A 55,173-nucleotide genomic window follows, 5' to 3' on the forward strand; every position below is an offset into this window, starting at 1 on the left:
GGACGACGGGGCTGCGCCCCCTCAATCCGGCATGGGACCGGCAGTTCCTGGATACGCTGGCGGCGTGGAACGTCGAACGACTGGACGCGATGCAGAACGCGGCCATCACCGAACACGGCGGCAACTCCGCGCACGAGATCAAGACCTGGATAGCCGCGAACGCCGCATTCCGGCGCGCAACCGGCGGACGAGCCCAGGTATCGGTCCACTACTACGAACCCATTCCCGAATGGATATCCGGATTCGGCACCATGAGCGGGCGAGGCTTGCGGGGTTAGCCTGCGGCGGGTTCACCCCCCCCTCGCTTCCCGGTCCTCCGCCAGGCGTCCTTGGACGGCGCCCTGGCGGGCGCGGGACGCGGGCGTCACTTCGCCGCGCCGACGAGCGCGAATGCGTCGTAGGCGGGATCGATCGGCGTATGCGGCATATGGGTGATCGCTTCTTCCACGAGCGGGGCGCACGCGCCGTAGTCCGAGCCTATGCTGTCGCTGTGCGCCTGCGGAAAATTCACGGCGACCACCTTGCCGCCCCAGCGGTCCACCGTGGCGGTCATGCTGCATTTGCCGGCGCCGCCCACCTTCAGCTCCAGCAGGATCAGCGTCATGTCCAGCGCGGCATCCGCATTCGCGAAATTCCACTGCACCGTCATGCGGTCGCCGGGGCCGCCGGTATCGATCACTTTCATCATCTTGTCGGGAATGCCGACGGACTGCACCAGGTCGAGAATGTTTGCCCCGACCAGCTGGCCTTGCGGTTCACGCGCTTCGTGCGTCCGGTAGGCGGCGCAGCCCGTGAGCAAGGCGCAAAGAAAGGCAACGGTGAATGTCCGGGTACGCATGAGCGTTGCTCCAGTTACCTACCTACCGGGGGCAGTCGATATTTTTCAACAGATCGCGCGGCGGGAAGAGGGTTCCATGGGATGAGCCGGGTGACGTGAGCGCATACGCCTGACACGATTCGACGCATTTCGGCAACTCGCCGCTACACGGCGGCGCTGCCCCCGAGGGGGCGCTTTTTTGCCGCCGGGCCGCCCCCAAGGCAAAAAAACGGCTTCGCTTTTCAGAAAGCGAAGCCGTTTTCCATTCCCCGGGCGCTCCCCGGATCCAGGGCACCGCGGATCCGGCCTTGCCGGTCCGCCAGTGCCGCCCCCCGAGGGGAGCGGCCGCGGGCCGCCGGGGGTGGGCGTCCCTACACCCCTACCGAATCCGCCACATCCTTGAAGTCGGGGATCTGGTCGAAATTCATGTAGCGGTAGATGGTCTTCTCGTTCGCCGCCAGCACGCCGGTCTCGGCCATGTACTCTTCCTTGGTCGGGATGCGGCCCAGGCGCGAGCAGATGGCGGCCAGTTCGGCGGAGCCCAGGTACACGTTCGAGTTCTTGCCCAGGCGGTTCGGGAAGTTGCGGGTGCTGGTGGACATCACCGTCGCGCCTTCGCGCACCTGCGCCTGGTTGCCCATGCACAGCGAGCAGCCCGGCATTTCCATGCGGGCGCCGGCCGAACCCAGGACGCCGTAGTGGCCTTCCTCGGTCAGTTGCTGCTGGTCCATCTTGGTGGGCGGAGCGACCCACAGCTTGACCGGGATGTCGCGCTTGCCTTCGAGCAGCTTGGATGCCGCGCGGAAGTGGCCGATGTTGGTCATGCAGCTGCCGATGAACACTTCGTCGATCTTGGCGCCGGCCACGTCGGACAGGGTCTTGACGTCGTCCGGGTCGTTCGGGCACGCGACCAGGGGCTCGTGCACGTCGGCCAGGTCGATCTCGATGACGGCGGCGTATTCGGCGTCGGCATCGGGTTCCAGCAGTTGCGGGTTGGCCAGCCAGGCTTCCATGGCCTTGATGCGGCGGCCGATCGAGCGCTCGTCTTCATAGCCGTTGGCGATCATCCACTTCAGCAGCGTGATGTTGCTGTTGATGTATTCGATGATCGGTTCCTTGTTCAGGCGCACCGTGCAGCCGGCGGCAGAACGCTCGGCCGAGGCGTCGGACAGTTCGAAGGCCTGTTCCACCTTCAGGTCGGGCAGTCCTTCGATTTCCAGGATGCGGCCCGAGAAGATGTTCTTCTTGCCCTTCTTCTCGACGGTCAGCAGGCCCTGCTGGATCGCGTAGTAGGGAATGGCGTTGACCAGGTCGCGCAGCGTGACGCCGGGCTGCAGCTTGCCCTTGAAGCGGACCAGCACGGATTCCGGCATGTCCAGCGGCATGACGCCGGTGGCGGCGGCGAAGGCAACCAGGCCCGAGCCGGCCGGGAAGCTGATGCCGATGGGGAAGCGGGTGTGCGAGTCGCCGCCGGTACCGACGGTGTCGGGCAGCACCATGCGGTTCAGCCACGAGTGGATGACGCCGTCGCCCGGACGCAGCGAGATGCCGCCGCGATTGCTCATGAATTCGGGCAGCGTGTGGTGCGTCTTGACGTCCACGGGCTTGGGATAGGCGGCGGTGTGGCAGAACGACTGCATCACCAGGTCGGCCGAGAAGCCCAGGCAGGCCAGGTCCTTCAGCTCGTCGCGGGTCATGGGGCCGGTGGTGTCCTGGCTGCCGACCGAGGTCATGCGCGGCTCGCAGTAGGTTCCCGGGCGGATGCCCTTGCCTTCCGGCAGGCCGCAGGCGCGGCCGACCATCTTCTGGGCCAGCGTGTAGCCCTTGCCGGTGTCGGCCGGGTTCTTGGGCAGGCGGAACAGGGTCGAGGGCGGCAGGCCCAGGGCCTCGCGCGCCTTGGCGGTCAGGCCGCGGCCGATGATCAGCGGAATGCGGCCGCCGGCGCGCACTTCGTCGAACAGCACGTCGGACTTGATCTCGAACTCGGAGACCACTTCGCCGTTCTTCAGGGCCTTGCCTTCATAGGGGCGCAGTTCGATGACGTCGCCCATCTCCATCTTGGAGACGTCCAGCTCGACCGGCAGCGCACCCGCATCTTCCATGGTGTTGTAGAAGATGGGAGCGATCTTGCCGCCCAGACAGACGCCGCCGAAGCGTTTGTTCGGCACGAAGGGGATGTCTTCGCCGGTCCACCACAGCACGGAGTTGGTGGCCGACTTGCGCGAGGAGCCGGTACCGACCACGTCGCCGACGTAGGCGACCGGGTGGCCCTTGCCCTTCAGTTCGTTGATGAGCTTGAGCGGACCGACCTTGCCCGGTTCCTGCGGCTCGATGCCAGGCCGCGGGTTCTTGAGCATGGCCAGCGCATGCAGCGGAATGTCGGGGCGGCTCCAGGCGTCGGGAGCCGGCGACAGGTCGTCGGTGTTGGTTTCGCCGGTCACCTTGAACACGGTCACCGTCAGGCTTTGCGGCACCTCGGGGCGGCTGGTGAACCACTCGGCATCGGCCCAGCTTTGCAGCACGGCCTTGGCGTTGGCATTGCCCTTGTCGGCCTTTTCCTTGACGTCGTGGAAGGCGTCGAACATCAGCAGCGTCTTCTTCAGGCCGTCAGCGGCGATGGTGCCGACCTGCGCGTCGTCCAGCAGCTCGATCAGCGCGCTGATGTTGTAGCCGCCCAGCATGGTGCCCAGCAGCTCGGTGGCCTTGGCGCGATCGATCAGCGGGCAGGCTTCCTTGCCCAGGGCGACGGCGGCCAGGTAGGAGGCCTTGACCTTGGCGGCATCGTCCACGCCAGCGGGCACGCGGTGGGTCAGCAGATCCAGCAGCGTCTGTTCCTCGCCCTTGGGCGGGTTCTTGATCAGTTCGATCAGATCGGCGGTCTGCTGCGCGGACAGCGGCAGCGGGGGGATGCCAAGCGCGGCCCGCTCGGCAACGTGTTGACGGTAGGATTCAAGCATTGGAGGTGTCCCGGTATGAAGGGATTGAGGGCGATCGCCGGGATTGTAGGACTAGCGGCGGCGAGCCGCAACTGTCTTATATCTTATATAAGACATAAACAGTGTCTCCGCACGGTCGAGCCGGGATAGAATCGTTTTCCCGATATTCGGCCACGTAAGGGTAATCGAGATGAATTCAACGAAACTGAATCTGGATTGCCCCGACGGGGCCCGGCCGGCAGGGATCGCGCTCCCGCTTTCCCCATCGCGCCGCCACTGGCTGCAATTCGCCGGCGCCGGCGCCCTGCTCCATGCCCTGCCCGGCTGCGGAGGCGGCGACGACCCCGCTCCCGACGCCGGCCGGTTGTCCGAAGCCATCCAGTGGGGACGCGACGCCATCCGCCAGGCCTTGCAGAAGAACCAAGCCACCGCGGTCTCGGTCGCGCTGATGACCAGCGAAGGCGTCATCTGGCAGGAAGCCTTCGGGGTCGCGGATCCCCAGGGCAAGGTGGCCGCCACGGTCGACTCCCGCTTCAACATCGGCTCGGTCAGCAAGGTATTGGCCGCGCTGGCGGCGATGGTGCTGTGCGACCGGGGCAAGCTGGCGCTGGATGCGCCCATCACCCGCTATCTGCCCCGCTTCTCGATGCTTTCCAGCGAGTACGACCAGATCACGCTGCGCCACCTGCTCAGCCATTCATCCGGGCTGCCCGGTACCAATTGGCGCAACATTTTCGCATTCGAGCCCATCGCCGGCTACGCGCAGGACACCGAGGACGGCCTGGCCTACTTCCACCTGAAGCACCAGCCGGGGGAACTGGCGGTCTATTGCAACGACGGCTTCACCATGGTGGAAAACCTGGTGGCGGCGGTCACGGGTCAGTCGTACGCCGAGTTCGTGCGGCGCGAGATCCTCGAACCCCTGGGCATGAACCATTCCGCCTACCCGGTACAGCCCTTCCCCGAAGGCAGCTTCGTACACCCGGTGTACGAAGGGCGGCGCATGGGACAGGAATTCGTGTCTGCCTACGCCACCGGCGGCCTGGCCTCCACCCCCGGCGACATGATGCGGCTGGCGAAGATGTTCCTGGACCTGGGCATGTACCAGGGCAAGCGCCTGCTGTCGCAGGCGGCGGTCCAGGAGATGGGCACCGATCAGACCAAGGGCCTGCGCATCAACCCCTGCCCCGAATGGCGCTGGGGCCTGGGCTGGGACTCGACGCGGCAGCCCGGCCTGGACAGTGTCGGCATCAAGGCCTGGCAGAAGAACGGCGGCACGAGTTTCTTCTCGACCGAGTTCTTCGTGCTGCCCGACCAGCGCATGGCCCTGCTGCTGACGGGGGCCGGCACCACCTACGGGCCGCTGCGCATCGCCGAAGGCGTGCTGCTGCGGGCCCTGGCCGCCACACGCGCGATTCCGGCCGTGCCGGCGGCGCTGGGAGGCATCCCCGCGGCGGCGTCGCCGTCCATCGATGCCGCCGGCCTGGCGGGCATCTATGCCAATTACGAAGGACCATACAAGGTACAGGCCGCCAGTGCGGGCACGATCGACGTGCTGCACCGGAAGGCCGGCGCCTGGGACCCGATCGCCACGGGCCTGACCCTGCGCGCCGACGGCTGGTGGTGGAACGACGCGCCTTCGGGGAACAGCTACCGCTGGCTGACGCTGGACGGCAAGCACTACATGATCCAGCGCGTGCCGGCAGGCTGGGGGCATTACCGGCTGACCATGTCCGTGGGCCAGCGCCTGGCGCCGCTGGCGCCGCTGTCCGCCGCCTGGCAAGCCCGCCTGGGCACGCGCTGGGAACCGACCAACGAATCGCCCGAGTCGGTGGCGCTGGTCCTGGGCGATGGCATCGCCTCGCTGAGCGCGCTGCCCGAGTTGCCGGGATACGTGATGTGGAACGACGGCCAGCTGCTGCGCCCCGATGGCGACGACCGCGCCAGGATGACGATACAGGTGCCCGTCAATCATGGGCGCGACCTGGTCGAGCTCGAATTCTCGACGGTGGACGGCCAGCCGCAGATGCGGTCGGGGTCATCGCTCTATCGGTTGCTGGCAGAGGACTGATCCGACCTTGGAACTGCGCCAACTCCGCTATTTCGTCCGCGTCGTCGAGCTGGGCAGCATGGGCCGCGCCGCGCGCGAACTGGGGCTGGTGCCCTCCGCCCTGAGCCAGCAGATCAGCCGCCTGGAAGGCGAGCTGGCCACCCGGCTCCTGCAGCGCACCGCCACCGGCGTCATCCCCACCGACGCGGGGCTGGCTTTCTGGCGGCAGGCGCAGATGGCGCTGCGCCACGCCGACCAGGCCGTGGTCGCGGCGCGCGAGGCCCGGCTGTCGGGCGCGGTCAGCATAGGCTTCGCGCCGTCGACGGCATCGCTGCTGGCCCGCCCCTTCATCGCCGCCATGCAGGAACGCTATCCCGACGTGCGGCTGCATCTGGTGGAAAGCCTGTCCGGCCATCTGGCGGGCTTGCTGAACGCCCGCCTGCTGGACCTGGCCGTGCTGTTCCAGACCGACAGTGGCCGGCACTGGAGCGTCCTGCCCCTGCTGGACGAAAAGCTGTTCGTGGTGGCCCGGCCCGATCTCGTATCCGACCGCCAGCCCCGCCAGCCGATGACCGTGGCGGAAGCGGCGCGGCTGCCGCTGGCCATGCCCAGCAAGACGCACGGCCTGCGCATCCTGGTCGATGCCGCCTTCGACCGCGCGGGCGTCGAGCCGGACATCGCGCTGGAGATCGACGGCCTGACCACGCTGATGAACACCGTGATCGACGCGCCCATCGCCACCATCCAGCCCGGTGTCGCCGCCGGCGGGATGCATGAAGGGCGCCTGTGCCTGTATCCGCTGGACGACCCGTACCTGTTCCGGCGCAACGTCGTCACCAGCGTCTCGGACGACGAGTTGTCCCCCGCGGCGCTGGCCGCGCGGGTGGTGCTGGCCGACCTGATGCGCACGCTGGTGCGCGACGGCCATTGGCCGGGCGCCACCATTCACGAATCGTGAATACCTATTGCCCACGCGCCGTCTAGCCCGGCGCGGCCGCCCCGCCTACAGTGACTCCTCACTGATAGGAAAGCGGAATGATAGATGTCCTGGTCATCGGCGGCGGCAACGCCGCCTTGTGCGCGGCCCTGATGGCCCGCGAGGCGGGCGCCAGCGTCATGCTGCTGGAAGCGGCGCCCAAGGAATGGCGCGGCGGCAATTCGCAGCACACGCGCAACCTGCGCTGCATGCACGATGGTCCGGAAGACGTGCTGGTCGACAGCTACCCGGAAGAGGAATTCTGGCAGGACCTGCTCAAGGTCACCGGCGGCATCACCGATGAGAAGCTGGCGCGCCTGGTGATCCGGGCGTCGTCCAATTGCCGGGACTGGATGCGCAAGCATGGCGTGAACTTCCAGCCCGCGCTGTCCGGCACCTTGCACATCGCCCGCACCAACGCCTTCTTCATGGGCGGCGGCCGGGCGCTGGTCAATGCCTACTACCGCAGCGCCGAGAACCTGGGCGTGCAGATCCGCTACGGCACACCGGTGCATGCGCTGGAACTGGACGGCGATCGCTTCGTCGCGGCGCTGGCCGGGGACGAACGCATCCCCGCGCGCGCCTGTGTCATGGCGTGCGGCGGCTTCGAGTCCAACCTGCAATGGATGCGCGAAGCCTGGGGCCAGAACGAACGGGGCGAATGGCCGGCGGACAACTTCCTGATACGCGGCACCCGGTACAACCAGGGCGCCTTGCTGAAGTTCATGATCGACGCCGGCGCCGACATGATCGGCGACCCCACGCAATCCCATTGCGTCGCCATCGACGCGCGCTCGCCGCTGTACGACGGCGGCATCTGCACCCGCCTGGACTGCGTGTCGCTGGGCATCGTCGTCAATCGCGACGCCCAGCGCTTCTACGACGAAGGCGAGGACTTCTGGCCCAAGCGCTATGCGATCTGGGGCCGGCTGGTCGCCTTCCAGCCAGGCCAGATCGCCTATTCCATCATCGATGCCAAGGCGGTCGGACGCTTCATGCCGCCGGTGTTCAACGGCATCCGGGCCGACAGCCTGCCCGAGCTCGCGCGGCTGACGGGGCTGGACGAAACCCGCCTGGAACAGACGGTGCGGGAATTCAACGCCGCCTGCCGGGGCGAACACTTCGACCACACCATCATGGACGACTGCCGCACGGAAGGCATCTCGCCCGTCAAGACGCACTGGGCCCGGCCGCTGGATACGCCGCCCTATTTCGCCTATCCGCTGCGCCCCGGCATCACCTTCACCTATCTCGGCACCAAGGTGGACGAGAACGCGGCCGTGCACTTCGGCGGGCGTCCCAGCCCGAATCTGTTCTGCGCCGGCGAAATGATGTCCGGCAATGTGCTGGGCAAGGGCTATACCGCCGGCGTCGGCATGTCCATCGGCACGGCCTTCGGCCGCATCGCCGGCACCCGCGCCGCCGAGGCCGCGCGGCACCCTCGTATTCACGGAGCACCCGATCTTGAAGCAGCTTGAGCATCTCGCGCACGACGCGCAAACCCTGGCGGCCGGCGTACAGGCCGTGCCGATCCAATGGCGGACCCAGGCCGCCGCGCAAGGCGGCGCCTGTTCGACCGCGCTGACCGCCGACGAGAACGAAGCGGCCCGCGTCCTGCAAATATGCAATGCCTGCCGCTATTGCGAGGGATTCTGCGCGACGTTCCCGGCCATGATGCGCAGGCTGGAATTCGGCAAGGCCGACGTGCACTACCTGGCCAACCTGTGCCACAACTGCGGCGCCTGCCTGCACGCCTGCCAATACGCGCCACCGAACGAATTCGGCGTCAACGTGCCCCGCGCGATGGCCAAGGTGCGCGTGCAGACCTATGGCGACTACGCCTGGCCGGGCGTCCTGGGACGCCTGTACCGGCACAACGGCGTCACGCTGGCCCTGGCGACGGCGTTCGCGCTGGCGCTGTTCCTGGTGCTGGCCGCCGCCATGAACGGCGGCATCTGGCACGAACCGCTGGCCGGCGACTTCTACGCCATCTTCCCGCACAACCTGCTGGTGGCGCTGTTCGGCACGGTGTTCGTGTTCGCCATCGTCGCGCTGGGGGTAGGCGTGGCGCGCTTCTGGCGCAACGTGTCCCCGGGCTCGCCCACCGGCCCGGCCGTGGCCGAGGCCGCGCACGACGCGCTGCGCCTGAAGTACCTGGACGGCGGGCACGGCAAGGGCTGCAACGAAGAGGACGATGCGTTCACCCTGGCGCGGCGGCGGTTCCACCACTTCACTTTCTACGGCTTCATGCTGTGCTTCGCCGCCACCTGCGTGGCCACGCTCTACCACTATGCGCTGGGGCTGCACGCGCCGTATGCGCTGACCAGCCTGCCGGTGCTGCTGGGCACCGCGGGCGGCATCGGCCTCTTGATCGGGCCGGCCGGCCTGCTGTGGCTGAACCTGCGCCGCCACCCGGCGCATGGCGATCCCGACCAGCGCCCCATGGACCGCGGCTTCATCAGCCTGCTGTTCCTGACCAGCCTGACCGGCCTCGCGCTGCTGGCCGTGCGCGAGACCAGCGCCATGGGCCTGCTGCTGGCCGTGCACCTGGGCGTGGTGATGGCCTTGTTCCTGACCCTGCCCTACGGCAAATTCGCGCACGGCATCTATCGATGCGCCGCGCTGCTCAAGTGGAGCATCGAACGGCGCCAGCCGAGCAACACGCGGCTGACGCCGGACTGAATCCGCCGCGGGACGTCAGCCGCGCGCCAGCGGCGGCCCCGCGAACGGCTTGGCGAACGGCCCGATGGCGCGCATGTCGAACTCCACCAGCACGGCCGGCGCATCGCGGCCGGCCGCATCGCGCAGCACGCGCTCCAGGCCGTCCAGGCCGCGCACCGCGATATAGTCCATGCCGACCGATTGCGCCAGGGCGCCCAGTTCGAAGCCGTGCAGATCGCAGTAATAGCGGCGGCCCCCATAATCCGCGTCCTGGAGGTTGCGCAGGATGCCGTAGCCCCCGTCGTTCATCACCAGCATGACGATGCCGGTCCGCTCCTGGACTGCGGTGGCCAGCTCGCCCAGATTCAGCATGAACCCGCCGTCGCCGGCCAGCAGCCAGGTCTTGCGGTCCGGCCGGCCGGTCGCCGCGCCGATGGCCATCGCCAGTCCCTGGCCGATTCCCCCGCCCACGGCGTGGATGCCCTGCCCCGGTGCGAACACCTGCATCAGGCGATTGCCCCAGGTGCTGTTGGAGATGGTGACGTCGCGCACCCAGCCGAAGTCGCGGCCGCACACGGCCTGCAAGGCGTCGGCGATGCGGTCGTAGGGCGCGATGGCGCCGCGCATCGTGGTCTGGGCGCGCTGCCTTGCGCGCGCGGCTTCGTCCGCCAGGCCGGCATCGGCCCGCATGCGGCCCGCCAGCCGGTCGGCCAGCCTGGCCAGCGTCAGGCGCGCATCGCCCCGCACGAACAATGAAGTCGGATAGGCACGCTGCTCGGCCAGCGGATCCGCGTCGATCTGGATCAGCGTACGCGGCAGTTGCAGCGTGTGGGTCAGCGTTTCCGGCACGCGCAGCCGCGAGCCCACGACCAGCATCGCGTCGCACCCCTGATAGAAGGCCTCGATCGCGGGCTGGCCGTTGAAGGCGCCCAGCGTGCGCGGATCGTCCTCGGGCACCGTGCCCTTGCCCTGCAAGGTGGTCACGGCCACGAAACCCAGGTCCAGCAGGCGGGTGATCTCGGCACGGGCATGACGGGCGCCGCCGCCTATCCACAGGACCGGCCGCCGGGCGTCCGCCAGCAGGTCGGCCATCCGGTCCACGGCCGCGTCGTCGGGCTCGACCGGCGCCATGAACGGCGGCGCCGGCGGCGGCCGCATGGCGACCAGGGCACCTTGCAGGTCGATGGGGATCTCCACGCTGACCGGCCCCGTGGGCGCGGTCAACGCCAACCGGACTGCCTCCTGGACCGTGGCCAGGGCCGTCTCGGCCGACCACACGCGCAGCGCCGCCTTGGATACCGCTTGCAGCATGCCGAGCTGGTCCTTGGCCTCGTGGACGTAGGAGCGGCCCCGGTCCAGGTAAGGCAGCGCGACCTGCCCGGTGATGTGCAGCAGCGGCGTGCCCGCGGTCCAGGCCTCGACCAGCGCACCGGCCGCATTGCCGGCGCCCGTGCCCGTGCTGGTGAAAGCCACGCCCAGTGCGCCCGTGGCGCGGGCGCAGGCATCGGCCATGCCCACGGCGCCGGCTTCGCCGCGCGCGCCTATGTAGCGGATGCGCCCGTCGCGCCCCAGCGCATCGAGCAGCGGCATGTTGTGGATGGACAGGACACCGTAGGCCTGCCGCACGCCCAGCTCGTACAGGTACTGGACCAGGGCATCGCCCACGGTGTGCCGGTTGCAGATCGATGCGCTCATGAATGCAGGCCTTCGGTGGCGGATTGAGGAACAGGCGTGGCGCCGCGATGTCCGGTACCGAGCGCGGCTTCGCGGCCGCCGGCCCGGCGGACCAGTTCGTCCTGGTCGCGCTTGGCGAGCCGGTCGATCTCTTCGGGATAGAGCCGCGCGCACAGCGCGGTGCGCATGGCATGCACGGTGGCGGCCATTTCGGGACGGGCGGCAAGATCCGTGCGTTCATGCGGATCGGCCACGATGTCGAACAGCTCGGGGCCATAGTCCACGTAGTGGTGGTACTTGTAGCGGCCGCGCACGAGGTAGTAGGCGGCGCTGGGCGATCCGACGCCGTGGTATTCGCCCAGGACGACGCGATCGGACTCGTCCGCTCCCACGGCCAGGTCCCGCAGCGAACAGCCCGGCAGCGCGGCCGCGGCCGGCGGCAGGCCCATCGCCTGGAGCACGGTGGGATACACGTCCACCAGGCTGGCGTCGGTGCGGCAACGGTGTCCGGCGGGCACGCCGGGGCCGGCCAGCACGAGGGGAATGCCCGAAGCCTCGCGATACAGCGTGCCCTTGTTCCACAGGCCGCGGGCGCCCAGGTTGTCGCCATGGTCGGATGTGTAGATCACCGTGGTCCGCGCCGACAGCCCGGTGTCGTCCAGCGTGTCGAGCACCGTGCCCATCTGCTCGTCCATGAACTCGACCAGCGCGAAGTAGGCCGCCACCGCCAGCCGGACACGCCCGGGCCCTTCCAGCGCCGCCGCGTGGTCGATGTAGGCCAGCGACCGCCTGACCCAGGGGTGGCGCGCGGCGGCCGGCTCCGGCAGGCAGTCGTCGAACAGCGGATCCTCCAGCACCCGGCGCAGGTAGCGCTCCGGCACGACCAGTGGAAAATGCGGCGCGACCATGCCCACGAACAAGGCCCACGGCGCGGGATCGGCCGCATGCGTGCGCAGCCACTCGCAGGCCGTGGCGCCCACCGTGCGATCGTATTCGTTGTAGGTCGATTCGCCCGCGCCCAGGGATTTGAACATGCCAGACGGCATGGAGCTTGCCGGCAGCGGGTTGCGCACCGATCCCCAGACCTGGCCGATGCCGCCGGGAATGTGCATGGGCAGCCACTGGCGGCGGAAACCGGTGGGGTCCTCGGCGCGGCGGAAATGCAGCTTGCCGATGGACTCGACCAGCAGGCCGGCGTCGGACACCTCCTGCATCCAGGAGCGCGCGCGGCCATCGTAGGCGATGGCGTTGTCCCAATAACGGTGTTCGTGCACGTACCTTCCCGTTGCCAGGCTGGCCCGCGCAGGTACGCACAGCGGGCTGGGCGTCCACGCGCGCTCGAACGCCGTCCCCCGGCGCGCCAGCCGGTCCAGGTTGGGCGTGCGCACGCACGGATGGCCGGCGAACCCCGCTACCCAGGGGTTGTGCTCGTCGGACAGCAGCACCAGGACGTTGGTCGGTTCGGCCATGGCGTCACTTCTCCAGCGAAAAACCGGTGCGCTTGACCACCGCGGCCCACTTGGCGTCCATCGCGCGCATGGAGGCGTCGAGCTCCTGACTGGACAAGGCCAGCGGATCGAGCGACATGCGCGCCAGCCCTTCCCGGTAGGCCGGTGCCTGGCAAGCCTTGGCGAGAGCCTGGGCCAGGGCCTGCCGGACCGGCGCCGGCACCGCGGTCTGCGTGTACGCGCCATAGAACAGGTCGCTGGCAAGATCGGGGAATCCGCATTCCGCCACCGTCGGAACGTCGGGCATGAAGGCGCTGCGCCGCGTGCCGGTCATCATCAGCACGCGGGCCTTGCCGGCCTTGTAGGGTGTGACCAGGTTGGGCAGGGCCGAGATCACGGCCGGCAGGTGGCCGCCGGAGATGTCGTTCAGCGCCTGCGCCCCGCCCCGGTAGGGCACGTGGATCAGCGGCACGCCCGACAGGCGTTCGATCTCGGTGCCGATGAAATGCGGCTCGGTGCCCGCGCCCGGCGTGCCGTAGGACGCCTCGCCGGGGTGGGCCTTGGCCCAGCCCAGGAAATCGGCCATCGTCCGCGCTGGCGCCGAGGCGCCGACCGCGACGCCGAACTGGTAGCCGCACAGCGTGGTCAGGCCGGCGACGTCGCTCATCCTGTAGCCCAGGCCCGCGTTGACGTGCGGCGCGATCGTGAACACGCCGGGCGGAGTGATCAGCACGGCGCCGCCGTCGGCGGGCGATCGCAGCAGCGCCTCGACGCCTATCTGTCCGGCGGCGCCGGCATGGTTCTCGACGATGGCCAGATAGCCGGCGCCGCGCAGTTGTTCGCCGGCCATGCGCGCGGCCACGTCGACCGCGCCGCCGGCGGGTCCCGCCACCAGCAGCCGCAGCCGCGTGGCCGGTTGACTGCGTGCCGCGCGGCACGTCATCATGGATGCCGCTGCAGCACAGAGGAAGTAGCGCCGGGTGAGCATCGTCGCCTCCAAAGCGGGGATGGAGCGCTCATTCTAGGGAGCCGCCCGCCGCCCGGATAATGAAAAGCGCTGTGCCGCCCATAACCCGCGGTTTATGCCCATGAGCGACCTGATCCGCCGACTCACCCTGCGTCACCTGCGCCTGCTCGTCATGCTGGGCGAACTCGGCAGCGTCACCCGCACGGCCCAGCTGCTGCACATCACCCAGCCCGCCGTCTCCAAGGCCATCCGCGATCTGCGCGACATCCTGCACGACCCGCTGTTCGAGCCCACGCCCGACGGACTGGCCTGGACGCCGGCCGGCAAGGCCGCCCTGCAACGGGCGGGCGCGATCCTGCGCAACGTGGAAGACCTGGAACGCGACACCGCCCGGCGCGGCCGCGCCGGCGATACGCCGCTCGGCCTGGGCCTGACCCGCATCGCCGAAGCAGTGGTGGCGACGGCCCTGCCCCATGCCCTGGCCGAACGCGGCGTGCGCGTCAGCCTGCGCCACGGCACGCGCGAACAGATGCACAGCGAACTGGCGGCCAAGTCCATCCACGTGGCGTTCGGGCGCTGCGACGCGGGATTCCGCCTGCCCGACTTCGAATACCACCCGCTGTACGCCGAGAGCTATGCGATCGTGTGCGGCCGCCATCATCCCCTGGCGGGCAGGACGGCCAGCCTGGAGGAACTGGCGGGGCAGACCTGGGTGCTGCCGCCGCCCGGCACCTTCGCCCACCATCTGGTGGAACAGGCGTTCCTGGCCGAGAACCTGACCCCGCCCGCGCCCGGCATCGTATCCACGCTGGGGCCGGGCGACGTCCGGCTGGTCGAGACCCAGCCGTTGCTGGCGCTGGCGCCGCGCAGCGAGGCGCGGCGGCTGGAAGAAGCGGGCACGGTGTCCTGCGTGGAAGGATTGGCGCTGCCGCCGCAGCAGATAGGCGCCATCCTGCTGCGCGCCGGCGAGCGGCATCCCGCCTGCGAGCTCGCCATCCGGATGCTGCGCGCCGGCCCCGGCGAAGCCTGGACTAGACCTGCGTGATGAACTTGGTCACGAGGTACCCGTCGAAGGTCTCGGCGCCGCCTTCGGTTCCCATCCCGCTGTCCTTGATTCCGCCGAAGGGGATCTCCGCCGGGCCCATGCCGAAATGGTTGATGTTCACCATGCCGGCCTCCAGTCCGTCGGCCACGCGCGTGGCCGTCTTCAGCGACTCGGTGAAGACGTACGAAGCCAGGCCGAAGGGCAGCGCATTGGCGCGCCGCAGGACCTCGTCCTCGGTGTCGAAGGGCACCACCGGCGCCACCGGGCCGAAGGGTTCCTCCTGCATGATGCGCGCATCGTCGGCCAGATCCGTCAGCACCGTCGGGGCGAAGAAAAAGCCCTGCCCGTCGCGCCGGCCGCCTCCGGTCACGATGCGGCCGCCGCGTCCCACCGCGTCCTCGACCAGCGCCGCCATGGCCGCCACGCGGCGTGGGTTGGCCAGCGGCCCCATCTGCGTGTTTTCTTCCAGGCCGTCGCCCAACCGGGTCTCGGCCATGGCCTGCGCGAAGGCATCCAGAAAACGCGGATAGGCGGCCCGCTGGACGTAGAAGCGGGTCGGCGACACGCATACCTGGCCGGCGTTGCGCAGCTTGAAGCGCGCCAGCATCGCCGCCGCCCGGTCGATGTCGGCATCGGCGAACACCAGCACCGGGGAATGGCCGCCCAGCTCCATCGTCATCCGCTTCATGTGCGCGCCCGCCAGCGCGGCCAGTTGCTTGCCCACCGGCACCGACCCGGTGAAGGAAATCTTGCGCACGGCCGGCGCGGTGATCAGGTGGCGGGAAATCGCCGCGGGATCGCCCCAGACGATGTTGAGCACGCCCGGCGGAAAACCGGCATCGTGGAACAGCTCGGCGATCGCGACCACCGCGCTGGGCGACTCCTCCGGCCCCTTCAGGATCAGCGTGCAGCCCGCCGCCAGCGCGGCGGCCACCTTGCGGATGGCCTGCGCGAACGGGAAGTTCCACGGCGAGAAGGCCGCGCATACGCCTATCGGTTCGCGCACCACCAATTGCCGCACGCCGCTCTGGCGCGGCGGGATCACGCGGCCGTAGATGCGCCGGCATTCCTCCGCGTGCCACTCCAGGTGCTCGGCGCAGGACTCGACCTCGACCAGGGCCTCGGCCAGCGGCTTGCCTTCGTCCAGGGTGATGTCCCGGGCGACGCGGGGGGCGCGTTCGCGGACCAGCGCCGCCACCCGCCGCAACAGGTCTGACCGTGCCAGGGGCGACGTGCGGCGCCAGCCTGGAAACGCGCGCTCGGCGGCGGCGATGGCACGGTCGAGTTCGGCCGCGCCCACGTGCGGCAGACGGCCGATGACCTGGCCGGTGGCCGGATTGACCACCTCGCCGCCGGAACCTGCGTCGCCGCCGAGGAATTCGCCGTCGATGTAGAAAGCCAGCTTGCGGTACATGTCTGCATTCCTGTTTCGAGGTGTCGTCATTGCGCCGTCACGCCCAGTTTCCTGATCAGCGGGCCGTACACGGCGGCATCGCGCTCCATCTCCGCGCGCGTCTGCTCGGGAGCGGGTACGCGGATCTCCACGCCGCGCTTGCCGTAGTTGCCGCGCAGCGCCGCGTCGTCCATCGCCGTGCGGATCTCCTTGTTGATGTGGGCGGCCAGCGCGTCGGACATCGTGCCCGGCGCGAACACCGAGAACACCGTCGACGGGATCGACCCGGGCTTGCCGCCGGCCTCGGCCAGCGTCGGCACCTCGGGCATGAAGCCGCTGTGCTTGTCGGCCCCGCTTACCAGCACCTTGATCTTGCCGCCCTGCGCCTGCTGGCTCATCACCAGGCCGCCGGCCATCAAGGCGTCGACCTCGCCGCCCAGCAGCGCGGTCAGCGCGGGCGCCACGCCCTTGAAGGGCACGTAGGTGAAGTCCACGCCCTCGGAAGCGGCCAGCATGGCCATGCCCAGGTGGGACACGTGGCCATTCCCGCCGGTGCCGACGTTGATGGCGCCGCGTCCGGCGCGCGCCTTCTCCATGAAGCTCTTGTAGTCGTTCACGCCCAGGGTGCTGCGCACGGCCACGTACAGGTCGATGTGGCCGACGTCGGCCACGGGCTTGAGTTCCTTGCGCCAGTCGTAGGGCAGGTTGGCGTACAGGAAGGGATTGGCGACCAGCGCCAGCCGGTCGACCATCAGCAGGGTCGAACCGTCGCCCGCCGACTTCGCCACGTTGCCCGCGCCGATGATGGCGTTGGCGCCGGGCTTGTTCTCCACCACGAACACCTTGCCGGTGCGCTTGGCCAGTTGGTTGCCCAGGTCGCGGGCCAGCACGTCGGGTTCGGTTCCAGGCGGGTAGGGAACGACGATGCGGACCTGCTCGGGCCCCCAGGGCGTTTCGGCCCGGACCGGCAGGCACGCCGTGCAGGCCAGCGCAAGAAAGACGCAAAGGGACTTCAGACTTGCCATGATGCTCTCCGATGACGACGGGGCCGGATGCTCCGGCCTCCACGAGGAAGCGGGCCTACCAGCGCCCGATGACGATGTTCATCATGCGTTCGTGCGCATGCGTGCGGGCGGCGACCTGTTCGAAGGTCTCGGTGCAGCGGCGCTGGCGGCGCCAGGCCCAGTCGCACAGCGCGTCGCCCATGCGGCGCAGGACCGGCGCGGCCCAGGCCTCTTCGGCCAGGTCGCGCAATTCGCCGGGGTCCTCCCGCAGATCGAACAGCTGCGGGCGCAGGCCTTGCCAATACAAGAACTTGTAGCGGCCGTCCGCCAGCATCATGCCGTTGCACTCGGTCACCCCGCGGTCCAGGAACAGCCGCGCCTCGCGATAGGCATAGTCCAGGAAGCCGACGGCGAACTCCCTTGGGGGTCCGCCCGCCTGGCCGCGCACCCAGGGCAGCAGCGACCGCCCCTCGACGCGATGCGCGGGCACGTCCAGGCCCAGCGCGTCCAAAATGGTGGGCACCACGTCCACGCACTCGGCCGTCTCGGCCACGGCCCGGCCGCGACGCGCATCGGCGGCGGACGACGGGTCGTAGACGATCAGCGGCACGCGCACCGCCCCTTCGAAGAAATACTCCTTCTCTCCCAGCCAGTGGTCGCCTTGCAGGTCGCCGTGGTCGGAACAGAAGACAATCAGCGTGTCGCGCAAGCGGCCCGCGCGCTCCAGGTGATCGAGCAGGCGGCCGACGTGGTCGTCGATCTGCTTGACCAGCCCCATATAGACGGGCCGCACGGCGCGCCAGACCTCGTCCCGCGCGAACGACAGGGATTCCTCGTGGCGCTGGTAGGCGCCGTGCACCGGATGGGGACGCTCGCGCTCGGCCTGGCCGCGCACGGGCGCGGCGGCATCCTGCGCCGAGTACATGTCGTGGTAGGGCGCGGGCGCCTTGTAGGGCCAGTGCGGCTTGATGTAGGACAGGTGCAGCACCCACGGCTGCTCGCCCTGGTCCTGGATGAAATCGATCGCCCGGTCGGTCAGGTAGGCGGTTTCCGAGTCTCGCTCGGCCACCCGCGCCGGCAGACCCGCGTTGCGCAGCAGCCAGCCCGTGGCGAAACTGCCGTCCGGGCCGGTGCTGCCGATCACGTCGCGTTCCCAGGGCCGGTCGCGGTCGTAGCCGCGCTCGATCAGGTAGCGGCGATAGCCGCTGCCCGCGTCCATCTCGAAATGGCCGTCATAGCGTTCCAGCACCTTGAAGCCGCCTTCCATCAGCCGCTCGCCGGCCGCGCCATCGGCCGACAGGCCGCGCGCGGCCAGCCCCCGCCGGTCCGGCACGAAATGGGTCTTGCCCAGCAGCCAGCAGTCGCGGCCCGCCTCGGCCAGGTAGTCGCCCAGGCTCCACTCGTCCGCCGGCATGGGCACCCGGTTCCAGGTCACGCGGTGCGAGCCGGGATAGCGGCCGGTGTAGTACGACGTGCGCGACGGCCCGCACACCGCCGAGCTGACGTAGGCGCGTTCGAAGCGCGTGCCCATCGCCGCCAGCCGATCGATGTTGGGCGTGCGCAGCGCGCCGCCTCCGCCGTAGCAGGACAAGGCATCCGCCCGCAGCTGGTCGCACATGATGAACAGCACGTTGCGCGCCGCGGGGGTCGGGGTGTCGTTCAGCGCGCTCATGCGGCGGCCTCCAGGACGGGCGTGGCGGCTGCCGTCGCGGCCGGGGCCGGCACGAACCGGGCAACGAAACGCTCCAGCGCGCCATGCATGTCGGCGTGCCTGCCGGCCGCCGCCACGTAGCGGTCGGGACGCAGCAGCACCCAATCGGCGCCCGCCGCCGCGAACCAGCGGTGCAGCGCGTTCTCGGTATCCTCGAGCAGGCTCATGCCGGCTGGCGACGGCGGACGCGCACCCGGCGCGGGACCGCTGCGGGGCAGCGCGACGGCGGCCAGCCGGCAGTCCAGGCGCCGCAGCCCCTCGCCCAATCCGGGCGGCAGCGGCGCGGCGGGCGCGCGCATCAGCAACGCGAAGCCCGGGCCGAGCGCATCGTCCAGCTTCTGGAAATCGCCGCCGTCCTTCTCCACCAGCGGCTGGATGAACATGCGGCCGACGCGATCGTCGCGCGCCGCCTGGCCGCTATCCTGCACGACCCCGGCGCGATACCGGGGCATGGGCTTGAACTTCATTTGCAGAACGTAGTCGCGCACCGCCGGAATGCCACGGATGGCGCCGAAAAACGCGTCGCGAAGCCGGGCCAGCCAGGGGTTGCGCAGCGACAGCACCGCGCCGAACCGGTCGGCCAGGTCTATCATCGCCTTGGCATGCGCGTGCCGCTCGTCATGGTAGGACTGCAATGCCTCCGGACGCAGGCGGCCGCCGACAATCCACGCGATCTTCCAGGCAAGATTGCAGGCGTCGCGCAGACCGGCGTTGAGCCCCTGTCCGATCCAGGGTGGCGTGAGGTGGGCCGCGTCGCCGGCCAGACAGACGCGGCCGGCCACGAAGGACCCGGCGATGCGCGAATGATGGGTGTAGACGCGCGCGCGGATCACGTTCAACGCTTCAGGATCCGGCACGTGCGGCGCCAGCAGTTCGCGCACCTTGGCCGGATCGAGGATCTGGCTTTCGTCTTCGCCGTCGAACAGCATGAACTCCCAGCGGCGCAGGCCATACGGCAGCTTCAGGCAGACATAGGGACGCGTGGGCTCGCAATGCAGCGCGGTATAGGGCGCATCCAGGGGGTCCTGGTCGCACTCGATCACCACCCACTTATGGGCGTGGGTCTGGCCGCCGAAAGGCAGCTTGAGCAATCCTTCGCGCACCGTGCTGCGGCCGCCGTCGGCGGCCAGCAGGTAGGCAGCCCGGACCTTGCGCTCGCTGCCGTCGGCACGACGAAGCGTCGCGGTGACGCCGCCCTCATCCTGTTCCAGCGCCAGCAGCTCCACGCCCAGTTCCAACGCGACGTGGGGAAAGCGCGCCAGGCCGGCGCGCAGAGTCTGCTCGCCCAGGGGCTGCGAGAACAGATTGCGCCGGTACCAGCCGAACTCGCGCGTGGCGGGCAGTATCTCGGCGAAGCATTGCTTGCGGGCGCCGTACATGCGCATGGGCACGTTCTGGATCATGTCGCGCAACATGGCCTCGGCCAGGCCGGCGGCCTGGAAGGTGCGCATGGCTTCGTCGTCCAGGCCCACCGCGCGCGGATACTCCAGGATCGCCGGGCTGCGGTCGATCAGCAGCGTGCCGACCCCGTAGGTACCCAGCAGATTGGCCAGCGTCGCGCCCACCGGACCGGCGCCGACGACCAGCACGGGCACATCGCAGGATTTGTTCATCCCTGATCTCCGATGTGCCTCAGGCCTGCGCGAGGATGCGGCTTTCCTGCCGCACCAGCAGGTGCCGGACCGACTTGCGGAAGGCAGCGAACTCGGCGTCCGCGGCCAATACCGCGCGGCGGCTGGCGCGTTCGTCCAGCGATTCGTAGGCCCACAGGAAGACGAGCTGGTTGAGTTCGCCGGTCTCGGATTGGTACAGGCCCGCCAGGTTGCCCAGGATGCGCGTTTGCAGCGCCTGGGCGGATTGCCTGTAGATGCGCAGGTATTCCGCGCCGCCGCCCGGCACCAGCGTGTAGGTCCGCATTTCCACCATCATGATGTGTATCTCCTCAGGGCGCGGGGGCCGCGCCGAGAAATTCCGCGACCGCCCGCGCGACCCGCTCGGGCTGGTCATCGTGGACGTAGTGGCCCGCATCGGGGATCTCGCGCCAGGCGATCGCCGGATTGCGCGCCGCCATGGCCTGGGCGGTCGCCACGCCCAGGTAGTCCGACCGGCCGCCGCGCAAGACCAGCGTGGGGCAGCGCAGCGCCTGGACCGGCGGCCACAGGTCGACCACCCGTGCCGGGTCCGGATCGAGCCGGGCGGCTTTGATGCCCGCATGGTCGTAGCGCCAGCGCAGGCGGCCGCCGTGCGGCTCCAGCATGTGGCGCAGCCGGGCCGCGATGGCCTCGGGGGTCACGGTCGGCCGGATCTCGCGCATGAAGGCCTCGGCCGCGCTCCAGTCGGCGAAGGACTCGGGCGTGCGGGACAGCTCCGCGCGTATGCGCCGGGCACCATCGCTATCGTCGAAGGCTCCCGGTCCGGCATCCTCCACGACCAGCTTGCGCACCCGGTCGGGATGCGCCGCCGCGTAGACGATGGCGTTGATGCCGCCCATGGAGTGCCCGAGCAGATCGAAGCGGGACAGCCCCAGTTGCTCGACCACCGCCCGCACGTCCTGGACATAGGCATCGGTGTAGTAGTTGCGACCCGGGTCCCAGTCGCTCTGCCCGCGGCCGCGATGATCCAGCGCCAGCACCCGGTAGCCCGGCTGCAACGCGCCGGCCAATCCCTCGAAGGTGTCGGCGAAGCTGCGTATGCCGTGCAGCATTAGCACCGGCCAGCCGCCGGCATCGCCCCAGTCCGCGACGTGCAGGTTCAGGCCCGCGCAACGGACGGTATGGTCGCGGCGGTCCATGTCAATTCAGCCCGTCGCCGACGATTTCGCTCGCCTTCAAGCCGCCCAGGCGGGCATGCAGCCGGCCGCGCGTGGCGAAGGCAAAGGCGATCAGCACTTCGTCGCGGTTGGGCGCATCGTTGAACATGGCCGACACCGTGTCGTAGTGAGAGCGCACGTACAGCGCGTCCTTGTGAGCCAGCGGAATGTCGATGACCGTGCCCGGGCCGCCACGCTTGCCGGTGGACGGCACCCACGACTGGCCGCCACCCACCGCATCGCGCACGGGGTTGGCGAACACCGTGGTCAGGAGCGCGTTGCCGTGCTCGTACTCGCCGTCCGCTCCCACCAGGCAGGCCTTGCCGTAGCTCTCGATGGGCGTGCCGGCGGCGGCATCCCGGATGCGGCGGCCGAACTCCGCGCCCAGCAGGTTCGAGGGTTCGATGTAAGCGCCCAGGTTGTCCTCGTGGCGGCCGGCGTAGGGGTTGTGCAGCACCGCGCCCACGACGATCTTGCGCAGCGGGTCGCCGTCGGCGGGCATGCCCGATTCGGTGGCCAGCGTGTCCTCGATCTGGAGGTACCACTTGCGGATATGGTAGGGGCCGAAGTTGGGGGATTTCATGGTGGGTTCCGTGATTCGTTAAGGGTTCAGAGCGGCTGCAGGTCGATGGGGTCGCTGGGCGCGTGATACCGGTGCAGGATGCGCTTGCCCTCTTCGTCGTCGTGCACCGTGTGGCAGAAGAACTCCAGGCGATGGCCGTCGGGATCGTGGAAATAGACGCCGTAGCCGACCTTGTGGTCGGTGGTCTTGACCACCTCGACGCCCTTGCGCAGCAGCATCCCGTACAGGCGGCGCAACTCGTCGACGTCGCCGTCTATCTCCAGGCCGTAGTGCTGCATGTTGATCTGGCCGCGCGACAGCGGCGAACCGTCGGCGGACTCGGCGCGGATCAGCGCAATGTCGTGGTGCTTGACGCCGAACGAGAGGAACACCCACTTCTCGCCGCGCGCGGTCTCGGTCATGCCCAGCACCTCCTCGTACCAGGGGCCCGACTTGAACGGGTCGGCCACGAACAGGGAAAGATGCGTGCGCGTGATCCGGGGCTTGATGTCCTGCATGGCGTGTCTCCTCAGGCAATGGACTGCGGATGCGCGTGCACCGGCGCCACGTGGGGCGTCCACGCGACCGAGGTGATCTCGCTGAAATCGCGCCAGTCCTTGAACCAGCTGCGCCCGCCATCCATGGAGCGGAACAGGTGGCCGTACTTGGTGCCGGCCAGCACGAAGCGCGGATCGGCCGCGTGCGTGCCGAAGGCCCAGAAGGTCGAATTGGGCGCGGCATGCAGCAGCGCCCGCTCCCAGGTCGCGCCCCGGTCGGCCGAGCGGTAGATGTGGCTGCGCGTGCCGGGCGTGCCGTCGCCGATGGCCAGCAGCAAGGCGCTGCCGTCGGCTAGGGGCTGGGCGGTGCGGGTGTAGTACATGCCGTCGAAGCGCAGGCGCGAGGGTTCGCCCACCCACGTCCGCCCGTCGTCGGTGCTGGCATAGACGGTGTTGACCGACAGCACCAGCGTCTTCCTGGGCTGCCCGTCCGCGGGCGCGAGAATGGTGACGCCGTGGATGTCGGGATTGGCGATCGCGCCTTCGCGCGCGCCCTCCTGGTCGACGCGCGTCCAGGTGTCGCCGCGGTCGCCGCTGCGCCAGGCGCCGCCCTCTTCCACGCCGAACCAGACCTCGCCCGCCACCGCCGGGTCCACGCAGATGGCCAGGATGCGCGGCCGGTTCACGCCCCGGCAGAACTCCGGGATCTCCGGCGGCAGCCGGGTCCAGCTCGCGCCGCCGTCCAGCGACCGGAACATGGCCGCGCGCGAGGGCGCGCCGGTGCCGGCATACATCACGGACGGCTCCAGCGGATCGATGGCCAGGGCCCAGACCGTCATGCCGTCCGCGGGCGAGGCGACGCGCGAGAAATGCGCGCCGCCGTCGGTACTCAGGCAGATACCGCAATCGGCTCCGGCGAACACGCGGCGCGGGTCGGCCGGATCCACCGCCAGGCAGCGGACCACGCCGTCGAACTCGATGGCTTCCTTCAGACCCAGCCGGTGCCAGCTCGCGCCGTCGTCGACGCTGCGCAGGATGCCCTGTCCGGCGGTTCCCACCAATAGCGTGCCTTGCATGGTTCCTCTCCCGCTCAAAGGAAAATGCCGCGCGTGATGCCGCCGTCCACGCCTATCGACTCGCCAGTGATGGCGGCCGCACGGGGCGAGGCCAGGAACAGGATGGTGTCGGCGATCTCGGCGGGCGTCAGCGTGCGCCGGATTGGCGTGGCGCGGATGTAGTTGGCCTCGACCTCGTCCACGCTCAGTCCCTGCTTGGCGGCTTCCTTCTCGTACAGCTCGCGGATGTGGGGCGTGTCGACCACGCCGGGGTGGATCACGTTGACCGTGATTCCATGAGGCCCGAGCTGGTCCGACAGGGTCTTGGTCATGTGGCACACGGCCACGTTGCGCATGCCCGAGAGCTGCTTGCTGCCGCGCCCGGTCAGGCCGCCGATGTTGACGATGCGCCCATAGCCGCCGGCCTTCATGTGCCGCGCCGCTTCCTTGGCGCAGCGCATGTAGCCCACGACCTTGATGTTGATGTCTTGCAGCAGTCCCTCGGGATCGGCCAGTTCGATCTCGCTGCGCACCAGCCCGCCCGGATGGGCCGCGCCGTTGACCAGGATGTCCAGGCGGCCGAAGTGCCCGGCCACGCGATCCATCATTGCCGCCACCTGCGCGGTATCGGACACATCGGCCGCCACCGGCAGCACGTCCACGCCATGCGCGGCGCGGATCTCGCGCGCGGCCGCGTCGAGCTGAGCCTGGTTGCGCGAGACGATCGCCACGTTCACGCCTTCGGCCGCCAGGGCCTCGGCGGTCGCCCGTCCTATGCCCAGGCTGCCGCCCGTCACGACCGCCGCGCGGCCTTTCAGTTCTAGGTCCATCATTTCTCCAATGAATCGTTGTCGGCGCGGCCCCAAAAGGCCGCCGGCACTACAGTTGCATTTCGATCAGGGTCGGCCCGGGACGCGCGCACGCGGCGGCGAAGGCCTCGGCCAGTTCCTCGGCCGTCTCGACCCGGCTGGACGGCACACCGTAGCCGTCGGCCAGCCGCGTCCAGTCGATGCGCGGCCGGTCCAGGCTGGTCAGCGCCTCGGCCTGCGGACCGGGCTGCTCGCCGCGCGCCAGTTCCTTGCGCAGGATTCCGTATTGGTGATTGGCGGCGATCAGCACGACCACCGGCAGATTCTCGTGGGCCAGCGACCAGAGCGTCTGCACCGTGTACTGCGTGCTGCCGTCCGACAGCAGCGCCACCACCCGGCGCCCGGGGCTGGCGATCGCCGCGCCCAGCGCCACCGGCAGCCCCTGTCCGATCGCGCCGCCGGTATTGGTCAACGCGGTGTGGCGGGCCGAGGCGGCCGAAGCGGCGTAGAACGGATAGCCGCAGGTGCCACCCTCTACCGAAACGATGGCGTCCTCGGGCAGCAGGCGCGCCACCGTGGCCGAGATCGCGGCGGGGGTCAGCCGGCCCTGCTGCGCCGGCAGGGGCGCCGGCGCGGCGTCTTGCCAGGCGGGCGCCTCCAGCATCCCGGCCAGCGCCTCCAGGTAGTCCGCCACCGGTTCGCCCGGCGCCCCCAGCGCCATCAGCCGGCCGGGCTCCACCATCCGGCTGGGGTGGCCCTCGTAGCCGAAGTAGGTCACGGGCGGCAGTGCGCCGGCCAGTACGACCACATCCGCTTCGTCCAGCACCTCGCGGGCGGGCTCGGGGAAATACGGCAGGCGATCGAAATCGGGCAGGCCGCCGCCGCGCTCGGCGCGCGACGGGAATGTCTCGGCGTAGGCCGACGCGCCCAGCGCGGCACACAGCCGGGCCGCGGCCCGCTGCCCGCGGGCGCCCAGGCCGCTGGCCGGTCCTCCGCCTCCCAGCAGGAACAGTGCCTTGCGCGCGGACTTCAGCCGCGCGGCGCAGGCCGCCAGGTCGGGGGCGGCTACGGGCTCCGCGTGGGCATCGGCACCGGCGGCGTCATCGCCCGCGCCTGCCTCGCCCACCTGGAAATCGGCCGGGAAAATCACGGTCGCGCCCTGCCCGCCGCGCGCCAGGCTGGCGCGCACCGCTTCCCGGCCGGCCCGCGCGGCGTCCCCGGCGCTGGCCACCCGGTGCACCCAGCCCGACACCGGCCGCGCCAGCGACTCGATGTCGGAGGTCAGCGGCGCATCGACCGGCAGATGCCAGCTCATGTGGTCGCCGATCAGGTTGACGATCGGGGTATGGGCACGCCGGGCGTTGTGCAGGTTGGCGATCCCGTTGGCGAAGCCGGGCCCCAGGTGCAGCAGCGTGGCCGCCGGCACGCCGCGCATGCGGCCGTAGCCGTCGGCGGCGCCGGTGCAGACGTTCTCCTGCAGGCCCAGCACGCAGCGCATGCCGGGCACGGCGTCGAACGCCCGCACGACATCCAGTTCCGTCGTGCCGGGATTGGCGAAACACACCTCCACGCCTTCCACCTGCAAGGCCGCCAGCAAGGCTTGCGCTCCAGTCGTCATGTCGAACTCCTTTTTTTCAGTATTATCGCTATTCGATAAAAATGTAAATTTAATAAAAATATTGACCCTATTATTTCGATAGAAATTTGCTTATTTGATAAATTTGTAAAACAAGACGAGGTAGTGCAAGGCTCTGGCTTGCCAAAGCGGCGCCATTGCGGCACCCTGGCGGGCTTCGTTTTCCCCGCCATCCGCCTCTCATGAACAGCCTTCGCCGCATGCTCGACGTCCTCGACCTCTTCAGGCCCGACCAGCCTGCCGTCGATGTCGACGTGATCTGCAACCAGCTCGGCTACGCGCCCGCCACGGCCTATCGCTACATCCGGGAGCTCTGCGCGGTGGGCCTCCTGGTGCGGCTTCCGGGGGGATATGCGCTGGGGCCGCGCGTGATCCAGCTCGATCTGCAGATGCGCGAATACGACCCGATGCTTACCGAGAGCCGGGACCTGATCGAGGCCTTGGGGGAAGAAACGGGCCTGAACGTGCTGCTGAGCGAGCTGTACGGCAGCACGGTCATCACCGTGCACCACCACCCGGGCCGGGACGCCGAGCCGCTGCGCTTCGGCCGCGGCCGCCCCATGGCCCTGCTGCGCAGCGCCACGGCGCGCGTGGTACTGGCCAGCCTGCCGCCTCGCCAGTTGCGCCGCCTGTACGACGAACACGCGCAGGAAGCGGACATGCAGCGGCTGGGCGCAAGCTGGAAGGACTTCTCGCGCGCCATGCTGGAGATACGTCGGGCGGGATATTGCCTGTCCGTCGGCGACCTCGACCCGGACAAGGCCGGGATCGCGGCCCCCATCTTCGACGAACGCAAGCGGATACTGGGCAGCATCACCGCCGTGGGATCGGTGGACCGCTTCCAGGCATTCAACGAGGAATACCTGACCAGGCGGCTGCGCGAGGCCGCCGAGGAAATCACGCGCAGGATCTCGCAGGGCGCGCAGGCCTGAGGCACTTCGGGCCGCATCTCATTCCAGCCGGATGTTCGCGTCGCGGATCAGCTTGCCCAGGCGCGCCGTCTCGGCCTCGACTCCCGCGTTCACCTGCTCGGGCGTGCCGGGCGCGATCACCAGCCCGCGCGCCGCGAAGGTCGAGACGAAACCTGGATCGGCCTGTGCCCGCGCGACCGCGGCGTTGATGCCACGGATCACCTGCGGCGGCGTCCTGGCGGGAGCGAACAGGGTGAAATGGGTGGGGATCAGCAGATCGCCGGGCGCGCCGGCCTCGGCCAGCGTCGGCACGTCGGGCATCAGCGGGGAACGCCTGGCGTTGCCCACGACCAGCCCGCGCAGCCGGCCCGACCGGATGTGTTCGAGCACGGTCTCGGGCCCCGTCACCACACAGGGCACGTCCCCGCCCACCACGGCGGCCGCCGCCGGCACCATGCCCTTGTACGGCACGTCGGTGATCTGCACGCCGTAGTGGCGTTCGATCAGTTCCAGGCTCAGATGGTGCACGCTGCCCTGGCCGCCCGTGGCAACCATCAGCGCGCCCGGATGCTTGCGCGCGTGGTCGATCATCTCACTCCAGGTCTTGAACGGCGCGTCGGCGCGGCAGACGACCGCCAGATCGACGCTGGCGACATCGGACACGCCGGTCAGGTCCCGGGCCGCGTATGGCAGCTTGGCATAGAGCACCGGGTTGACCGACAGCGTCAGCCGGTCGACCAGCAGCAAGGTGTTGCCGGTGGCCGCAGCCTTGGCCACGGCGTCGCTGCCGACGATGGCATTGGCGCCGGGCTTGTTCTCGACGACGACGGTCTTGTCCGTCGCGCCGCTCAACCGCTCGGCCAGGCCGCGCGCCAGCACGTCGGGGGCGCTGCCCGGCGGATAGGGCACGACGATGGAAGCCGTCTGCGCCGGCCATGTCTGGGCCTGCGCGCCGGATGCGGCAAGCAGCAGGACGCCGGCCACGGCAAGCAGGTGGCGGCGCAGCGGGGACAAGGAAGCGGGTGCTGCCGTGAAAACCTGGTTCATCCAATTCTCCTGGGATACGCGTTGCTGGCCATGCACCGCCGGTGCGAGGCATGGCGCGAGGGAACTACGTTTCAGTCGATGACGGGAAGCTGCAGATAGGCCTGGTATTTCCCGCCGGTGTGCAGGACATGGCGGCCCGCGTTGCTGGGCGCCGTGACACCCTTCAGCGCGTCGCCAGCCACGGTCAGCCGCAGCTCCTGGCCCGCGCGCCACACCATGCCCGTCGGCGCGATGGCGATGTCCAGCGGCACGACCTGGCCGGCCCGCAGGCGCTCAGGCTTGCGGAAGGCATGGACCGGCATGAAGTCCTTGGACCGGCCGGCATCGAGCGCGCGCATCGACGCCCGCAGCCGCCCCCCCGTTTCCTTGTATCCCTCGGCGGTCTCCAGGACTTTCCCGTCGGCCCCGGTCTTCTGCACCGTGACGAAGAAGTCCCCGTCGTCGCCCCCCGCCACCTCGACCCACAAGCGCAGCTTCAGGTATCCGATCAGGCGCGTGTCGCGGTCGAACCGATGGACGAACACGGCCGTCCCGGTCCTGGCGTCATAACTCGCCGACGAGGCCGCGCCGACCGGCCGGGGCGACAGCGTGCCCGTTGCCGCATCCAGGTAGGCCTTCCGGTATCGCGTATCGGGCAGCGGCCAGTCGCTCGCGGGCACGTGCCGCTGATTCCTGCCGCCGGGGTCGAGCACCGTCATCCGGACCCGGGGGGTTCGCTCCCAGCCGTTGTCCAGCCCTTTCAGGTAGCGGTCCAGGAAGCGGCGGTAGTCCTCCACGTTCTCCGGCGTGTACTGGTCGTTCCACAACCCCTTTTCCGTGATGCGCAGCCACTTGTCGCGCGACGCCACCCGATGGAACCCGTCCAGTTCGGCGGCGGCGATCTCCAGGCCGTAGCTGCCGACCAGGTACATCGGGATCTCGATCCGGGACATGTCGGCGATCTTGTCCTCCCAGTAGGCGTTCATGAGCGGATGCCGCTGCGCCGTGACGGAAGGCTCCTCGTACAGATTCAATCCGCGCATGCTCCTGAGCAGAAAGGTATTGAGTCGCGTGTTGGGGATCCCGCCCTTCATCAGACGGTCGCGGTACAGATCCGAGATGTGGACCCCGATCGGGGCGATGGCCACCAGGTGCGGCGGCCGCAGCGCGGCAATCTGGTACTGCACCATCCCCAGCCACGAGCTGCCATGCATCGCGACCTTGCCGTTGCTCCAGGGCTGCCCGGCCGCCCACTCTATGGCCTCGTAGCCGTCGGCCGCGTTCACCCGGCCGAAGGACTGCATGTTCCCTTCCGACATGTCGACCCCGCGCGGATCGACGTTCACGACCGTATAGCCATGGCAGGACCAGTAGCCGGGATCCGGCGTTTCGAACGCCGCCAGGCCGGAAATCCAGGACGGATCCAGCATCCCCTTGGGATAGACCCAGGCGGGGTCCTGGGGCACGGATTTCGTGTACGGCCCCCATGCCATGATCGTGGGCAGCCTGTCCTGGCCGGCGGGACGGAACACGTCGGCATAGATCTTCACGCCGTCGCGCAAGGTGATGGCGACGTCCTGGTCCATCTCGATGTCGCAGGCCAGCGGCAGCGTGGAAGCAAAGAGACGCGTTCCCTTGGCGTAGATGATCTTCTTCGGATCGAACCCGTGATACTTCCCGTAGCAGAGCCCCGACGCCCCGGACGCGGCGGGCTGGCAGAAGCCTTCGCCGGTTTTCAGCGGCGCGCGCTGCGTGAACGTCACGTCCCATGCCTGGGGATACGCGGCCGGCAGCTCGGGCCTGCCGCTGCCCGGCGCGGCGTGCGCGGCGACGGCCGCCGCGCCGGCGAGCCCCGCGGCCAGGGCCATGAAAGATCGCTTGGAATGCATGTCTGTCCCCTTTCCTGTTCTGATTGATTGTCTGTTTCCGGCCGCAGGCTATCCGCCGCTCAGCGCGACGACGGGAATCTGCAGATAGGCGTCGTACCTGCCGCCGGCGTGGATGACGTGCCGGCCCGCATTGGTGGGCGCGGTGGTGCCCTTCAACACGTCTCCGGCCACGGTCAATCGCAGTTCCTGGCCCGCGCGCCACATCATGCCGGTCGGCGAGATCGAGATGTCCAGCGGCACGATCTGCCCGGCGCCCAGTGGCTCGCGCTTGCGGAACGACGGGACCGGCAGGAAGTCCGTGGACAGGCCGGCATCGAGCGCGCGCATCGACGCCCGCAGGCGGCCCCCGGTCCCCTTGTATCCCCTGGCCGCCTCGATGACTTTCCCATCGGCGCCGGTCTTCTGCACCGTGACGAAGAAATCTCCGTCATCGGCGCCGGCCACCTCGACCCACAAGCGCAGCCGCAGATACCCCACGACGGCCGTATCCCGCTCGAACCGGTAGACGAAGGTGCGCTTCCCCGTCCTGGCGTCGTAGCTGGCCGACGAGGCCGAGCTGACCGGCCGCGGCGACAGCGTGCCGTTCGCCGCATCCAGGTAGATCTTCCGGTATTGCGTGTTCGCCAACGGCCAGTCGCTCGCGGGCACGTTCACGCGGTCCTCGCCGCCGGGATCGAGCACGGCCAGCCGGACCCTGGGGGTCTGCTCCCAGCCGTTGTCCATCCCCTTCAGGTAGCGATCAAAGAAACGCCGCGTGTCGTCGACGTTCTCGGGCATGTACTGGTCGGCCCACGTCCCCTTGTCGGTGATGCGCAGCCACTTGTTCCGGGACGCGGCCCGGAAGAAGCCATCCATCTCCGCCGCCTGCACCTCCAGCCCATAGCTGCCGACCAGGTACATGGGAACCTCGACCTTGGACATGTCGGCGATCTTGTCTTCCCAGTAGGCATTCATCAAGGGCTGCCTGGACGCCATGACCGACGGTTCCTCGTAGCGATTCGAGCCGCGCATGCTCCGCGTGAGCACTGTGTTGAGCCGCGTGTTCGGAATGCCGCCCTTCATGAGCCGATGGCGGTACAGGTCGGTGATGTGGGCGCTGGCCGGGGCGATGGCCGCCAGATGCGGGGGCCGCAGCGCGGCGATGTGGAACTGGACCATGGCGAGCCAGGAGCTGCCATGTATCCCGACCTTGCCATTGCTCCAGGGCTGCGCCGCCACCCATTCGACCACCTCGTAGCCATCGGCCGCGTCCACCCTGCCGAAGAACTGCATGTCCCCTTCCGACACGTCGACCCCGCGCGGATCGACGTTGACGACGGTATAGCCATGGCAGGCCCAATAGCCGGCATCCGGCGCCTCGAATTTCGCCAGGCCGGTCAGCCATCCCGGATCCACGCCCATTTCCCTGGGGTAGACCCACTCCGGATCCTGGGGCAACGACTTCGTATACGGCCCCCATGCGATGATCGCGGGCAGCTTGTCCTGTCCGGCGGGGCGGAGCACGTCGGCATAGATCTTCACGCCGTCGCGCAGCGTGATGGCGACGTCCTGGTCCATCTGGATATCGCAGTCGAGCGGCCGGGAAGCAGCGAACAGGCGGGTTCCCTTGGCGTAGGTGATTTGTTTCGGATCGAATCCCAGGTACTTCCCGTAGCAAAGGCCCGAAGACACGCCCGGGCCGACGGGAGGCTGACAGAAACCTTCGCCGACCTTCAGCGGCGCGCGTTGCGTGAACGTGACGTCCCATTCGGCGGGGTACGCCGTCGGCAGGGCAGGCTTGGCATCGCCGGCCACGGCAACCGCCGCGCCCGCGAGCCCCGCCGCCAGCACCAGACGTCCCGCCCACCGGCATCCCGGGCCGGACCGGCGCGCGGCGCTCATCGCTCCATCCCCGCCGGCTCGCCGGCCAGTTCCATGGCGCGATCGACCAGCGCCGTGCAGGCCGAGCGGTTGCCCTCGTGATAGGAGCTGGCCAGCAGGCGCACGGGATCCCCCACGTAGTAGCGCTCGTACTGCATCTGCCGGCTGGCGAAGGCGTCGCCGCACAGGTCCCACGCCAGCTTGAAGATGCGGATGCGGTCGACCGAACCGGTGGCCGCGCCCTGGTAGTACTTGAGCACGTCGCGCGCGACCGGGCTTGCGAAATCGGACTCCGCCGGCATCATCAGCAGGCCGCCCGCGCCTATCTTCTGCAGGTATTCGACCGCGCGCGGATAGATGGTGGGCAGAAAAGTGCGGATCGCGTGATAGGGCCGCAGGTTGGGCCGCAAGGTGCCGTTGGGCGCCGCTTCCGCTTCCAGTTCGGCGCGCACGATGCAGGACTCGACCATCTCGACCGCATCCAGGCACTCACCGATCATGTTCTGCACGTGCAGGTGGATATCGGCCTTGATCGCGCGCGCGACGGCGATCATGGCGCCGGTGACCAGCTTCAGCTTGACCAGGCCCCGCACCGACGTCTGCTGCGCCGTGAACTGCCGCACCGCCGTTCCGCCGTACATCCCGTTGGACAACTCCACGTCCTGGTTGATGAACACCCGGTCCCAGGGCACCAGTACATCGTCGAACACCAGCAGGGAGTCGGGTTCCTCGAAGCGGCTGGCCAGCGGATGCTCGTAGTGGTCCCTGGCCAGTCCCTTCTCGAACGGCGGCCGGGCGATCTGGCGCAGGCCCGGCGTCGCCAGGGGCAGCGCGAACGCGACCGCATAGCGTTCGTCGCCCGGCTTGAGCATGGGCAGGCTGTAGATCAGTACCTCGTCGGCGACCGGCCCCATGGTCGCCAGCATGCGGGCGCCGCGCACGATCAACCCCTCGCCGGTTTCGCGCACCACGCCCAGATGCAGGTCGGACTGGGCCTGCTCGTGCGAGGCCTTGGACCGGTCGTTCTGCGGTGTGATGAGGGCGTGCGTCAGGAACAGGTCGTTGTCGCGCACGTGCTCGACGTAGCGCACGAGGTTGTCCTCGAAGCGCGCGCCCGCCTTGCGGAAATAGTCCCGCCCGTCGAGAAGCGCGGCCAGCATGGTGTTCATGAAATCGGGCGAGCGGCCCAGCAGCCCGAAGGTCTGCTCGGCCACCGTTTCGAAGGCCGCCCGCCTGATGCGCAAATCCTGTGGGGTCTTGGGCACGAGAAAGGCCGTGGCGCAGGCCTGCCCGCGGGCGTCGGCGGCCGCGGCCAGGACCTTGGCGTGCGCCGGATCCGATTGCAGGTCGTACAGCTTGGCGACCTGCCTGACGGTGCGGCCGAAGGCCGGATGCCGCGCCACATCCTCGACCCGCTGCCCCTCGACCCAGACTTCCCGGGGCTGGGACCGCAAGTGGTCCCAGTATTCCGATCCGCTGCGCACACCCATCGATGCTCTCCTTGAGCCTTGTTGATTTGTCCGCATCGTAGGACTAACATGTTAACATGTCAATACGATCTGAAAGGCCCGCGACATGCTCTCGTCCGACGAATTCAAGCGCTGCATGGGCAGCTTTCCCACCGGAGTCGCGGTGGTCACGGCCACCGCGGCGGACGGCACGCCCGTGGGCGTGACGGTCAGTTCCCTGACCTCCGTCTCCCTGACTCCGCCCCTGATCCTGTTCTGCCTGGACAAGCACGCGCTGTCGCGCCGGGTCTTCTCGGGCAGCAAGCAATTCCGTGTCCACGTGCTGGCGCAGGAACAGGCCGGCATGGCCATGCGTTTCGCCAAGCGCGGCGTGGCCAAGTTCGCCGAGCCGGCGGCGCCGCATGCCGGCCTCGAACCGCCGCGCCTGCCGGATGCGCACGCATCCATGCTCTGCGACACGGCCTGCGAGTACGACGCCGGCGACCACGTCATCCTGGTCGGACACGTGGTGGCGGTGGAGTCCGGCGACGATGCCGATCCGTTGGTCTACTACCGTGGCCGCTTCGGCCGTTTCTCCGGCGAGGCGCCTGCTCCGCACGCCTGAACGGGGCGTCATCGGCCATGACCCGGCGGCTATAATGCCGGCCAGCCGCGTCACAGGAAGGCGCCGCACTGCTCCGGAGCCCGCAGTGCCGGGCCTACCCACGAATACGAGATACGCATGGAATCAAGGGGCAAGCAGCCGCTCGCGAACCAGGCCTACGACCACCTGAAAGCCCAGATGCTCAATGGCGAGCTGCCGGCGGGCGCGTTGATCGACATCGACGCCGTCCTGGCCGCCATAGGCAGCAGCCGCTTCCCCGTCATGGAAGCGCTCAAGCGCCTGGAAATCGAGAAGTTCGTCGAGATCACGCCCCAGGTGGGCTGCCGCGTCTCCACGCCATCGCTGTCCGACGTCACCGACTTCCTGGGCCTGTTCGCGGTGATCGAGGGCTATTTCGCCCGGCTAGCGGCACAGCGCGCCCTGCCCGAGGAAATCGACGAACTGCAGTCGATCAACGACCGGATGAGGAAAGCCTTCAACCGGGCCTCGTCCGCATCGGGAAGGGACGAGGCCTATCGGCTCGGCAACCGCAAATTCCACCTGATGCTGCACACCATCGCGCGCGCGACCAACCTGAACGAACTGGCTTTTTCGTTGTGGGACCGGGGCGAATTCCTGATCAGCGCCGGCGTCGGCACGGTCCGCTTCGGCGAACGGGTGGAAGCCGCGCTGGACGAGCACGACGAGATCATCGAAGCGCTGACGCGGCGGGACGGCGTGACCGCGGGGCGGCTGGCCGAAGCGCATCTGCTCGCCTTCGTCGCGGAAATCCAGGCCCACGCCAGCAAGACGGCGCTTGCCGCGCAAGCCGAGCCGTCGGACCGGGGCTAAGGCCCTCAGCCCGCTAGTTCGTCGGCGATCCGGCCTGCGGCCTGCCTGACCAGTTGCACCACGCGCGGCACGTCCACCACGTCGATGCGCGGCATGTCTATCACCACCGACAAGGCCCCCCAGACAGCGCCGTCGGCCTTGGGTATGGGCGCCGCGATGGCTGCCAGCTGCGGCTCGAGTTCGCCGCGGGACACGTAATGGCCGGCCCGGCGGATCGCGGCGTAGTACTTCCGGAAAGCCGGCCACTCGGAGGGCAGGCCGGCCCGGGCGATGTCGGCGGGGTGCGCATCGAACAGCTTGCGCAGTTGCGCGGGCGCGAACGAAGCCAGGATGACCTTGGGCGCGCCGCCGCTGAACAGCGGGCGGGGGCGCCCCCGCCCATAGGACAGCGTCGCGGGCGCCTTGCCCAGTTCGCGGTGCGTGTCCAGGATCTGCGAACCGAACCAGGCCGAGGTCACGCAATCGAAACCGGTTTTCTCCACCAGTTCGGCCATGTGGGGAATCGCCACCTGCAACAACGGATCGGCCCGCCGGATGTAGTAGTCCAGCACCACGATGCGCGGGCCCAGCGCATAGCGCGAGTCGCCGGCGCGCTGGAGCAGCCCCGCATCGCCCAGCGTCTTCACGTAGCGATAGCCGGTGGGCAGGGACACGTCCAGCAGCGACGCGATCTCTTCGGCGGTGCGGGTCAGGTGCTCGTCGTCGAACAGGTCCAGCACCCGCAGCATGCGTTCCAGGCTGGTGGCGGATTTTTCTTCCATGCGGTCATCGGGACAGAGCCACCTCGGCCGCGGGCAGGCGGGCCGTGATGCGCTCGAGTTCGTCGGAGGTGCGCGCCACGCCCATCAGGTAGCGGTCGGGACGCAGCACGACGGCCCGCGCGCCGTGCGCGTCGAGCCAGGCCGCTAGTGTACGGCCCGGACGGTCGAGCACCACCGCGTCCATCGCCCGCCAGCGCTCGCGCGTGGCGTCTCCCACCGCGGCCACCACGCTGGGCGCGCCGATGATCGCCATGCGGTTGCCCAGCGCCTCGTCCAGCAGCCGGCCGTCGTCCAGGCGCGGCTGCGGAAAGGGCAGCCCCGCGGGCGCGGGCGCGTCGCCCTGGAGTCCCGGCCCCAGGGCGGGCGAGGGGAATTCGAAGATCTCCGGCTCGCCGGCCGAGAAGCGCCGGTCGCGTTCGCGGGCCGCGTCCGGATCGGTGGCCTGGATGATGCCGCCCAGGCGCACGGCCAGCTCCACGAAGGCCCGGACATGCGGCGCGCGCTCGGACTCGTAGGAATCCAGCAGCGCATCGCCGGCCCGCCCGCGTAATACCGCCTCGAGCTTCCACGCCAGGTTGGCGGCATCGCGCATGCCGGCGCACATGCCCTGCCCCAGGAAGGGCGGCGTCTGGTGCGCCGAGTCGCCGGCCAGCAGCATGCGGCCCTTGCGCCAGCCATGCGCCAGCACGGAGTGGAAGGTGTAGACCACGGCGCGCTCGAGGTCGGCCTGCTCCGGGGTGACCCAGCGGCGAACGAGCGCCCACAGCGTATCGGGCCGGACCAGCGCGGCGGTATCGTCCCCCGGCATGACCATGATCTCCCAGCGTCGCCGGCGGCCGACCACGTTGCAATAGGTCATGGGCCGCGCCGGATCGCAATACTGCACGGTGTGCGCGGGCAGGGACGGCCCATCGTCCTTCAGGATCGCGTCGAAGACCAGCCACGGCTGGTGCAGGCCCAGATCCTCCATCCTGCTGTCCATGGTCTTGCGCACCAGCGACCGGGCTCCGTCGCAGCCGACGACATAGCGGGCGCGCGCGGTGCCGCCGTCCGCCAGGTCCAGTTCGACCCAATCGCCGCGTTCGCGCAAGGCCGTCACTTCGCAGCCCAGCCGGACCGCCACCCCCGCATGGCGGGCAACGCCCTCGCGCAGCACACGCTCCAGTTCGGGCTGGTGGAAATAGTAATTGTTGGCACACCCGTGCGGCCCGTCGTCGGCCGTGCCGCCCCGGATCAGCAGGGTCCGGCCTTCGGCGTTGACGAAATGCATGCCCTGGTTGCCCGGCCGCGACACCGCCAGCGCCGCCTCCCGCAGGCCCGCGCTCTGGAAGATGCGCATGACCTCGCCATCGAAATGGATGGCGCGCGGCAAGGGATAGACCTGGCGCTCCTTGTCCAGCACCAGCACCGACAACCCCGCCTGCCCCAGCAGGTTGGCCAGCAGGGCCCCCACCGGCCCGTAGCCGACGATCGCCACGTCGGCCGTCATCGATGGACGTTCACGCATGCTGGTCGGCTTCCATGCGCCGTGCGACCTCGGCCTGCCATTGGGCGCGAGGCTGGAAACGCGGATAGCGGCGGGCGATGGCCTGCGCCTTGCGCAGGATCTCCTCGTCGCTGTCGCGGAAATCGACCGGTTCGCGCAGTGGCTGCTCGCAATACCAGTCGGTGTCCATGAACAGTTTCAGCCGATTGCCTTCCGGATCGCGGCAATAGATGGAGACCGCGTTGCCGTGGGTCACGGGCTGGATGTCGTCCACACCGGCCTCGACCAGCCGCTCATGGAAGCGCCGCAGCGTGGGCAGGTCGGGAACGCGGAACGAGATCTGGTTCACGACGCTGAACCGCAGGTCTTCGGGCCGGCCCGATACCAGGACGATCTGGTGATGCTCGGCCGGATCGCGGCTCAGGAAGATGAGGCGGGTATGGCCCAGGTTGCCGCGGTCGGTCTCGGTAAAGCGCAGCACGGTCCGGTAGAACTGCGCCATCGCGTCGATATCGCGCGCATACAGCCCAAGATGGCTGAAGGCGAGCGACAGGCCGGCGTGGGGGGCGTGGGAGGGTTGCACTGCCATTACTCCTCCTTTCGTTCTCTTTAAAGGAGAATAAAAGTTGATTTTTTGGTTGTCGTGTGTTTTAAATATATACCAATTCTCTTATTTTGATAATAGACAAACAAAAATCACGGAAGTGATGAACCCAGGAGACGCCCCATGAATCCGCTGTTACGCCGCATCGGCCTGCCCGCCATCGCCCTGGCGGCCCTCGTTTCGACCGGCGCCCATGCCGAGGACTACCCCGCGCGGGCGGTCCGCATCATCGCCCCCTTCGCCGCCGGCACCGGCCCCGACGCCAATGCCCGCGAAATCGCGGCCGAACTGACCAAGGTCCTGGGACAGACTGTGTTCGTGGACAACCGCCCGGGGGCTTCCGGCATCATCGGCACCGAGGCGGCCGCGCGCGCCACGCCCGACGGCTACACCCTGTACATCGGCACCACCAGCACGCTGTCCGTGGTGCCGCACCTGTATTCCAAGCTTCCGTTCGACGCGGCCAAGGACTTCACGCCGGTCAGCCTGCTCGGCATCCTGAACACCGGCCTGATCGCCACGCCCAAGCTACCCGCCAACGACGTCCGCGCCCTGCTGGCCTTGATGAAATCCAGGCCCGATGCGGTCAACGTGGCCACCCAGGGGCCGGGCAGCTACTCCCACCTGTCGGGCGAATGGTTTGGTTTCAGCGCCGACACCAAGCTGAATTTCGTGCCCTACAACAGCAACAGCCCCTATGCGGACCTGCTGGCGGGCCAGGTGCAATTGATGTTCGACGGGCTTCCGGCGGCGGCGGGCAACATCCGCGCGGGCAAGCTCAAGCTGCTGGCGATCACGGGCAAGCAGCGGCACCCCACCTTCCCCGACGTGCCGACTTTCGCCGAGTCGGGCATCGCCGACTTCGAACCCATCGCCTGGCAGGGGCTGCTGGCGCCGGCCGGCACCCCCAAGGCCATCGTCGACAAGCTGAGCGAGGCCATGCGCAAGGCCGCGCAGTCGCCGGAGCTGGCCGAGAAATGGCGCTCGTATGGCGGAGAACTGAAAGGGAACACGCCGGCGGAATTCGCGGCGTTCATCGCGGCCGACCGCGCCAAGTGGGGCGAGGTCGTGCGCAAGGCCAAGGTCAGGCTGGATTGAGCCGGAAGGCGACCGGGTCGCGGATGGTCCGGTCCTTCTCGTCCTGAAGTTGCATGAAATCAATAAACTCTGCCAATGTCGAAGACGACGCCGCTTTACCAAATCCTCTGGCGCCCCATGGCCGAGGCAGACCTCGAAAGCATCATCGACTACATTGCCCAGGACAGTCCGGCCGAAGCGTTGGCGTTCGGCCGGGAACTACGCGATAAGACCAAGGCTCGCATCGTGGAAATCCTGAGGCTCAAGCATACGGCGCAGATGTTCCCCTGACCTTGTCCAGCCCGACGGCCTGACCGCTACTGCCCCTTCAACCCCAGCTTCCTGATCAACGGCGCCCAGCGCTTGAGCTCGTCGTCCATGTAGCGGCGGAACGCCTGCGGCGTCGTGGCGGCGGGTTCCATGTACTGCGTCTCGAGCTTCTTGCCGACCTCGGGGTCCTTCAGCGCGGTGATCAGCGCATCCGACAGCTTCTTCTGGATGTCGGCCGGCACCTTGGACGAGATGACGAAGCCTATCCAGGCCGAGCCCTCGATGCCGGGCACGCCGGCTTCGCCCAGGGTCGGGATGTCGGGCAGCAGGGCCGAGCGCTTGGACGAGGTCACGGCCAGGGCCTTGAGCCGGCCGTCCTTCACCATGGGCATGACGGCGATGGGCGGCAGCGCGGCGAACTGGGTGTCGCCGGACAGCAGGGAGGTCAGCGCGGCCGGAGACGACGGATAGGGCGCATGCACCGCCTTGGCGCCGATCTGCTGCAGCATCAGTTCCACCGACAGGTGCGAGACCGTGCCGGCGCCGGTGGACGGGAAGTTGTACTTGTCCGGGTTCTTCTTCAGCGTGTCCAGCAGTTGCGCCACGTTGGCGATGCCCGACGAGGCCGGCACCACCAGCACGTTGGGCTGGTGCACCGCCAGCGTCAGCGGCGCGATGTCCTTGGCCGGATCGTAGGGCAGCGAGTCGAACAGCACGGTGTTGTTGACCAGGGGCCCGGTGATGGACACGCCGAAGGTGTAGCCGTCAGGCTGCGCCTTGGCGATGGCGTTGGTGCCGATGTTGCCGCTGGCGCCGGGACGGTTCTCGACCACCACGGTCTGCCCCAGGAGGCCGCCCAGGCGATCGCCCACCACGCGCGCGACCTGGTCGGGGCTGGATCCGGGCCCGAACGGCACGATCAGTTTCAGCGGCCGGGCCGGCCAGGCCTGCGCCTGGGCCGCCAGCGGCAGCGCACAGGCCACCAGCGCGGCCATCATTCCCCGGGCCGCCGCGCGTTTCCATTGCTTATGCATTTCCGTCCTCCGTGCTGGTCATCCTGTCGTGATACTTCTGCTCGACGGCGATGAATGCGGCCACCAGTGCACGGTAGCCGGCATCCACCACGTCCTCCAGGCCTTCGAATCCCCGGTTGTGGCGGGTGGCCAGCGCGCGCACCTTGGCGAACACCTCGGCCTGGCGCGCCGGCGCGCTGACCTGGAAGGCGTCCTTCTTGAAACGCGCGGCATCCTTCACGTACATGGCGCGCTGCGCCAGCAGCGCCACGATCTGGTCGTCCAGCCGGTCGATGTTGGCGCGGACCTCGGCCAGCGTCGCGCACAGCGGCCGGTATGCCGGATCGGTGTAGGCCCGCAGCGGACGGCCTGTCTGGTCAGGCTCCTGCATGTGCATGTCTCCTTGTCGCAAATACGGCATCGGACTAGTTCAACTGCAGCCAGATGCGCCCGCCCTCGACCTTGAGGGGGTAGGTCTTGATGTCTTCGGTCAGCGGCGCGCACATCGCCTTGCCACTGCGCACGTCGAAGCGGCCCTGGTGCAGCGGGCATTCGATCTCCGCCCCTTCCAGGAAGCCATCGCACAGGCGTGCGTGGCCGTGCGTACAGATGTTGTCGGTAGCGTAGAACTCTCCTTCCACGCTGTACAGCGCCAGGTCCTTGCCCGCCGCCTGCACGCCGATCACGTCGTCCTCCGGCACGTCATCCGTCGCCGCCACATCGGTCCAGTCAGCCATGGTCACCTCAAATCGGATAAATCAGGGAATTGGGAATCATCTCGGTATCGAACACGCACACGCGCGACGCGAACTTCAGCCCCTCGGGGGTGCGCCGGATGCGGTCGATGTAGCGGCCGACGTTGAATACCGTGGATTCGCCGGTCAGCTTGGTGCGGAACACGGCGTAGTTGGCCTCCACCTGCAGCTCGCCGCCCTCGTCCTTCAGGATGCGCGGCAGGCCGCACACGTGCCGCTGGTAGTAGGGATCGTGGAACAGGGTCTCGCTGATGCCGTACACGCGGTCCTTCAGCATGCCCTTGCTGATCAGGTAGAGCGTGGCCAGCGGCAGCCCGCGGTCGAAATTCTCGCGCGGCTGGATCTTGTATTCGCACTCGTCCAGAAAGAAATCGGGCCACGCCTCCCATTGCCGGCTGTCCACGACCGCCGCGTAGTCGGCATGCAGGCGGGCCACTTCCAGGTAGATCTGCACATCGTTCATGTTCGTTTCTCCAGGCCCTCAGACGTCCATCACTTTTCGCCAGTACTCGTACATGCCGCGGATCAGCGTCTCGGTCACCATGTGGTCCGTGTTCTCGACGCCCGTTCCGCCCAGCTCCGCCAGGGCACGGTGATAGGGCTTCTGCTCGAAGCCGCTCTGCGAAAACTCGATGACCTCGCCGTCGTCGGCCGACACGAATCCCGCCGGGCCGAACAGGTTGGCCTGGATCAGGCGGCGCTGGATCATCTCCGGCGTATCGTCCTCGAAGGCGAAATGCGTCCAGACGAAGTCGAACGAGCCATGCCCGTTCGGCTGGATGTGCCGCGTGGACACGCTGTTGACCTGCTGCTGGAAGATCACGCTGGGGAAGATCGTCATCATCACGGCGGTAGGTTCGCCCCACCATGGCTCGTGGACGATGTCGAGCAGGCGCTTGTCGTTGATCTCCATCGTTTCCTTGAAACTGGTCACGCCGGCGGTGACCTCGGACTTCACGCCCGCCGAACCGCGCGTGGAGATCATGGCGGCGTGGCGGAACCGGTCGTCCATCTTCAGCTCGGACTTGTTGTCCGCGCGCCAAAGGCCGTAGGTGATGAACCAGGTGTGCAACAGGCCCGGATGGTACGGGTCCTTGATGTTCTCCTGCATCAGCTTCCAGTTGCCCGGAATGCGCTGGCGGTTGTAGCCCAGCAGCTTGAGCTTGCGGCCGTTGAACAGGCGGTCGAAATAGCCCAGGATGACCGGGCCCAGGAACTCCTCCAGCGACGGCACGCCGTGGTCGAACGAAGCGAACACGACACCGCCCCGGGTGGCGACCTTGAGCTTGTTCAGGTTGTTGTCGGCGGTCTTGAAGTCGGCCGGCATGCCGCCGTTGACCTTGCCGCCCTGCTTGACGCCGCGCCGGAACGGCACGCCCTGCAGGTCGCCCTTGAGCGTGTAGTTCCACTGGTGGTAGGGACAGACGAGTTCCTTGCGATTGCCGCTGCGCTCGCGGCAGAACTGCATGCCCCGGTGCGCGCAGACGTTCTCGATCACATGGATGGTCTCGTCCTCGGCGCGGGTCATGATGACCGAGCGCTCACCCACCACGGTGCGCTTGAAGTCGCCCGGGTTCGGAATCTCGGCCTCCAGGCCGATGTAGTTCCAGTGGCCCGAGTAGAAGAAGCGCTCGAGCTCCTTTTTGTAGAGCGACTCGTCGGTATAGGCCCAGAACGGGATGCGGCTGGAACCGCTGTCCTTCCATTCGAGTTCGCGCGGGAAAACGGTGGTTTCACCCATGCTTGCCTCCTTGTCGTGATGGTTGGGATCGCGCGCGGGCGCGGTCAATCGCTGCTTGCGTAGAAAGCGTCGGCGTAGACGTGGTCGGCGGACAGGCCCTTGCGCGCCAGCACCAGGGTGGCGGCATCGACCATGGGCGGCGCCCCGCACAGGTAGGCACGCCAGCCGGCCAGGCCGGCCCAGTCGGCGTCGACCGCGTCGGTCACCAGGCCGCTGCGGTGTCCCGGCAGTTCAGCCCCCGCCGCCACGACGACGTGCACGTGCAGATTGTCATGCCGGGCCGCCAGCTCGTCGAGCCAGGATTTGCCGTAGACGTCCTGTTCGGAACGCACGCCGAAGTACAGGTGGATGTCGTTGCGCATGCCCGCCTCGAGCGCGCCGCGCACGATGGACAGCACGGGCGCCAGTCCGGTCCCGCCGGCCACGCACAGCATCGGGCCGGCGTGCTTGCGGCGCAGGTAGGCCGTGCCCAGCGGGCCGCTGACGCGCACCTGGTCGCCTACTTTCAACTGGGTGTCGATGTAGCCCGAGACGCGCCCTTCGGGCACCACGCGCACGTGGAACTCCAGTTCGTTGCCGCTCAGGCAGGCCATCGAATACGGCCGGATGTGCTCGGGGGTGAATTGCAGCGTCGCGTACTGGCCGGGCGAGAACTCCAGCGTCTTGGCCGATCGCAGGACCACGCGGCGGATGTCGTGGGTGACGGCCTCGATGCTGGCCACGGAAGCCTTGAGCACCTTGGCCGGATGCACCACCAGTTCGTCGACCTCGGGGATCTCGATGGTGCAGTTGTCCGTCAGCACGCTCATGCAGGCCAACACGTAGCGGCCGTCGTGCGGATTGGTCAGCTTGGCCTCGCGGCCCGATTCCAGCACGCCACCGTCCAGCACCTTGCATCGACAGGTGCCGCAACGGCCGGCCATGCAGCTGTAGGACACGGGGACGTCATTGCTGCGCAGCGTCTGCAGCAGGTTCGCGCCTGGCTCCACCGCCAGCGAGCGGCCCATGGGCTGAACGACCAATTCCATGTGTGTCTCGCGTCTTGGAGTAGTTGTGTTCGTCGACGAAAGTATAGGAAGGGGTCGAATATTTATATATAGAATATCGTGAATAGACTCAATCACCAGTGTGAATGGTTGGCCTCATGGAACTGAAAGACATCGACCTCAATCTGCTGGTCGTCTTCAACCAGATGCTGATGGAACGCAAGGTATCGGGCGCGGCCGAGAAGCTCGGACTGACGCAGCCGGCGGTCAGCAATGCGCTCAACCGGCTGCGCAAGCTGCTGGGCGACGACCTGTTCCTGCGCACCACCCGCGGGATGGAACCCACGCCCTACGCACGGCAACTGGCCGAACCCATCGCCTATGCGCTGGGCACCATCCAGGACACGCTGAACTTCCGCAGCAGCTTCGATCCGGCCAGCAGCAACCGCACCTTCACGGTCGGCATGACGGACATCGGCGAGATCTATTTCCTGCCCAGGCTGATGGAGGCCACGGCCCGGATCGCGCCGGGCGTGTCGATCAACACGGTGCGCAACACGGCGGTCAACCTCAGGGACGAAATGGAGGCCGGCCACGTGGACCTGGCCATCGGGCTGCTGCCGCAGCTCAATGCCGGCTTCTTCCAGCGCCGGCTGTTCACGCAGAAATACGTCTGCATGTTCCGGCGCGGACACGCGCTGGACGGCCGCAAGCTGACGCTGGATGCGTTCCGCAAGGCCGATCACGTGGTGGCGGTGTCGGCCGGCACCGGACACGGCATCGTCGATGAATTCATGCAGAAGAAGGGCGTACAGCGCAAGGTGCGCCTGACCGTGCCGCACTTCGTGGCGATCGGCCACATCCTGCGGTCGACCGACATGATCGCCACCGTGCCCGAGCGCTACGCGGCCGAATGCCTGGAACCGTTCAACCTGGCCGCGGTGAACCATCCGGTGGCGCTGCCGCGGATAGGCATCAACCTGTTCTGGCACGCGAAGTTCCACCGCGAACCGTCCAACCAGTGGCTGCGCGGCCTCATCTTCGACGAGTTCTCTGACAAATAGCGGCGCGGCCCGCTATTCGCGCATGCCGCCGAACTTCACCAGTTGGGCATACTTGGCGCTTTCGTCGGCCAGCAGCCGCGACAGATCTTCCCGGCCCGTGGCGACCTCCATGCCTGCCCCCTCCAGGGTCGCGCGCACCGCGGGATCCTGCAGCGTCTGCCGCAGGGCGTCGGCCAGCCGCGTCCGCAGGGGATCCGGCAGGCCGCGCGGCGCCATGAGCGCGAACCAGCCGGACAATTCGTAGTTCTTCAACGCCGGCAGCTCGTTCATCGCGGGCACGTCGGGCAGCGAGGGGATGCGCTTGGCCCCCGTCACCGCCAGCGGTGTGATGCGGCCCGCCTTGATGAAAGGAACGGCCGCCGTCGGCGACAGGACCGCGAGGTCCAGCGTTCCGCCGGCCAGGTCGCTGGTCAGCGGCGCCACGCCGCGATAGGGAATGTGCGTCATCACCAGGCCTGCCTGCTGCTTGAACAGCTCGCCGGCGAAATGCAGCGTGGAGCCGACGCCCGAACTGCCGTAGCTGAACTTGCCGGGATGCTTGCGTGCCTCATCCACCAGTTCGGCCAGCGACCTGACCCCGGTCTTGGGGCCGGCGGCCAGGATGACGGGTGCCCAGGCCACCATGCCGATGGGCGTCAGGTCCTTGCGGGCGTCGTAGCGCTGCGCCGGGTTGATCTGCTGCGTGGCGACCAGCTCGTTGCTGGAGCCGGCCAGCAGCGTGTAGCCATCCGGCGCGCTGTTGACTACCCGCTGCGCACCGATGGCGCCCGCGGCACCGCCCAGGTTCTCGATCACCGCCACGCCATTGAGCCGGCGCGCCATGGCCTCCCCCACCACGCGCCCCATCTGGTCCACGGAGCCTCCCGCCGGATAGCCGACGACGAACTTGATGGGCTTGGCGGGGTAGTCGCCCTGGGCGGCGGCGATGGCGGGCACGGCACAAGCCAGCCCGATGGCGGCGGCCAGGACACGCCGGCGAAGAAGAACAGCTTTCATGAGGAACTCCGTACGATGGAGGAAAGGGTTCAGCGATCCGGCGCGGCCAGGAACCGCTCGGCCAGCCTGACCCAGTAGGAGGCCGCCAGCGGCAGGATGCGATCGTTGAAATCGTAGCCGGGGTTGTGCACCATGCAGCCCCCCGTGCCATGCGTGTCGCCCACGCCATTGCCCACGATCAGGTAGCTGCCCGGGCAACGTTCGAGCATGAACGAGAAATCCTCGCTCCCGGTCAGGGGCTGCAGGCCCGCGATCAGGCCGTCCTCGCCCAGCCAATCCAGCGCGACCTGCCGCGCGAAGTCGGTGCACGCGCCATCGTTGACCAGCGCGGGATAGCGCCAGTGGTAGTCGACGTCGGCTTCCACGCCCAGGGTGGCCGCCTGCGCCCGGACGAGCTCGGTGATGCGATCGCGCAGCATCGCCCGGACCTCGGGACGATAGGCGCGTACCGACAGCTTCAGTTCCACGCTGTCGGGAATGACGTTGGGCGCGTCGCCGGCATGGATGGCGCCAACGGAAACGACCGCCATATCGCGCGGATCCACATTGCGCGAGACGATGGTCTGCAAGGCCAGCACGATGTGCGCGGCCGCCACCACCGGATCGCTGGCCAGGTGCGGCGAGGAGCCGTGGCCGCCGCGTCCCCTGACGGTGAGGATGACGGTGTCCGACGAGGCCATGAACGAGCCGCTCATGAACCCGAACTTGCCCGCCGGATACCCCGGCATGTTGTGCAGCGCGAACACGGCATCGCAGGGAAACCGCTCGAACAGGCCATCTTCCACCATCTTGCGGCCACCGCCCAGCCCTTCCTCGGCCGGCTGGAAGATCACGTGCAGGGTGCCGTCGAAGCCGCGCGTCTCGGCCAGATGGCGCGCCGCGGCCAGCAGGATCGCGGTATGGCCGTCGTGGCCGCAGGCGTGCATCTTGCCTGGCCGCGTGCTGGCATAGGGCAGGCCGGTCCTTTCATGGATGGGCAGCGCGTCCATGTCGGCCCGCAGCCCCAGCCGGCGCCCGCCCCTGCCCGACGCCAGCGTGCCGACGACCCCGGTGCCGCCCAGTCCCCGGTCCACCTCGTAGCCCCATGCGGCCAGCCGCTCCGCCACCAGGTCGCTGGTGCCGAACTCTTCGAACGCAAGCTCGGGATGAGCATGGATGTGGCGGCGCAAGGCAACCATTTCCGGTTCGATGGCGCGTATGCCGGGCAAGACGGCGGATTCTGGAAAAGTGCTCATGGGGCTCCTGGCGGCAGGCGCTGCGGAAGTCGCGCCATGGAAGCAGTCTAGGCCGCCCCGTTGCGCCGCAGAAGACCACTGCCTGTTGTCCCGACAAGCATTACTATTCCCCCACCGTCCGCCCGCCTTCGCACGCCATGCTGCCCCTGAAGCTGCACCAGATCCGCTATCTCGTCGCCATCGCCCAGCAAGGCAGCATCCGCTCGGCGGCGCGCGAACTGGGCGTGACCCAGGCCGCGGTCACCCAGGCCGCGCGCGAACTCGAAACCCAGTGCGAACTCCCGCTGTTCATCCGGCACAGCAGCGGCATAGGCCTGACGCCGGCGGGCCGCTCGCTGCTCCAGCACGCGCAGATCATCGTGGAACAGCTTGCCAGCGCCGACGCCGAAATGATCCGCTACCGTAACGCCGAGGCGGCCGTGCGCCTGTCCGTCGGCGTCACGCCCTGGGTGGCGCAAAGCCTGCTGCCGGCCATCATCCAGACCTTCCACCGCGAACTTCCGAACGTGCAGCTGGAGCTGTTCGAGGGCCTGTCGGCGGTCGCCGTGCCCAAGCTGCGCGAGGGGGCCCTGGATCTGCTCATCGGACGCACCTCGGGCCTGCCCCGCCATACCGACCTGCAGACCACGCCCGTGTTTTCCTACGAGGCCACCGTGGCCGCACGCGCCGGCCATCCCCGCGCACGCGCGCGCAGCCTGGGCCAGCTGCTCGAGTGCGACTGGCTGCTGAACTACGCCCCGCAGGAAGAAACCCTGTTGCTGAATCACCTGTTCGTGCAGCACGGCTACGCGGTCCCGGCGCGCCGCATCCATCTGGCGCATTCGGCCTCGCTGGTGCTCGAACTCGTCAGCCGCACCGACATGCTGACCTTCTGCCCCTGGCCCCTGCTGGAGTCGGGCGGTGGCCACGGGGTGCTGGTTCCCTTCCACCTGAAGGAGGCGTTCGCGCCGCACGAGGTCGGCATCGTGCGCCGGCGCCACGACACCTTGTCGTGGGCGGCGCAGCGCTTCCTGGACTACTTCTTCGACCAGGTACGCGCCGGCATGGGCTCCCGCGATCCGGCGCTGCGGCGCGTGTTCAAGTCGGTGGACGTGCTTCTTTGACGGCGTCTATTTCCGCGCCGCCTCGGCCTTGGCGGCGGACGATGCGTCCTGCCCCGGCTTGTCGTCCTTGTCCGAGCCGTTGAACATCATCAGGAGCTTGACCAGGATGTATATGACGGCCACCGTTGCCGCGATGATGCCGACGAAAACCAGAAATGTCGCCATGGCGAGTCCTCCTATCAAGAGCTTCCAGTCTAGTGTCGGCACTCCCTCCGCGACCGCCGCGACGGTTACTATCCGGAAAGGCGCCATCCGGCGCTTGCGCCCGTCATGCATGCGATCCAGGCCCAAAAGTCCATTACGAAGTCGTAATGCGAGGCGCGCGCGAGCGGCGTACGCGTCCGCTCGACCCTGAAGGCCGCTGGCAACACGAGGACACGAACATGTCCGATGCACCGCCTCGCATCGCCGTCCTGGGCAGCTTCATGCAGGCCTGCTGCTGGGGGATGGACCGGCTGCCCCGGCTGGGCGAAACCCTGCGGGCGCGGACCTTCGTCGCCGAACCGGCGGGCAAGGGCCTGAGCGTGGCGGTGGGATGCCACCGCCTGGGCGCCCGCGTCGACCTGATGATGGCCATCGGCAACGATGCGCCGGCGGACCGGGTGCTGGCATGGCTGCATGACGAAGGACTCGACACCCGGCGGGTCCTGCGCTGCGACCTGCCTTCGGGGCACGGCGCCGGGTTCGTCGACGCCAGCGGCGACAACCAGATCGTCGTGCACCCCGGCGCCAACGAAGCCCTGGGGCCGGACCAGGTCGCCGCCGCGGCAAGCGACATCGCCTCGGCGGAATTGCTCTACGCCCAGCTCGAGGTTCCGCTCGACGCGGTGCGAGCCGCGCTGGCGCTCGCACGCGCGCACGGCGTCCTGGCCGTGCTGAATCCATCGCCCTGGCAAGCGCTGCCAGACGAGGTCCTGGCCGGTACCGACGTGCTGGTCGTCAACGCCGGCGAGGCGCAAGCCCTGCTGGAATGCCCGCTGCCCGGCGACCGGGACGAACGGCTGCGCCGGGTGGCCGCGGCCCTGCCCGCGCTATGGCGGCGCTGGCAGGGAAGCTGGCTGGTCGTCACCCTGGGCGACCAGGGCAGCGCGGCATGGCACCGCGACGGCACCCACCATGCGGCCGCCCCCATTCCTACGCGCGCGGTCAAGACCATAGGCGCGGGCGACGCTTTCAGCGCCGGCCTGTGCTGGGCGCTGGCCGGCGGGCAAGGCATGGCGGACGCGCTGGAGACCGCCGGCGCATGCGGCGCCTGGTCGGTCGCACACGCCGGCATCCTGGCCTCGCTGCCCGACCGCGCCGGACTCCAGGCCATGCTCAGGACCTCAGCTTGAGGCGATAGACGTAGGCATCGCCGCGAAACGTGCCTTCCACGTATTCGACCAGCGTGTCCTGGACCGAATGGGATCGCCGCTTCAGCAGCAGACAGGGGCCGGGCTGGGGGAAGCCGAAGACCTCTCCTTCCTCCGGCGAGCTGAGCACGGCCTCGACGGACTGGTCGGCCCAGGCCAGTTCAATGCCGCAATGTTCGCGCAGGTACGCATAGGCCGACCCTTGGCCGTCCCACGCAGCCAGCGCCGGCGCGACGGCCAGGTCGTACCATGCGACCTCGCGGGACATGGGCGCGTCGTCGGCCAGGCGCACCCGCACCAACTTCAGGAACTCGGCATTCGACGGCCGCCCGAAGACCGACGCCACCATCCGGTCCTGGACCACGGCACGCTCGAGCACGCGGGTCGAAGGCTCCAGGCCGAGCTCCCGCATTTCCTCGGTGAAGCCCTTGAGCCGCTGCATGGCCGGCGATACGCGGGGGGCGGCCTTGACCACGGTGCCGCCGCGGCCCTTGGAACTGGTCACCGCCTGGACGTCCCGCAAGGCGTCGTAGCAGCGCTTGATGGTCGTGCGGCTGAGGTTCAGCGCCTGCGCCAGCACGCGCTCGGACGGCAATCCATGGCCGGGACGCAGCTCACCGCCATCGATCAGCGCCTGGATCTGGCGCTGCAACTGGATGTAGTACGGCGTGGTGACGGTGTCGTGCAGGCGCAGCCGCGAAAGCAGCAACTCCAATACCGGATCGGCCGGGGCGGGCGCTTGCAGGGGCATGGGCGGGAGGTGGATGCTGAAGGGAATATTGTGACGCGCCTTGCAATGGACACAAAAAAAGAATCCAATTACAGGAAAACAAGATACCAAAAATAAATCCATAAGCACAGGTCGATTCATCGGGAAGCACCCATGCCTGTTTCCGGCCGTCCGTCGCGGCGTCTCCGCCGGCCCTTGCTGCCCGCCCTGCTGTGCCTGGCGGCGGCGGGCCTGGCGATGGCCGCATCCACCGTACACGGCCAGCCGCTCAGGCTGGGCGTGCTGCCGGTCGAAGGCCCGCTGGAAACCCGCAACGACTGGGCTCCCCTGGTCTCGGACCTGTCCCGGGTATTGGGCCAGCCGGCCCGGCTGCTCGCGCCGACGTCCTACGACGCCATGGCGGCGGCCCTGCGGCGGGGCGAGATCGACGTGGCAGTGCTCTCAGGCCAGTTGGCCATCGACGCCGTGACCCGCGACGGCATGACGGTGATCGCTCGCGGGCTGCCCGCCGACTCCGACCGCCACCGCACGCTCCTCATCGCCCGGCGTGGCGCCGCGCCGGCCACGCTGGACCAGATGCTGGCCCTGCCGGCCAAATGGCGCCTGGCAAGAGGCGAGGTACGCTCGTTCTCGGGTTATCTGATGCCGCAGCTCCAGTTGTTCCTGCCGCGCGGCCTGCGCATGGAGGCCTTCTTCGCGACCGAAGCCCAGGGCAGCCACCAGACCAACGCACTGGCGGTCGCCAACGGCGAGGCCGACGTGGGCCTGACCACCGGCTCCGACCTGGCTCGCTTCAAGGAACGCTTCCCCATGGAATACGGCCGGCTCGCCGTGCTGTGGCGGTCGGACCCGCTGCCCGCGCCGCTGGTCGTGGCCCGGCGCGCGCTGCCCGAGTCCGTGCGGGCGCGCCTGGCCGCCCACCTGGCCTCGCTGGGGCAGGCGCGCCCGGGCCAGGAACAACTGGCCAGGCACGACCTGGCCGGATTCGAGGCCGCCGGCGACGCCGCGCTGCTGGACAACGCCTATCTCGTTTACCGCTTCGACCGGCAAAGCGCGCTGCAGGGCAACTGGACCGACGAATCGTCGCGACGGGCGCGGCTGATGCGCATCGAACAGGAGTACGCTTCGCTGCGCACGGCGCTGGACCGGCCGCGGCGCAAGGCCGTGGCCATGCCGACCGCGGACGCATCGCACTAGCCGCCTGCCCGCTGGCGCCGATTCCTATATAGTCTGTCGGCTTGGAGAACCGATCAGGACGCCGATGGACGAACGAGCGGCCAGAGACGTGGTTCTGGCCCACGCCATAGAAACCACCGATGACGAACACCAGTTGCTGCGGGCCGAGGATCGCCGCGAGGCCAGCCTGAGCGCCCGCAATCTGTGCGGGCTGCAAGGCGGCCGCGACGCCGGGCGGGATCCGGCCGGCCGCTTCCTGGAGACGCGCGCGGCCCTGCTGCTCGATGGATTGGAACGGCGTGCGCCGGCGGTCAGGGCCCTGCGCCATCCTCATCGCCTGGCGGCCTTGGCCGGCTGGCTGCTTCCGCTGGCGGCCTTCCTGGCCGGCGCCCTGGCCGAACGCATCGCCAACCCTCACCGCATGGACCTGTTGTCGCCGCCGCTGCTGGGCGTGCTGGCCTGGAATCTGCTGATGTACGCGATCCTGGCCGTATCCGCTGCGGTGCCGTCGCTGCGGCGGCGGGGAACGGCACTGTTCGCGCGGCCGTGGCTGCCGGCAGGCTGGAACCGGCGCCGCGGCTCTTCGGCACTGGCCACCGCCGGGACGCGCTTCGCGCTCGACTGGCAGCGCCTGGCCGCGCCGCTGCATCTGGCGCGCGGCAAGCGCATCCTCCATCTCTGCGCCGCGCTGTTCGGCGCCGGCATCGCGCTTTCGCTGTACGCGCGCGGCCTGACCGTCGAATACCGCGTGGGCTGGGAAAGCACCTTCCTCGACGCCAGCCAGGTGCACGCGATCCTGGGCGTGCTGTTCGCGCCCGCGACCTGGCTGTTCCGCGTGCCAGGCTTCACGCCGGCGGAAATCGCCGCGCTGCGGTTCGACGCCGACGGCTTCGCGACGGGCGGCGCCCGCTGGGTCCATCTGTACGCGGCGCTGCTGGCCATCGTGGTCGTGATTCCCCGCCTGGCGCTGGCGGCGGTGGCGCGCTGGAAGGAAACACGACTGCGCGCGGACTTCCCGCTGGACATGGGACTGCCCTACTACCGCAAGCTGCTGGGTTCGCTCAGCCCCGTGCCGCTGCGCCTGCGCGTCATCCCCTACAGCTTCGCCGTCGACGCCGCGCGCGGGCGGGCCTTGCAGGCGGTGGCACGCTCCATGCTGGGCGACACCGCGCAGGCCACCGTGCTGCCCGGCTGGGACTACGGCGCCGATCCGCAGGACATGCCGGCGCCGGACTCGGCGGGCGAGCCCGCCACCGTCACCGCCGCGCTGGTGAATCTGTCCGCCACGCCCGAAGCCGAGAACCATGGCGCCTTCCTCGATCACCTGGCGCGCGCGCTGCCCGGCAAGATCGTGCTGGCCGTCGACCAGTCGGCCTACGCGGCGCGGCTCGACGGCCAGGCCGGTGCCGATCGCCGCCTGGAAGAACGCCGGCGCCTGTGGCAGGATTTCGGCACGCTGCACAAGGTGCCGGTCACCTTCGTCGATCTGCTCCATCCTCCCGATGCCTGACAAGCCCGTCCGCATACAGCTCTGCCTGGTGTCCCACACCAATGCCGGCAAGACGACGCTGGCCCGCACCCTGCTGGGCGCGGACGTGGGAGAGGTCCGCGACGCGGCTCACGTCACGCAGGCCGCCGATGCGTATCGCCTGTTCACCACCGGCGACGGCGACGAACTGTACCTGTGGGACACGCCGGGTTTCGGCGACTCCGCGCGGCTGGCCAGGCGGCTGGAGATGGCGGGTAACCCCGTGGGATGGTTCCTGACCGAAGTCTGGGACCGGGTCAGCGACCGCGCTTTCTGGCTCAGCCAGCGCGCACTGCAGGCGGCGCGCGACAACGCCGACGTGGTGCTGTATCTGGTCAATGCCTCGGAAGATCCGCAGGATGCGGGCTATGTCGCGCCCGAGATGCAGATCCTGCAATGGCTGGGCAAGCCCGTGGTGGTGCTGCTCAACCAGATGGGGCCGCCTCGTCCCGCCCCGCGCGAGCAGGAAGACGTCGCGCGCTGGACCGACCATCTCCGGCCCTACGGCGTGGTGCGCGACGTCGTGCCGCTGGATGCATTCGCCCGCAGCTGGGTACACGAGCGGGTGCTGTTCGACGCCATCCGCGCCTGCCTGCCGGCAGCCGTCCAGCCCGGCTATGCCCGGCTGGCCTCGGCCTGGGACAAGCGCAATCTCGACCGTTTCCAGCAGTCCATGGATCTCATCGCCCGCCAGATCGTCGAGGCCGCCCGCGACGCCGAAGCGGTGGGCGATGCCTCGGCGATCCGGTCGGCGCTGGGCACCCTGGGCCTGGCCCGGTCCGCGCCGGAAAGCGCGCGGGACGCGGCCATGGCCGCCATCACCACGCGCCTGTCGCGCGCCGGCGCCCAGACCACGGCCCGCCTGCTGGCGCTTCACGGGCTCCAGGGCAGCGCGGCGGCGCCGCTGAACCAGCGCTTGCGCGAGAACTTCGCCTTCAGTGCGCCCGTCGATGTGAAGCAGGCGGGGCTGCTGGGCGCCATCGCGTCGGGCGCGGCCACCGGCGCGTCGGCCGACCTCCTGGCCGGCGGCTTGACCCTGGGCGGAGGCATGCTGGTAGGGGCCATAGTCGGCGCGGCCACGTTCGCCGGCGCGGCCTGGGGCATCAACAAGGCCAAGGGCACCGAACACGCGACCGCCCGCCTGACCGACGAATTCCTGCACGCGCTGGTGGCGGCGGACCTGCTGCGCTATCTCGCCATCATCCACTTCGGCCGCGGCCGGGGCGACTACGTCGAAGGCGAGGCGCCGGCCTTCTGGCGCGACGAGGTCATGGAAGTGGTGCAGGCGCGGACGGCGGCGTTGCAGCGCATATGGGCCCGGGCACGCCAGGACGACAGCCCCCGGGAGGCAGCCACGGAACTGGCCGCCCTGCTCGAGGACGCCTGCCTGCAGATCCTGCGCAAGCTCTATCCCGCCGCGATGGGCGCCGCCAACGGCCGGTAAGGGACCGCCTTCGCGGCCACACGGATCGCATCATGGAACAACCGCCGCTGTTCGACCTGCCGCCCCCGCTTCCGCCCGATCTGCCGGAAGGGCTGGTCTATGAACCGGATTTTCTCGAGCCGGCCGAAGCGGCGGAGCTCGAGGCGTTGATGGCCACCCTGCCCTTCGCCGCTGCCCGCTACAAGACCTATACCGCGCGCAGGCGGGTAGTGAGCTACGGCGGCAGCTTCGACTACGATGCCAACCGGCTGCAGCCGGCCACGGCGCTGATCGCCGAACTCCATGCGCTGCGCGACCGCGCGGCGCGATGGCTGGGCGTGCCGCCACAGGCCTTCCTCCATGCGCTGGCGGCGGAGTATCCGCCCGGCGCGCCGCTGGGCTGGCATCGCGACGTGTCGGACTTCCAGGACGTGGTCGGCATCTCGCTGGGCAGCGAGATCGTGATGCGATTCAGGCCCTACCCGCCCGACCATCCCAGGAAGGCCGACATCGTACGCCTGGCGCTGGCGCCCCGGTCCATCTACCTGATGCGCGGACCGGCGCGCTGGGCCTGGCAACACAGCATCGCGCCGGCCCGGGCCTTGCGCTGGTCCATCACCTTCCGCACGGCCTCGCCGCGCCACCGGAGCGGCGGCGCGTGAGCGCCGCTCATGCGTCGTCGATCACGACCAGCCTCAGGTTGCTCTTGCCTTCGCGCAGCTTCTTCGCCGCCTGGTAGGCCGGCGATGCGTACCAGGCCAAGGCCGCGTCCTTGTCGGGAAACTCGATCAGGAGCACGTTGTGGGCCGGCCCGCCTTCGAGCACGAAGGGCTCGGCTCCGCGCGCCAGGTAGCGCCCGCCATGCGCGGCCACCGCCTCCGCCACCATGCGGCCGTACTCGCCCATTTCAGTGGGCTTCAGAATCTTCACCTCGCCGATGACGTAGGCCGCCATGTCCACCCTCCGGTTCCCTGGATGATCGATTGCCGCTATGCCGCGCTCTTCTGCGGCATGATGCGCGCGACGTTGCGCGCCTTCAGCTCGCCGTAGACGAAAGGCCGGTCGCGCGGAAAGGACGTCGGCAGGTCCTCGGGCGCCACGTTCGCGGGATCGGGATTGCGGATCAAGGGCTGGATCCAGGCATCGAAACTCGGATACATGAAAAACGGGATGGAATAGCGCTCGTTGCCGGAACGGTTGATCACCCGATGGACCGCCGAGGTGAACACGCCG

Annotated in this window: 53 protein-coding genes (2 of these 53 cut by a window edge); 18 read left to right on the forward strand and 35 right to left on the reverse strand. The window is 68.8% G+C overall.

What is annotated here, in order from left to right:
- Positions 1-278, forward strand: partial view of a 3-carboxyethylcatechol 2,3-dioxygenase gene (locus R4823_RS24060; RefSeq protein ID WP_338616333.1) — the end only. It extends 673 nt beyond the left edge of the window; only the last 278 of its 951 coding nucleotides appear in the window; its start codon lies off the left edge, out of view; its stop codon occupies positions 276-278.
- Positions 279-364: 86 nt separating this feature from the next.
- Here the strand turns inward: R4823_RS24060 and R4823_RS24065 are convergent, their stop codons facing one another.
- Both R4823_RS24065 and acnB read right to left on the reverse strand, forming a co-directional pair.
- Positions 365-838, reverse strand: a complete 474-nt coding sequence (locus R4823_RS24065) for a hypothetical protein (protein ID WP_338616334.1) — start codon at positions 836-838, stop codon at positions 365-367.
- A gap of 350 nt (positions 839-1,188) precedes the next feature.
- Complete coding sequence (gene acnB / locus R4823_RS24070) at positions 1,189-3,774, reverse strand: bifunctional aconitate hydratase 2/2-methylisocitrate dehydratase (RefSeq protein ID WP_338616336.1); 2,586 nt, start codon at positions 3,772-3,774, stop codon at positions 1,189-1,191.
- 169 nt (positions 3,775-3,943) lie between these two features.
- Between acnB and R4823_RS24075 the strand changes: the two genes are divergently transcribed.
- The 4 genes from R4823_RS24075 (at position 3,944) to tcuB (ending at position 9,461) form a co-directional block, all read left to right on the forward strand.
- The gene (locus R4823_RS24075) at positions 3,944-5,824 is read left to right on the forward strand and encodes a serine hydrolase domain-containing protein (RefSeq protein WP_338616337.1); all 1,881 of its coding nucleotides are present in this window, start codon (positions 3,944-3,946) and stop codon (positions 5,822-5,824) included.
- 7 nt (positions 5,825-5,831) lie between these two features.
- On the forward strand, positions 5,832-6,761 hold the full coding sequence (locus R4823_RS24080; RefSeq protein WP_087840710.1) for a LysR family transcriptional regulator: 930 nt from the start codon (positions 5,832-5,834) through the stop codon (positions 6,759-6,761).
- A gap of 77 nt (positions 6,762-6,838) precedes the next feature.
- Complete coding sequence (tcuA, locus tag R4823_RS24085) at positions 6,839-8,257, forward strand: FAD-dependent tricarballylate dehydrogenase TcuA (protein ID WP_338616338.1); 1,419 nt, start codon at positions 6,839-6,841, stop codon at positions 8,255-8,257.
- On the forward strand, positions 8,244-9,461 hold the full coding sequence (tcuB, locus tag R4823_RS24090; RefSeq protein ID WP_338616340.1) for a tricarballylate utilization 4Fe-4S protein TcuB: 1,218 nt from the start codon (positions 8,244-8,246) through the stop codon (positions 9,459-9,461). The genes tcuA and tcuB overlap by 14 nt, the downstream gene beginning before the upstream one ends.
- Before the next feature lie 15 nt (positions 9,462-9,476).
- Here the strand turns inward: tcuB and R4823_RS24095 are convergent, their stop codons facing one another.
- The 3 genes from R4823_RS24095 to R4823_RS24105 are packed head-to-tail and all read right to left on the reverse strand — an operon-like array spanning position 9,477 to position 13,508.
- Positions 9,477-11,135, reverse strand: coding sequence for a thiamine pyrophosphate-binding protein (locus R4823_RS24095; RefSeq protein ID WP_338616342.1), 1,659 nt, complete (start codon positions 11,133-11,135; stop codon positions 9,477-9,479).
- Positions 11,132-12,583 carry a sulfatase-like hydrolase/transferase gene (locus R4823_RS24100; protein WP_338616343.1) on the reverse strand — a complete coding sequence of 484 codons (1,452 nt, stop codon included), beginning with the start codon at positions 12,581-12,583 and terminating at the stop codon, positions 11,132-11,134. The genes R4823_RS24095 and R4823_RS24100 overlap by 4 nt, the downstream gene beginning before the upstream one ends.
- Positions 12,584-12,587: 4 nt before the next feature.
- Positions 12,588-13,508 (reverse strand): tripartite tricarboxylate transporter substrate-binding protein, encoded by a 921-nt coding sequence (locus R4823_RS24105; RefSeq protein WP_165404344.1) that lies wholly within the window; start codon positions 13,506-13,508, stop codon positions 12,588-12,590.
- 142 nt (positions 13,509-13,650) lie between these two features.
- On the opposite strand from R4823_RS24105, the gene R4823_RS24110 reads away from it, so the two are divergent.
- Complete coding sequence (locus tag R4823_RS24110; protein ID WP_165963313.1) at positions 13,651-14,574, forward strand: LysR family transcriptional regulator; 924 nt, start codon at positions 13,651-13,653, stop codon at positions 14,572-14,574.
- Here the strand turns inward: R4823_RS24110 and R4823_RS24115 are convergent.
- The 11 genes from R4823_RS24115 to R4823_RS24165 are packed head-to-tail and all read right to left on the reverse strand — an operon-like array spanning position 14,561 to position 26,032.
- Positions 14,561-15,988: an NAD-dependent succinate-semialdehyde dehydrogenase gene (locus tag R4823_RS24115; protein ID WP_130355452.1), complete on the reverse strand. Its 1,428-nt coding sequence runs from the start codon at positions 15,986-15,988 to the stop codon at positions 14,561-14,563. The two genes, R4823_RS24110 and R4823_RS24115, sit on opposite strands and share 14 nt — an antisense overlap.
- A 26-nt stretch (positions 15,989-16,014) precedes the next feature.
- Positions 16,015-16,992, reverse strand: coding sequence for a tripartite tricarboxylate transporter substrate binding protein (locus tag R4823_RS24120; protein ID WP_132980526.1), 978 nt, complete (start codon positions 16,990-16,992; stop codon positions 16,015-16,017).
- Between the two features lie 55 nt (positions 16,993-17,047).
- Positions 17,048-18,643, reverse strand: coding sequence for a sulfatase-like hydrolase/transferase (locus R4823_RS24125; RefSeq protein ID WP_132980525.1), 1,596 nt, complete (start codon positions 18,641-18,643; stop codon positions 17,048-17,050).
- Positions 18,640-20,295: a bifunctional 3-(3-hydroxy-phenyl)propionate/3-hydroxycinnamic acid hydroxylase gene (locus tag R4823_RS24130; protein WP_338616347.1), complete on the reverse strand. Its 1,656-nt coding sequence runs from the start codon at positions 20,293-20,295 to the stop codon at positions 18,640-18,642. Before R4823_RS24130 ends, R4823_RS24125 begins: the two co-directional genes overlap by 4 nt.
- 19 nt (positions 20,296-20,314) lie before the next feature.
- Positions 20,315-20,611: an NIPSNAP family protein gene (locus R4823_RS24135; protein WP_130355456.1), complete on the reverse strand. Its 297-nt coding sequence runs from the start codon at positions 20,609-20,611 to the stop codon at positions 20,315-20,317.
- Between the two features lie 13 nt (positions 20,612-20,624).
- The gene (locus R4823_RS24140) at positions 20,625-21,473 is read right to left on the reverse strand and encodes an alpha/beta hydrolase (RefSeq protein ID WP_130355457.1); all 849 of its coding nucleotides are present in this window, start codon (positions 21,471-21,473) and stop codon (positions 20,625-20,627) included.
- Position 21,474: 1 nt separating this feature from the next.
- The gene (locus R4823_RS24145) at positions 21,475-22,074 is read right to left on the reverse strand and encodes an amino acid synthesis family protein (protein ID WP_130355458.1); all 600 of its coding nucleotides are present in this window, start codon (positions 22,072-22,074) and stop codon (positions 21,475-21,477) included.
- Between the two features lie 26 nt (positions 22,075-22,100).
- Entirely contained in the window at positions 22,101-22,571 is a 471-nt protein-coding gene (locus R4823_RS24150; RefSeq protein WP_130355459.1) for a VOC family protein, read from the reverse strand.
- Positions 22,572-22,582: 11 nt separating this feature from the next.
- Positions 22,583-23,626, reverse strand: a complete 1,044-nt coding sequence (locus tag R4823_RS24155; protein ID WP_338616349.1) for a glycosyl hydrolase — start codon at positions 23,624-23,626, stop codon at positions 22,583-22,585.
- A 14-nt stretch (positions 23,627-23,640) separates the two neighbouring features.
- Complete coding sequence (locus tag R4823_RS24160; protein WP_087840726.1) at positions 23,641-24,435, reverse strand: SDR family oxidoreductase; 795 nt, start codon at positions 24,433-24,435, stop codon at positions 23,641-23,643.
- 49 nt (positions 24,436-24,484) lie between these two features.
- On the reverse strand, positions 24,485-26,032 hold the full coding sequence (locus R4823_RS24165; protein WP_087840727.1) for an acetolactate synthase large subunit: 1,548 nt from the start codon (positions 26,030-26,032) through the stop codon (positions 24,485-24,487).
- Between the two features lie 200 nt (positions 26,033-26,232).
- Between R4823_RS24165 and R4823_RS24170 the strand changes: the two genes are divergently transcribed.
- Positions 26,233-26,982 (forward strand): IclR family transcriptional regulator, encoded by a 750-nt coding sequence (locus R4823_RS24170; RefSeq protein WP_338616351.1) that lies wholly within the window; start codon positions 26,233-26,235, stop codon positions 26,980-26,982.
- Between the two features lie 18 nt (positions 26,983-27,000).
- Here the strand turns inward: R4823_RS24170 and R4823_RS24175 are convergent, their stop codons facing one another.
- The 4 genes from R4823_RS24175 to R4823_RS24190 form a co-directional block, all read right to left on the reverse strand.
- Positions 27,001-28,008, reverse strand: a complete 1,008-nt coding sequence (locus tag R4823_RS24175) for a tripartite tricarboxylate transporter substrate binding protein (protein ID WP_132980523.1) — start codon at positions 28,006-28,008, stop codon at positions 27,001-27,003.
- 71 nt (positions 28,009-28,079) lie between these two features.
- Positions 28,080-29,876, reverse strand: a complete 1,797-nt coding sequence (locus tag R4823_RS24180; RefSeq protein ID WP_132980522.1) for a CocE/NonD family hydrolase — start codon at positions 29,874-29,876, stop codon at positions 28,080-28,082.
- 48 nt (positions 29,877-29,924) lie between these two features.
- Complete coding sequence (locus R4823_RS24185) at positions 29,925-31,757, reverse strand: CocE/NonD family hydrolase (RefSeq protein WP_132980521.1); 1,833 nt, start codon at positions 31,755-31,757, stop codon at positions 29,925-29,927.
- The gene (locus R4823_RS24190) at positions 31,754-33,226 is read right to left on the reverse strand and encodes a 4-hydroxyphenylacetate 3-hydroxylase N-terminal domain-containing protein (RefSeq protein ID WP_132980520.1); all 1,473 of its coding nucleotides are present in this window, start codon (positions 33,224-33,226) and stop codon (positions 31,754-31,756) included. The genes R4823_RS24185 and R4823_RS24190 overlap by 4 nt, the downstream gene beginning before the upstream one ends.
- Positions 33,227-33,311: 85 nt before the next feature.
- Between R4823_RS24190 and R4823_RS24195 the strand changes: the two genes are divergently transcribed.
- Both R4823_RS24195 and R4823_RS24200 read left to right on the forward strand, forming a co-directional pair.
- Complete coding sequence (locus R4823_RS24195; RefSeq protein WP_130355467.1) at positions 33,312-33,809, forward strand: flavin reductase family protein; 498 nt, start codon at positions 33,312-33,314, stop codon at positions 33,807-33,809.
- 117 nt (positions 33,810-33,926) lie between these two features.
- Complete coding sequence (locus R4823_RS24200) at positions 33,927-34,640, forward strand: GntR family transcriptional regulator (RefSeq protein ID WP_130355468.1); 714 nt, start codon at positions 33,927-33,929, stop codon at positions 34,638-34,640.
- A gap of 5 nt (positions 34,641-34,645) precedes the next feature.
- Here the strand turns inward: R4823_RS24200 and R4823_RS24205 are convergent, their stop codons facing one another.
- From R4823_RS24205 to R4823_RS24215, 3 genes are read right to left on the reverse strand one after another with little or no spacing between them, the layout of a single operon-like run.
- The gene (locus tag R4823_RS24205; protein ID WP_130355469.1) at positions 34,646-35,401 is read right to left on the reverse strand and encodes an IclR family transcriptional regulator C-terminal domain-containing protein; all 756 of its coding nucleotides are present in this window, start codon (positions 35,399-35,401) and stop codon (positions 34,646-34,648) included.
- A gap of 4 nt (positions 35,402-35,405) precedes the next feature.
- The gene (locus R4823_RS24210) at positions 35,406-36,908 is read right to left on the reverse strand and encodes a bifunctional 3-(3-hydroxy-phenyl)propionate/3-hydroxycinnamic acid hydroxylase (RefSeq protein WP_132980519.1); all 1,503 of its coding nucleotides are present in this window, start codon (positions 36,906-36,908) and stop codon (positions 35,406-35,408) included.
- A complete protein-coding gene (locus R4823_RS24215; RefSeq protein ID WP_132980518.1) occupies positions 36,901-37,476 on the reverse strand; it encodes a VOC family protein in 576 nt (191 codons plus the stop codon). Before R4823_RS24215 ends, R4823_RS24210 begins: the two co-directional genes overlap by 8 nt.
- A 138-nt stretch (positions 37,477-37,614) precedes the next feature.
- Here R4823_RS24215 and R4823_RS24220 point away from each other — a divergent pair, with 138 nt between their 5' ends.
- On the forward strand, positions 37,615-38,589 hold the full coding sequence (locus R4823_RS24220) for a tripartite tricarboxylate transporter substrate binding protein (protein ID WP_132980517.1): 975 nt from the start codon (positions 37,615-37,617) through the stop codon (positions 38,587-38,589).
- Between the two features lie 75 nt (positions 38,590-38,664).
- Positions 38,665-38,859 carry a type II toxin-antitoxin system RelE/ParE family toxin gene (locus R4823_RS24225; protein WP_132980516.1) on the forward strand — a complete coding sequence of 65 codons (195 nt, stop codon included), beginning with the start codon at positions 38,665-38,667 and terminating at the stop codon, positions 38,857-38,859.
- A gap of 26 nt (positions 38,860-38,885) precedes the next feature.
- Here the strand turns inward: R4823_RS24225 and R4823_RS24230 are convergent, their stop codons facing one another.
- The 6 genes from R4823_RS24230 to R4823_RS24255 are packed head-to-tail and all read right to left on the reverse strand — an operon-like array spanning position 38,886 to position 43,375.
- Positions 38,886-39,836, reverse strand: coding sequence for a tripartite tricarboxylate transporter substrate binding protein (locus R4823_RS24230; RefSeq protein ID WP_243724660.1), 951 nt, complete (start codon positions 39,834-39,836; stop codon positions 38,886-38,888).
- A 28-nt stretch (positions 39,837-39,864) separates the two neighbouring features.
- Positions 39,865-40,242 carry a chorismate mutase gene (locus R4823_RS24235; RefSeq protein WP_132980514.1) on the reverse strand — a complete coding sequence of 126 codons (378 nt, stop codon included), beginning with the start codon at positions 40,240-40,242 and terminating at the stop codon, positions 39,865-39,867.
- Positions 40,243-40,276: 34 nt separating this feature from the next.
- Positions 40,277-40,588 (reverse strand): non-heme iron oxygenase ferredoxin subunit, encoded by a 312-nt coding sequence (locus R4823_RS24240; protein ID WP_132980513.1) that lies wholly within the window; start codon positions 40,586-40,588, stop codon positions 40,277-40,279.
- 7 nt (positions 40,589-40,595) lie between these two features.
- A complete protein-coding gene (locus R4823_RS24245; RefSeq protein ID WP_132980512.1) occupies positions 40,596-41,069 on the reverse strand; it encodes an aromatic-ring-hydroxylating dioxygenase subunit beta in 474 nt (157 codons plus the stop codon).
- A gap of 18 nt (positions 41,070-41,087) precedes the next feature.
- Complete coding sequence (locus R4823_RS24250; RefSeq protein ID WP_132980511.1) at positions 41,088-42,347, reverse strand: aromatic ring-hydroxylating dioxygenase subunit alpha; 1,260 nt, start codon at positions 42,345-42,347, stop codon at positions 41,088-41,090.
- 44 nt (positions 42,348-42,391) lie between these two features.
- Positions 42,392-43,375: a 2Fe-2S iron-sulfur cluster-binding protein gene (locus tag R4823_RS24255; RefSeq protein ID WP_132980510.1), complete on the reverse strand. Its 984-nt coding sequence runs from the start codon at positions 43,373-43,375 to the stop codon at positions 42,392-42,394.
- 116 nt (positions 43,376-43,491) lie between these two features.
- On the opposite strand from R4823_RS24255, the gene R4823_RS24260 reads away from it, so the two are divergent.
- On the forward strand, positions 43,492-44,397 hold the full coding sequence (locus R4823_RS24260) for a LysR family transcriptional regulator (protein WP_132980509.1): 906 nt from the start codon (positions 43,492-43,494) through the stop codon (positions 44,395-44,397).
- A gap of 12 nt (positions 44,398-44,409) precedes the next feature.
- On the opposite strand, the gene R4823_RS24265 is transcribed toward R4823_RS24260, so the two are convergent.
- The gene (locus tag R4823_RS24265; protein WP_132980508.1) at positions 44,410-45,393 is read right to left on the reverse strand and encodes a tripartite tricarboxylate transporter substrate binding protein; all 984 of its coding nucleotides are present in this window, start codon (positions 45,391-45,393) and stop codon (positions 44,410-44,412) included.
- Between the two features lie 29 nt (positions 45,394-45,422).
- Positions 45,423-46,628, reverse strand: coding sequence for a M20 aminoacylase family protein (locus R4823_RS24270; protein ID WP_132980507.1), 1,206 nt, complete (start codon positions 46,626-46,628; stop codon positions 45,423-45,425).
- Between the two features lie 137 nt (positions 46,629-46,765).
- On the opposite strand from R4823_RS24270, the gene R4823_RS24275 reads away from it, so the two are divergent.
- Positions 46,766-47,731, forward strand: coding sequence for a LysR substrate-binding domain-containing protein (locus tag R4823_RS24275; RefSeq protein WP_132980506.1), 966 nt, complete (start codon positions 46,766-46,768; stop codon positions 47,729-47,731).
- 6 nt (positions 47,732-47,737) lie between these two features.
- Here R4823_RS24275 and R4823_RS24280 read toward each other — a convergent pair whose 3' ends face one another.
- Positions 47,738-47,896, reverse strand: a complete 159-nt coding sequence (locus R4823_RS24280; protein WP_165963311.1) for a hypothetical protein — start codon at positions 47,894-47,896, stop codon at positions 47,738-47,740.
- 218 nt (positions 47,897-48,114) lie between these two features.
- On the opposite strand from R4823_RS24280, the gene R4823_RS24285 reads away from it, so the two are divergent.
- Positions 48,115-49,065, forward strand: a complete 951-nt coding sequence (locus R4823_RS24285) for a PfkB family carbohydrate kinase (RefSeq protein ID WP_165963310.1) — start codon at positions 48,115-48,117, stop codon at positions 49,063-49,065.
- Here R4823_RS24285 and R4823_RS24290 read toward each other — a convergent pair.
- Positions 49,049-49,834, reverse strand: coding sequence for a GntR family transcriptional regulator (locus R4823_RS24290; RefSeq protein ID WP_132980504.1), 786 nt, complete (start codon positions 49,832-49,834; stop codon positions 49,049-49,051). The genes R4823_RS24285 and R4823_RS24290 overlap by 17 nt on opposite strands.
- Positions 49,835-49,966: 132 nt before the next feature.
- On the opposite strand from R4823_RS24290, the gene R4823_RS24295 reads away from it, so the two are divergent.
- The 4 genes from R4823_RS24295 (at position 49,967) to R4823_RS24310 (ending at position 54,602) form a co-directional block, all read left to right on the forward strand.
- Positions 49,967-51,010, forward strand: a complete 1,044-nt coding sequence (locus R4823_RS24295; RefSeq protein WP_132980503.1) for a phosphate/phosphite/phosphonate ABC transporter substrate-binding protein — start codon at positions 49,967-49,969, stop codon at positions 51,008-51,010.
- A 64-nt stretch (positions 51,011-51,074) separates the two neighbouring features.
- Positions 51,075-52,499 carry a DUF2868 domain-containing protein gene (locus R4823_RS24300; RefSeq protein ID WP_132980502.1) on the forward strand — a complete coding sequence of 475 codons (1,425 nt, stop codon included), beginning with the start codon at positions 51,075-51,077 and terminating at the stop codon, positions 52,497-52,499.
- The gene (locus R4823_RS24305; RefSeq protein WP_132980501.1) at positions 52,492-53,961 is read left to right on the forward strand and encodes a GTPase domain-containing protein; all 1,470 of its coding nucleotides are present in this window, start codon (positions 52,492-52,494) and stop codon (positions 53,959-53,961) included. Before R4823_RS24300 ends, R4823_RS24305 begins: the two co-directional genes overlap by 8 nt.
- Positions 53,962-53,993: 32 nt before the next feature.
- Complete coding sequence (locus R4823_RS24310; protein WP_132980500.1) at positions 53,994-54,602, forward strand: alpha-ketoglutarate-dependent dioxygenase AlkB; 609 nt, start codon at positions 53,994-53,996, stop codon at positions 54,600-54,602.
- A gap of 7 nt (positions 54,603-54,609) precedes the next feature.
- Here R4823_RS24310 and R4823_RS24315 read toward each other — a convergent pair whose 3' ends face one another.
- A complete protein-coding gene (locus tag R4823_RS24315) occupies positions 54,610-54,894 on the reverse strand; it encodes a DUF1330 domain-containing protein (RefSeq protein WP_087836732.1) in 285 nt (94 codons plus the stop codon).
- 35 nt (positions 54,895-54,929) lie between these two features.
- Positions 54,930-55,173, reverse strand: the final stretch of a protein-coding gene (locus tag R4823_RS24320) for a 2OG-Fe(II) oxygenase family protein (protein WP_087836731.1). Its footprint extends 767 nt past the window's final position; only the last 244 of its 1,011 coding nucleotides appear in the window; its start codon lies off the right edge, out of view — the gene reads right to left on this strand; it ends in the stop codon at positions 54,930-54,932.

The sequence above is a fragment of the Pigmentiphaga sp. CHJ604 genome, from assembly GCF_036972535.1.
Taxonomy (GTDB): domain Bacteria; phylum Pseudomonadota; class Gammaproteobacteria; order Burkholderiales; family Burkholderiaceae_B; genus Pigmentiphaga; species Pigmentiphaga daeguensis.

Excerpts from the sequence above, each read along its gene's own strand:
- R4823_RS24155 (WP_338616349.1), bottom strand. The coding sequence starts at position 23,626 with ATGCAAGGCACGCTATTGGTGGGAACCGCCGGACAGGGCATCCTGCGC.
- R4823_RS24310 (WP_132980500.1), top strand. The coding sequence starts at position 53,994 with ATGGAACAACCGCCGCTGTTCGACCTGCCGCCCCCGCTTCCGCCCGAT.
- R4823_RS24240 (WP_132980513.1), bottom strand. The coding sequence starts at position 40,588 with ATGGCTGACTGGACCGATGTGGCGGCGACGGATGACGTGCCGGAGGAC.
- R4823_RS24125 (WP_132980525.1), bottom strand. The coding sequence starts at position 18,643 with ATGAGCGCGCTGAACGACACCCCGACCCCCGCGGCGCGCAACGTGCTG.
- R4823_RS24245 (WP_132980512.1), bottom strand. The coding sequence starts at position 41,069 with ATGAACGATGTGCAGATCTACCTGGAAGTGGCCCGCCTGCATGCCGAC.
- R4823_RS24225 (WP_132980516.1), top strand. The coding sequence starts at position 38,665 with ATGTCGAAGACGACGCCGCTTTACCAAATCCTCTGGCGCCCCATGGCC.
- R4823_RS24095 (WP_338616342.1), bottom strand. The coding sequence starts at position 11,135 with ATGAGCGCATCGATCTGCAACCGGCACACCGTGGGCGATGCCCTGGTC.
- R4823_RS24120 (WP_132980526.1), bottom strand. The coding sequence starts at position 16,992 with ATGGCAAGTCTGAAGTCCCTTTGCGTCTTTCTTGCGCTGGCCTGCACG.
- R4823_RS24255 (WP_132980510.1), bottom strand. The coding sequence starts at position 43,375 with ATGGAATTGGTCGTTCAGCCCATGGGCCGCTCGCTGGCGGTGGAGCCA.
- R4823_RS24160 (WP_087840726.1), bottom strand. The coding sequence starts at position 24,435 with ATGGACCTAGAACTGAAAGGCCGCGCGGCGGTCGTGACGGGCGGCAGC.
- R4823_RS24195 (WP_130355467.1), top strand. The coding sequence starts at position 33,312 with ATGCTCTCGTCCGACGAATTCAAGCGCTGCATGGGCAGCTTTCCCACC.
- R4823_RS24235 (WP_132980514.1), bottom strand. The coding sequence starts at position 40,242 with ATGCAGGAGCCTGACCAGACAGGCCGTCCGCTGCGGGCCTACACCGAT.
- R4823_RS24185 (WP_132980521.1), bottom strand. The coding sequence starts at position 31,757 with ATGAGCGCCGCGCGCCGGTCCGGCCCGGGATGCCGGTGGGCGGGACGT.
- R4823_RS24165 (WP_087840727.1), bottom strand. The coding sequence starts at position 26,032 with ATGACGACTGGAGCGCAAGCCTTGCTGGCGGCCTTGCAGGTGGAAGGC.
- R4823_RS24130 (WP_338616347.1), bottom strand. The coding sequence starts at position 20,295 with ATGAACAAATCCTGCGATGTGCCCGTGCTGGTCGTCGGCGCCGGTCCG.
- R4823_RS24280 (WP_165963311.1), bottom strand. The coding sequence starts at position 47,896 with ATGGCGACATTTCTGGTTTTCGTCGGCATCATCGCGGCAACGGTGGCC.
- R4823_RS24135 (WP_130355456.1), bottom strand. The coding sequence starts at position 20,611 with ATGATGGTGGAAATGCGGACCTACACGCTGGTGCCGGGCGGCGGCGCG.
- R4823_RS24145 (WP_130355458.1), bottom strand. The coding sequence starts at position 22,074 with ATGAAATCCCCCAACTTCGGCCCCTACCATATCCGCAAGTGGTACCTC.
- R4823_RS24270 (WP_132980507.1), bottom strand. The coding sequence starts at position 46,628 with ATGAGCACTTTTCCAGAATCCGCCGTCTTGCCCGGCATACGCGCCATC.
- R4823_RS24115 (WP_130355452.1), bottom strand. The coding sequence starts at position 15,988 with ATGTACCGCAAGCTGGCTTTCTACATCGACGGCGAATTCCTCGGCGGC.
- R4823_RS24230 (WP_243724660.1), bottom strand. The coding sequence starts at position 39,836 with ATGATGGCCGCGCTGGTGGCCTGTGCGCTGCCGCTGGCGGCCCAGGCG.
- R4823_RS24075 (WP_338616337.1), top strand. The coding sequence starts at position 3,944 with ATGAATTCAACGAAACTGAATCTGGATTGCCCCGACGGGGCCCGGCCG.
- R4823_RS24295 (WP_132980503.1), top strand. The coding sequence starts at position 49,967 with ATGCCTGTTTCCGGCCGTCCGTCGCGGCGTCTCCGCCGGCCCTTGCTG.
- R4823_RS24290 (WP_132980504.1), bottom strand. The coding sequence starts at position 49,834 with ATGCCCCTGCAAGCGCCCGCCCCGGCCGATCCGGTATTGGAGTTGCTG.
- R4823_RS24180 (WP_132980522.1), bottom strand. The coding sequence starts at position 29,876 with ATGCATTCCAAGCGATCTTTCATGGCCCTGGCCGCGGGGCTCGCCGGC.
- R4823_RS24105 (WP_165404344.1), bottom strand. The coding sequence starts at position 13,508 with ATGATGACGTGCCGCGCGGCACGCAGTCAACCGGCCACGCGGCTGCGG.
- R4823_RS24265 (WP_132980508.1), bottom strand. The coding sequence starts at position 45,393 with ATGAAAGCTGTTCTTCTTCGCCGGCGTGTCCTGGCCGCCGCCATCGGG.
- R4823_RS24175 (WP_132980523.1), bottom strand. The coding sequence starts at position 28,008 with ATGAACCAGGTTTTCACGGCAGCACCCGCTTCCTTGTCCCCGCTGCGC.
- R4823_RS24250 (WP_132980511.1), bottom strand. The coding sequence starts at position 42,347 with ATGGGTGAAACCACCGTTTTCCCGCGCGAACTCGAATGGAAGGACAGC.
- R4823_RS24275 (WP_132980506.1), top strand. The coding sequence starts at position 46,766 with ATGCTGCCCCTGAAGCTGCACCAGATCCGCTATCTCGTCGCCATCGCC.
- R4823_RS24300 (WP_132980502.1), top strand. The coding sequence starts at position 51,075 with ATGGACGAACGAGCGGCCAGAGACGTGGTTCTGGCCCACGCCATAGAA.
- R4823_RS24205 (WP_130355469.1), bottom strand. The coding sequence starts at position 35,401 with ATGGAAGAAAAATCCGCCACCAGCCTGGAACGCATGCTGCGGGTGCTG.
- tcuA (WP_338616338.1), top strand. The coding sequence starts at position 6,839 with ATGATAGATGTCCTGGTCATCGGCGGCGGCAACGCCGCCTTGTGCGCG.
- R4823_RS24110 (WP_165963313.1), top strand. The coding sequence starts at position 13,651 with ATGAGCGACCTGATCCGCCGACTCACCCTGCGTCACCTGCGCCTGCTC.
- R4823_RS24200 (WP_130355468.1), top strand. The coding sequence starts at position 33,927 with ATGGAATCAAGGGGCAAGCAGCCGCTCGCGAACCAGGCCTACGACCAC.
- R4823_RS24150 (WP_130355459.1), bottom strand. The coding sequence starts at position 22,571 with ATGCAGGACATCAAGCCCCGGATCACGCGCACGCATCTTTCCCTGTTC.
- R4823_RS24215 (WP_132980518.1), bottom strand. The coding sequence starts at position 37,476 with ATGGCAGTGCAACCCTCCCACGCCCCCCACGCCGGCCTGTCGCTCGCC.
- R4823_RS24210 (WP_132980519.1), bottom strand. The coding sequence starts at position 36,908 with ATGCGTGAACGTCCATCGATGACGGCCGACGTGGCGATCGTCGGCTAC.
- R4823_RS24305 (WP_132980501.1), top strand. The coding sequence starts at position 52,492 with ATGCCTGACAAGCCCGTCCGCATACAGCTCTGCCTGGTGTCCCACACC.
- R4823_RS24220 (WP_132980517.1), top strand. The coding sequence starts at position 37,615 with ATGAATCCGCTGTTACGCCGCATCGGCCTGCCCGCCATCGCCCTGGCG.
- R4823_RS24065 (WP_338616334.1), bottom strand. The coding sequence starts at position 838 with ATGCGTACCCGGACATTCACCGTTGCCTTTCTTTGCGCCTTGCTCACG.
- R4823_RS24140 (WP_130355457.1), bottom strand. The coding sequence starts at position 21,473 with ATGGACCGCCGCGACCATACCGTCCGTTGCGCGGGCCTGAACCTGCAC.
- R4823_RS24260 (WP_132980509.1), top strand. The coding sequence starts at position 43,492 with ATGGAACTGAAAGACATCGACCTCAATCTGCTGGTCGTCTTCAACCAG.
- R4823_RS24315 (WP_087836732.1), bottom strand. The coding sequence starts at position 54,894 with ATGGCGGCCTACGTCATCGGCGAGGTGAAGATTCTGAAGCCCACTGAA.
- acnB (WP_338616336.1), bottom strand. The coding sequence starts at position 3,774 with ATGCTTGAATCCTACCGTCAACACGTTGCCGAGCGGGCCGCGCTTGGC.
- R4823_RS24170 (WP_338616351.1), top strand. The coding sequence starts at position 26,233 with ATGAACAGCCTTCGCCGCATGCTCGACGTCCTCGACCTCTTCAGGCCC.
- R4823_RS24285 (WP_165963310.1), top strand. The coding sequence starts at position 48,115 with ATGTCCGATGCACCGCCTCGCATCGCCGTCCTGGGCAGCTTCATGCAG.
- R4823_RS24190 (WP_132980520.1), bottom strand. The coding sequence starts at position 33,226 with ATGGGTGTGCGCAGCGGATCGGAATACTGGGACCACTTGCGGTCCCAG.
- R4823_RS24100 (WP_338616343.1), bottom strand. The coding sequence starts at position 12,583 with ATGGCCGAACCGACCAACGTCCTGGTGCTGCTGTCCGACGAGCACAAC.